General features: G+C 44.5%; 37 protein-coding genes, 9 tRNA genes and 1 rRNA gene. 4 read left to right on the top strand and 43 right to left on the bottom strand.

The window, feature by feature from the left end; all coding sequences use genetic code 11:
• Window positions 1-90: 90 nt before the first annotated feature.
• The 8 genes from DW251_RS15895 to DW251_RS15865 form a co-directional block, all read right to left on the bottom strand.
• Window positions 91-1,485 (bottom strand): hypothetical protein, encoded by a 1,395-nt coding sequence (locus DW251_RS15895; protein WP_118301713.1) that lies wholly within the window; start codon window positions 1,483-1,485, stop codon window positions 91-93.
• Between the two features lie 295 nt (window positions 1,486-1,780).
• On the bottom strand, window positions 1,781-3,463 hold the full coding sequence (locus DW251_RS15890) for a recombinase family protein (protein WP_118301712.1): 1,683 nt from the start codon (window positions 3,461-3,463) through the stop codon (window positions 1,781-1,783).
• 14 nt (window positions 3,464-3,477) lie between these two features.
• Window positions 3,478-4,488: a virulence RhuM family protein gene (locus DW251_RS15885; protein WP_118301711.1), complete on the bottom strand. Its 1,011-nt coding sequence runs from the start codon at window positions 4,486-4,488 to the stop codon at window positions 3,478-3,480.
• Between the two features lie 83 nt (window positions 4,489-4,571).
• Window positions 4,572-4,748, bottom strand: a complete 177-nt coding sequence (locus DW251_RS18015; RefSeq protein ID WP_182433642.1) for a hypothetical protein — start codon at window positions 4,746-4,748, stop codon at window positions 4,572-4,574.
• Window positions 4,738-5,715: a MobV family relaxase gene (mobV, locus tag DW251_RS15880; protein ID WP_118301710.1), complete on the bottom strand. Its 978-nt coding sequence runs from the start codon at window positions 5,713-5,715 to the stop codon at window positions 4,738-4,740. Before mobV ends, DW251_RS18015 begins: the two co-directional genes overlap by 11 nt.
• A complete protein-coding gene (locus DW251_RS15875; protein ID WP_118301709.1) occupies window positions 5,712-5,930 on the bottom strand; it encodes an LLM class flavin-dependent oxidoreductase in 219 nt (72 codons plus the stop codon). The genes mobV and DW251_RS15875 overlap by 4 nt, the downstream gene beginning before the upstream one ends.
• 555 nt (window positions 5,931-6,485) lie before the next feature.
• Window positions 6,486-7,853: a phage/plasmid primase, P4 family gene (locus DW251_RS15870; RefSeq protein ID WP_118301708.1), complete on the bottom strand. Its 1,368-nt coding sequence runs from the start codon at window positions 7,851-7,853 to the stop codon at window positions 6,486-6,488.
• On the bottom strand, window positions 7,831-8,451 hold the full coding sequence (locus DW251_RS15865) for a CHC2 zinc finger domain-containing protein (RefSeq protein WP_118301707.1): 621 nt from the start codon (window positions 8,449-8,451) through the stop codon (window positions 7,831-7,833). The genes DW251_RS15870 and DW251_RS15865 overlap by 23 nt, the downstream gene beginning before the upstream one ends.
• Before the next feature lie 316 nt (window positions 8,452-8,767).
• Here DW251_RS15865 and DW251_RS15860 point away from each other — a divergent pair, with 316 nt between their 5' ends.
• Window positions 8,768-9,610 carry a helix-turn-helix transcriptional regulator gene (locus DW251_RS15860; RefSeq protein ID WP_118301706.1) on the top strand — a complete coding sequence of 281 codons (843 nt, stop codon included), beginning with the start codon at window positions 8,768-8,770 and terminating at the stop codon, window positions 9,608-9,610.
• Between the two features lie 518 nt (window positions 9,611-10,128).
• On the opposite strand, the gene DW251_RS15855 is transcribed toward DW251_RS15860, so the two are convergent.
• The 9 genes from DW251_RS15855 to rlmD form a co-directional block, all read right to left on the bottom strand.
• Entirely contained in the window at window positions 10,129-13,506 is a 3,378-nt protein-coding gene (locus DW251_RS15855; RefSeq protein WP_118301705.1) for a DEAD/DEAH box helicase family protein, read from the bottom strand.
• A 4-nt stretch (window positions 13,507-13,510) separates the two neighbouring features.
• Window positions 13,511-14,497, bottom strand: coding sequence for a DUF4238 domain-containing protein (locus DW251_RS15850; RefSeq protein ID WP_118301704.1), 987 nt, complete (start codon window positions 14,495-14,497; stop codon window positions 13,511-13,513).
• Window positions 14,498-14,581: 84 nt separating this feature from the next.
• Window positions 14,582-15,256: a DUF6602 domain-containing protein gene (locus DW251_RS15845; RefSeq protein ID WP_118301703.1), complete on the bottom strand. Its 675-nt coding sequence runs from the start codon at window positions 15,254-15,256 to the stop codon at window positions 14,582-14,584.
• Between the two features lie 18 nt (window positions 15,257-15,274).
• Window positions 15,275-16,042, bottom strand: a complete 768-nt coding sequence (locus DW251_RS15840) for a hypothetical protein (RefSeq protein WP_118301702.1) — start codon at window positions 16,040-16,042, stop codon at window positions 15,275-15,277.
• A gap of 9 nt (window positions 16,043-16,051) precedes the next feature.
• A complete protein-coding gene (locus DW251_RS15835) occupies window positions 16,052-16,243 on the bottom strand; it encodes a hypothetical protein (RefSeq protein WP_118301701.1) in 192 nt (63 codons plus the stop codon).
• A gap of 9 nt (window positions 16,244-16,252) precedes the next feature.
• Entirely contained in the window at window positions 16,253-17,374 is a 1,122-nt protein-coding gene (locus DW251_RS15830) for a restriction endonuclease subunit S (protein WP_243035004.1), read from the bottom strand.
• Window positions 17,371-18,903 carry a class I SAM-dependent DNA methyltransferase gene (locus tag DW251_RS15825; RefSeq protein ID WP_118301700.1) on the bottom strand — a complete coding sequence of 511 codons (1,533 nt, stop codon included), beginning with the start codon at window positions 18,901-18,903 and terminating at the stop codon, window positions 17,371-17,373. The genes DW251_RS15830 and DW251_RS15825 overlap by 4 nt, the downstream gene beginning before the upstream one ends.
• The gene (locus DW251_RS15820; RefSeq protein WP_015564904.1) at window positions 18,900-19,127 is read right to left on the bottom strand and encodes a helix-turn-helix transcriptional regulator; all 228 of its coding nucleotides are present in this window, start codon (window positions 19,125-19,127) and stop codon (window positions 18,900-18,902) included. The genes DW251_RS15825 and DW251_RS15820 overlap by 4 nt, the downstream gene beginning before the upstream one ends.
• Window positions 19,128-19,284: 157 nt before the next feature.
• Window positions 19,285-20,997: a 23S rRNA (uracil(1939)-C(5))-methyltransferase RlmD gene (gene rlmD / locus DW251_RS15815; protein WP_243035002.1), complete on the bottom strand. Its 1,713-nt coding sequence runs from the start codon at window positions 20,995-20,997 to the stop codon at window positions 19,285-19,287.
• Between the two features lie 94 nt (window positions 20,998-21,091).
• Here rlmD and DW251_RS15810 point away from each other — a divergent pair, with 94 nt between their 5' ends.
• Window positions 21,092-21,688, top strand: coding sequence for a prolyl-tRNA synthetase associated domain-containing protein (locus DW251_RS15810; RefSeq protein WP_021869237.1), 597 nt, complete (start codon window positions 21,092-21,094; stop codon window positions 21,686-21,688).
• An 87-nt stretch (window positions 21,689-21,775) separates the two neighbouring features.
• On the opposite strand, the gene DW251_RS15805 is transcribed toward DW251_RS15810, so the two are convergent.
• Complete coding sequence (locus DW251_RS15805; protein ID WP_118301715.1) at window positions 21,776-23,602, bottom strand: aminopeptidase P family protein; 1,827 nt, start codon at window positions 23,600-23,602, stop codon at window positions 21,776-21,778.
• A gap of 76 nt (window positions 23,603-23,678) precedes the next feature.
• Entirely contained in the window at window positions 23,679-24,491 is an 813-nt protein-coding gene (locus DW251_RS15800; RefSeq protein ID WP_118301699.1) for an HAD-IIB family hydrolase, read from the bottom strand.
• Window positions 24,492-24,585: 94 nt separating this feature from the next.
• Here DW251_RS15800 and DW251_RS15795 point away from each other — a divergent pair.
• Window positions 24,586-24,659 (top strand) — tRNA-Pro (locus tag DW251_RS15795).
• 30 nt (window positions 24,660-24,689) lie between these two features.
• Here DW251_RS15795 and DW251_RS17815 read toward each other — a convergent pair.
• Window positions 24,690-24,908, bottom strand: a complete 219-nt coding sequence (locus DW251_RS17815) for a hypothetical protein (protein ID WP_147352243.1) — start codon at window positions 24,906-24,908, stop codon at window positions 24,690-24,692.
• Window positions 24,909-25,136: 228 nt separating this feature from the next.
• Window positions 25,137-26,492 carry an MATE family efflux transporter gene (locus DW251_RS15790; protein WP_118301714.1) on the bottom strand — a complete coding sequence of 452 codons (1,356 nt, stop codon included), beginning with the start codon at window positions 26,490-26,492 and terminating at the stop codon, window positions 25,137-25,139.
• A gap of 278 nt (window positions 26,493-26,770) precedes the next feature.
• On the opposite strand from DW251_RS15790, the gene DW251_RS15785 reads away from it, so the two are divergent.
• Window positions 26,771-27,205, top strand: coding sequence for an Rrf2 family transcriptional regulator (locus tag DW251_RS15785; RefSeq protein ID WP_021869233.1), 435 nt, complete (start codon window positions 26,771-26,773; stop codon window positions 27,203-27,205).
• Between the two features lie 201 nt (window positions 27,206-27,406).
• Here the strand turns inward: DW251_RS15785 and DW251_RS15780 are convergent, their stop codons facing one another.
• The 22 genes from DW251_RS15780 to DW251_RS15675 form a co-directional block, all read right to left on the bottom strand.
• Complete coding sequence (locus DW251_RS15780) at window positions 27,407-28,222, bottom strand: NPCBM/NEW2 domain-containing protein (RefSeq protein WP_021869232.1); 816 nt, start codon at window positions 28,220-28,222, stop codon at window positions 27,407-27,409.
• A 181-nt stretch (window positions 28,223-28,403) separates the two neighbouring features.
• Window positions 28,404-28,916 (bottom strand): anaerobic ribonucleoside-triphosphate reductase activating protein, encoded by a 513-nt coding sequence (gene nrdG / locus DW251_RS15775; protein WP_021869231.1) that lies wholly within the window; start codon window positions 28,914-28,916, stop codon window positions 28,404-28,406.
• 190 nt (window positions 28,917-29,106) lie between these two features.
• On the bottom strand, window positions 29,107-30,801 hold the full coding sequence (locus DW251_RS15770) for a [FeFe] hydrogenase, group A (protein WP_021869230.1): 1,695 nt from the start codon (window positions 30,799-30,801) through the stop codon (window positions 29,107-29,109).
• Window positions 30,802-30,816: 15 nt separating this feature from the next.
• Entirely contained in the window at window positions 30,817-32,667 is a 1,851-nt protein-coding gene (gene nuoF / locus DW251_RS15765; protein WP_347474683.1) for an NADH-quinone oxidoreductase subunit NuoF, read from the bottom strand.
• 14 nt (window positions 32,668-32,681) lie between these two features.
• Complete coding sequence (locus DW251_RS15760) at window positions 32,682-33,164, bottom strand: NAD(P)H-dependent oxidoreductase subunit E (protein WP_021869228.1); 483 nt, start codon at window positions 33,162-33,164, stop codon at window positions 32,682-32,684.
• Between the two features lie 176 nt (window positions 33,165-33,340).
• Window positions 33,341-35,530 carry an anaerobic ribonucleoside-triphosphate reductase gene (gene nrdD / locus DW251_RS15755; protein ID WP_021869227.1) on the bottom strand — a complete coding sequence of 730 codons (2,190 nt, stop codon included), beginning with the start codon at window positions 35,528-35,530 and terminating at the stop codon, window positions 33,341-33,343.
• 404 nt (window positions 35,531-35,934) lie between these two features.
• Entirely contained in the window at window positions 35,935-36,348 is a 414-nt protein-coding gene (locus tag DW251_RS15750) for a PTS sugar transporter subunit IIA (protein ID WP_118301698.1), read from the bottom strand.
• A 4-nt stretch (window positions 36,349-36,352) separates the two neighbouring features.
• Window positions 36,353-37,129, bottom strand: coding sequence for a ChbG/HpnK family deacetylase (locus tag DW251_RS15745; RefSeq protein ID WP_118301697.1), 777 nt, complete (start codon window positions 37,127-37,129; stop codon window positions 36,353-36,355).
• 18 nt (window positions 37,130-37,147) lie between these two features.
• On the bottom strand, window positions 37,148-37,639 hold the full coding sequence (locus tag DW251_RS15740; RefSeq protein ID WP_118301696.1) for a PTS sugar transporter subunit IIB: 492 nt from the start codon (window positions 37,637-37,639) through the stop codon (window positions 37,148-37,150).
• 21 nt (window positions 37,640-37,660) lie between these two features.
• Complete coding sequence (locus tag DW251_RS15735; RefSeq protein WP_118301695.1) at window positions 37,661-38,845, bottom strand: amidohydrolase family protein; 1,185 nt, start codon at window positions 38,843-38,845, stop codon at window positions 37,661-37,663.
• A gap of 21 nt (window positions 38,846-38,866) precedes the next feature.
• Window positions 38,867-39,685, bottom strand: coding sequence for a PTS system mannose/fructose/sorbose family transporter subunit IID (locus DW251_RS15730; protein ID WP_118301694.1), 819 nt, complete (start codon window positions 39,683-39,685; stop codon window positions 38,867-38,869).
• Window positions 39,685-40,482 carry a PTS sugar transporter subunit IIC gene (locus DW251_RS15725; RefSeq protein ID WP_118301693.1) on the bottom strand — a complete coding sequence of 266 codons (798 nt, stop codon included), beginning with the start codon at window positions 40,480-40,482 and terminating at the stop codon, window positions 39,685-39,687. The genes DW251_RS15730 and DW251_RS15725 overlap by 1 nt, the downstream gene beginning before the upstream one ends.
• Before the next feature lie 127 nt (window positions 40,483-40,609).
• Entirely contained in the window at window positions 40,610-42,427 is a 1,818-nt protein-coding gene (locus tag DW251_RS15720; protein ID WP_243034998.1) for a helix-turn-helix domain-containing protein, read from the bottom strand.
• Between the two features lie 292 nt (window positions 42,428-42,719).
• Window positions 42,720-42,799 (bottom strand) — tRNA-Leu (locus DW251_RS15715).
• 53 nt (window positions 42,800-42,852) lie between these two features.
• A tRNA-Leu gene (locus DW251_RS15710) sits at window positions 42,853-42,937 on the bottom strand.
• A 10-nt stretch (window positions 42,938-42,947) separates the two neighbouring features.
• Window positions 42,948-43,020, bottom strand: a tRNA-Val gene (locus DW251_RS15705).
• 33 nt (window positions 43,021-43,053) lie between these two features.
• A tRNA-Asp gene (locus tag DW251_RS15700) sits at window positions 43,054-43,127 on the bottom strand.
• Between the two features lie 42 nt (window positions 43,128-43,169).
• Window positions 43,170-43,243, bottom strand: a tRNA-Ile gene (locus DW251_RS15695).
• A 32-nt stretch (window positions 43,244-43,275) separates the two neighbouring features.
• A tRNA-Thr gene (locus DW251_RS15690) sits at window positions 43,276-43,348 on the bottom strand.
• Between the two features lie 24 nt (window positions 43,349-43,372).
• A tRNA-Glu gene (locus DW251_RS15685) sits at window positions 43,373-43,444 on the bottom strand.
• A 34-nt stretch (window positions 43,445-43,478) separates the two neighbouring features.
• A tRNA-Asn gene (locus tag DW251_RS15680) sits at window positions 43,479-43,551 on the bottom strand.
• A 138-nt stretch (window positions 43,552-43,689) separates the two neighbouring features.
• A 23S ribosomal RNA gene (locus tag DW251_RS15675) occupies window positions 43,690-43,852 on the bottom strand; the annotation flags it as partial.

Below are 43,852 nucleotides of genomic sequence, written 5' to 3'. Positions count from 1 at the left end.
TAATTTTATCTTACATCAGTTTGGAGGTTTACACAAACTTTAGGATACTCCCTACTTACCACTGGAATGCATCCGGTGATGGGGAGTCTTTTATTTATTTTTCTCTAACAATTGTTTATATCTTTCTTTATAGAAAACCGTACGTCTTTCCACCACATTTTTTAGTTCTGGATTGAGTAATTCTATAACATATCTTGCAATAATCTCTAACAAAATATTTACATTATTTATGTGTAAATAATTCTTATCATAATCATATTGCATATTTCGTTCACCACGCACTCCCGAAGCTCCATGTGCTGTAAAATTTCTTCCAGTTAAATATATGATTTCGCCTGTCCTTTTATTGGATAAAAACGGAGCATTAGACCATTCATCCAATATTTTTTTGGCTTCCAACTTTAAAATCGTAAAAAAATTATATAGCTTGGGCTTGGCTTTTTCACTTCCAAAATCCATGTAATACAAAGGGTTTGGATTATAAGTCAATGCTAAATTCAAATAATATTCGATTGCATCTTCAGGCTTATATTGTGTTGGGTTAAACATGGGTTTGTAGTGATTTGCTGCAGCATATTCAAACACTCTGTATAAAAAAACACATCTTGGCAAAGGTTCAAATTGTTTTAACGCTGCATGATATAAATCTAAAATCCCCTCGTGTGGCATCTTATCAAAAGTTATAATTCTGCGTTTACACTTGTTTTTTAGTATTGGTAATTCTAAATAAATAGGCTTTTCTATGTCAGACTTCAAATAGTTCGGATGTCTAAGTCGTATACAATCAAGCAAATCAAATTTTTGGTATAAATCATCTAATTTTTGATTCACATGTGTATTGTTTAAAAATTCAAAATTTGGACATCCATTCAAAAAAGCAAAAATATTCAGAATAGAGCGTTTATCCACAGCAGTTGTTTCATCATTAACGTAAAGTTTAAAATGGTGCATCCCATCAGTTAATATATTTACTTTATTATAGATTAGCACTTCATTTTCATAACGATAACTAAATTCGCCACCAATATAAGAATTCGGGTAGTTATAATATACTGATGGATAATGTCTTAGTAAATATATTTCTTCATCTGTATCATTAAGAGCTCTTCTAATACATGCCGCAGCATAGCTGTAAAGGTTTTCGACATTCGAAATCGAATCATCATATCGTCGGGTATCACCCCAAAAACCAATCATTTCTTCTTTCATTGGCTCTGGAAATATAGCTATAGTTCTAGCTTCTATTCCTGCTAAAATAGCTTTTAATTTTTTCCTTTGCGCCAAATAGACTTGCTTATATAAAGAAATAAATTTCATTCTATCTTCTGTAGCGGTATATTTATCTCGTTCAATATTTATGTCTACAATAAGATTTTTATACGGAGTAGGTTCATATAACATTAAACTTGGCAAGCCATACTCTAAATAGATTTCACTTTCTGAATATTCATCATCAATTGCTTTAATCCTGTCTCGTATATTCAATATGTATAAGCACCTCCAAATATAAAACTTACACAACATCTAATTCACTGCCTACAAACACCCGAAATGGTCGAGTTGCCGGATTGGTTGTCATCCCTTTCCGATTTCCAAAAATCATTCTAAAAAGCCTGACATCTAATCCACTGTCTCAAATCGCGACATCTAATCCGAGGTTACAACCTGACACACATTTTGCAGTAGATATGTTTCCATATAAGAAAACCGGGCCTTTTCAGATGTCGGGCCTTACATCCCAACTCCCGAAAAAGCCCGGAAATACGCCGCTTTCTGGCACTTATTTATCTTTTCTTGACATCAATACTACAGTCTCCATATGTGCATCATTGTCCAAACTCAAGCTCATATCTTCCGCAATGATTGGGAGCTTGAATTTGATGGACTTAAGCCACTGACCGTTGGGCTGCCGTTCCTCATAAATCTGGACTTCGGAAAGCAGCGATTCCATAAGCTGCCGCTTTTCCTGATCGTCCATGACGGAATAGAGCTTATCAAAGTAAATCAGCACCTTGTAGATGTTGTCGCCTGTCAGCTTTTCCGCCTCAATCGCCATCTTCTTGGCTCTGGCGGCAACGAGTTGGTTTTCCGCATCCTCGATCTTATCATACATCTTGTAGAGCCGGTCATCAAGGTCTGCTTTGCGTTTGATGTAATGCTTATCGTCCGGGTCGAGGGAATCAATCTCATCCATCAGCCGAGCCTTTACGGAGTAGCTCTGGCGAAGCTGCTTTTCATGCGCCGCAATCTCCTGCTCAATGGAAGAGGTATCCACCTTCATGCTGATTTTTTCCTGCATCATGGCAGCGAACTTCGGATTGCTTACCAGCTTTACGATAACCTCCGCAACGGCGCTGTCCAGCAATTCTTCATTGATCTGCTTCTTATAGTCGCATTTATGTCCATGGGTCATCGTGCGGTGCTTGCAGCCGTAGTAATAAAAATCCTTGTATTTTGTGCCGTCCGCCTTGTGCTTGATGCTTTTGTTTCCATACATTCCTACGCCGCAAACCGGGCATTTCACGATACCGGACAGCAGATGTATTTTTGTATCCTTGCCTCTGTTGACGCGTTCGTATTTTTCCGCTTGCGCCAGCAGCTTGACCTGCGCCTCGTGCCATAGTTCTTCGGAGACAATTCCCTCATGCAGTCCGTCCACCAGCAGATAATTGTCCTGCTCCACCAACCGGTAATCATTTCGGGTGCCATGCACCTTCTCCGTCCGACGTCTGCCATAGGCGATTTTCCCGCAGTATACCGGATTTTTCAGAATCCTGCGGATCAACGCAGAATCAAACAGGGGATTTTTCCCGTTTTGCCTTTGGATCTTGTGAATCCCGTGGGTCGCAAGATATTTTGCAAGACCGTTTGCACCGGTATCCGTATGCACATACTGGTCAAAAATCACGCGGATTGCCGCAGCTTCTTCCTCATTGATGAAAAGCTGCCCTTTTTCCAGCCTGTAGCCATAAGGTGCAAAACCGCCGTTCCATTTCCCTTCACGGGCTTTCTGGATTCTGCCCTCCATGGTCTGCACACGGATATTTTCACGCTCAATTTCAGCCACAGCAGAGAGAACGGAAATCATCAGCTTTCCTGCATCCTTGGAGGAATCGATCCCATCCTCCACGCAAATCAGGTTGACGCCAAAATCCTGCATGACCTGTAAGGTAGACAAGACATCTGCCGCATTTCTACCGAAGCGCGAGAGCTTGAACACCAGCACATAGGACACGCCGTCCTTGCCAGACTTGATGTCCTCCATCATCTGATTGAACTGGATTCTACCCTCTATGGACTTACCGGATTTTCCGGCGTCCTCATATTCGCCCACAATTTCATAATCGTTGAAGTCAGCATAGGCTTTCATTCTGGATTTCTGTGCATCCAGAGAATATCCGTCAATCTGCATGGCGGTGGACACGCGCGTATAGATATAGACTCTTATCCTTTCTTTTTTCATTGTCATATCCTCAGTCAGCCTTGCTTGTTATCCGTTTTCTGCTCCAACAGCTTGATGGAATCCAGATAATCCCGCTCCACTTCACTAAGGGTGCGGGCTTTGTATTTTCTGTACTCGCCGGTTGCTTTGTCGATAGCCTGCTTATGGCTGACGCTTCCGTTGCCAATCAGCAGTTGCTCTCCACTCATAGTCAAAATCCGATCAAGATGCTCCGACCAGTCCTGCATGGTCATTGCCTGCTCCCGCTCCGCCTGTCGTTCCGCAAAATCCAGATAGCCGGATACAAGCTGCCCCATAGCACGAAGCTCTTTCTCGTTCAGATAGTTCTTGGCAACTACTGCCTCTTTCAGCGTGGGCTGACTGCCCGCAAAGGTGGTCAATCCCATAAATTCTTTCTCCGCATCGGCACGTGTGTAGATGACCTCCGCCGCGGTTTGCCCATGAATGGCATAATGAATTTTATTTTGGACTTTCTTGAAAAACTGAATGGAGATTTCCGCCTTGGGGTCATAGTCAATACTGGTGGCGTAGATTTCAAGCACCTGTCGATAAAACACCTTTTCGGAAGCGCGGATATCGCGGATACGCTCCAGCAGCTCCTTGAAGTATCCGCCGCCACCCAGATTTTTCAGGCGCTCATCATCCAGAGCAAAGCCTTTTCGCATATACTCCTTCAAAATCCCCGTTGCCCAAATACGAAACTGCACGCCGCGCTGAGATTTCACACGGTAGCCGACAGAAATGATGACATCGAGATTATAGTAATCCACCTGATAAATTTTGCCGTCAGCGGCAGTTGTTGCAAAATTTGCAACAACTTCTTCTCGCTTCAATTCGCCCTCAGTGAAAATGTTCTTGATATGTCTGGAAATGGTAGATTTGTCACGCTGAAACAGCTCCGCCATCTGGTCAATGGACAGCCAAACCGTATCTCCATCGAAGGTCGTTTCGATCTTTGTCAAGCCATCCTCTGTGGTATAAATCATCATTTCAGAATTGTTCTGCTCATTCTCCCAGCGTTCCATGGTCGCTTCACCTCGTTTTCTGCCATTGCAGGAGCTTTTGCTCCTGCAATGGGAGTTTGGACACTTATTTCATGATAATTATATCATGCCGCTTTCGCTGATTCAATATCGTTTTCGCGAATCATCTCATCTGCCCCGTCTTTTTCAGGCACGGCTTCCTCTATGACGAGATCGGGCAGCGCGTCAAGATTCATAACCACGGCATACTTTTCAATCAAATTTGCCAGCAAAGCGGCGAAACCGCTCCATTCATCTACCATAGGCAGTTTCCCTCTCTTTCTCCGTTCTGTGCGTATATGCCGCCAGCACTTCCTTCGGAATACGATCCAGCACGGCGACGGCATCCTCATAATCCCGATGCAGCTTGGCGTCAGCCAGCTTTTTCAAGGTGCTTTCCTGCGTGGCTTTGTCCAGCGACTGCTCCAACTGCTCCGTTTTCTTTTTCAGCTTTTTATTTTCGGCAGTCGTGACCGTGAACGCCGTATTGTACTTTTTCAGTGCCGTGTGCATCTGCTCCACAGCAGGAATATACTTGTCCAAAAAAGCGCCGATTTCTGCTGCTTTTCCTTTGGCATTGAACGCATTGACGCCTGAAAGCAATTCTTCCAGCTTGGCCTTCTGCTTGGTCAGGCGAGTCATTTCCTTGAATACCCGCGGCGGGATATGGTCGCGTCCGGTCTCACTGGCACTCTCGCCACGTTCCAGATCGGGATATTTTTTGACCATATGCTCCCAAAACCTGTCCTGCCACTGCGTCAGCTTTTTCTTGTTGCCTACGATTTCTTTGGCGCAAAGCCGTCCATCCTCTGTCAGTGGGACAAAGCAAAGGTGCATATGGGGCGTTTTCTCGTCCATATGCACCACAGCGGAGATAATGGTTTTCGGGTCTTGGTGTTCCCGGATAAAGTCCAGCGCCTCCTGAAAGTAGGCTTTGACCTCACTTTTCTTCTTCCCCTTGAAGAACTCCGGGCTGGCTGTCACCAGCGCCTCCACCACGCGCACGCTGTCGGAACGGGTGCGGCAGCCCGCCTCGGCAATCTGCTTTTCTGCCTCTGTGCGGTACTTGCGCTGCGGTGTCACCAGATGAAAATTCAGGTGACTGCGGGACATGTCCACGTCGGGATTGCTGGTGTATTTCTCCTTGGTGCGCTCATTGTGGGACTCGATATGCCCGATCTCCGGCCCCTTGTACTTGGCGAAGCGGAGAATGGCGTACTGTGCTTTCATCGGCGCTGACCTCGCTTCACCCACACGATGTCACAGTCCAGCACATCGGCCAGCTCCACGACCTCCTTGTAGCGGATGCTCTCCCGCTGCAATTTTGCGGACAGATTGGAGACGCTATCGCTCCAATCGTATTCGTCGGCCAGCCGGTCAACGACCTCCTGCATGGTAAAACCGGCGCGGACGATCTGCGATTTGATCTCATTTCTGATGCTCATAAAAACCTCCCAAATTCTTGTGATGAAAACAGCGAAGCGGGTTTCTGTTTCCGAAAACCTGCTTCGCTGTTTGGTGTAATATTCTGTTTTCCCAAAATCCGCTGGAAACGCGGCGGTCGATGCCCACTTCATAAGCGAGGGGTATCGACTTTTCGAAGCCGCGTGACTTCGCTCTAAACCGTGCAGCCCCACGCGCATCCGTGAAGCCGGTACGCGGTTCTGAGCAACGCGATTTCGTGAAACCATTTCTGCCATCAGGCAAATAATTTACGGATTTCACTTAGGGTGTATCTGAAAACTCCCAACGCACCCGGACAGCGGGTCTTTTCACGCTGTGCCGCACCATTTTTCCTTGAAATACGTCAGTATTCCTGCGGAAAAATGTCTTGCGCAACGTAAAAATCCCTCGCTGCCGGTCACATCATGAGTTTTCAGATACACCCTAGCTTGATTTCGTGCCCAAAATATAGGCTCTGCTGGTCAGCGCTTTTCCTATATAGCGGTATTTGGGGCGAAACGCTGCGTACATACGTACACGGCGCAGTCGCAGAAAATTCATCGCCAGTCCTCCGGTACGTACGTATGCTCTGAAATCTCGGAAAACCCATTTATATTGGGTTTTGCAATCGCTTCAATACCAAAGAAGCCCCATACACGCCGTCCGGCAGCATTGGTGATCTTGTTGCAATATTCTAGATTGTACTTACTTTGGTTCGCAATCACATTCTCGCTGAAACTGCGGCGCTTTAGCGGTGTCAGATTGTTTTCCTCACACCACATCCGGTAAATCTCGTACAAATCTTTAGAGCTGATAGTGCAGTCCGCCTTCAGCCGGATATAACCCTCGGATTCCAAAAAATCAAAGACATTGTTGTTATCCCGCTTCACTGCCTCCCGATTGTCCCGCGTACGCTGGCTCTCTGTGAATTTGAAGTTGTTGGCAACCAGCCGCTGCAAGCCCTCAAACGCCCACAGGAAGATGCCCTCGGCTTCAGCTTTCATTTTCTCCGCAAGGTCGGGATCATCTATCCGTCCCACAGGCTTTTCCCTGGTGGTCAGTACAAGCTGGCGGCGGTAAAATCCGTCGCTTCGGTCATATAGCGCTTGCAGATCGCCATTGGAGAACGCCAGCAGCCGGGCAAACATCCAGCCCTGATAGCTCTGCTTACCCTTGCGCTCCAAATCCATTTTTCCTTGGGCGGTCACGATGGACTTGACATAGTTGGTCTGCCGCAGTGCTTCCATTCGCATATCGTCATCCACACACAACAGAATGTGTTCCAGATCCGCGCGGGCAAAACGGTTTTCGGAAATCTTCCCGATGCTGCCGTCCTTCATATTGCTGCCGAGAAGCGCACCCAGCACAGCGCCGATCTGTGATGTTCCTTCGCCGCCGTTTCCTTTAATCACCATCATGCGCTGTCCTTTATTGCTGGGAATCAGGCGATAACCGATGAACTCCTGCAAGGTGGGAATGTCCTCCGCGTAAAGAAGTCCATCCAGAAAGGAAAGCCACCGAACGGGAGTCGGTGCGTCAGGGCGGTATGCCACCGGCAGTCTGCTCCGTACAATGCTCGGTCTGCCCTCGGTAAAGCTGCCGTCCAGCGCCAAAGTACCGTTTACCAGATGGATTCTATCTGCTTCCGGTGTAAAGTCCTCCACATGAGCTGCCAGCTTCATCACTTTCAGAATGTTGGTGATTTTGCGGGGGATGTTGTTCACGGCGCAGCATTTCAGTTCCTCATAGATTTCGCCCCGGAGCGGCAGATCGTCGGTCACCCTGCCGTCCGGCGTAAAGAAAGCACCGTTGGCAAAGATGATTTTCCGGCTGTTCAGAAATTCATCACAGAACAGTGCCTCGTTAATATTCGTGCCATCAAACCAGATAGGCGCGTCTAAATTAGCCGATTTCCGTTTCGTCACGGGCGTCCACCTCCTTTGCCGCTCGTTTCAGGCGTTCTTCCAGTCGGTCGATCATGCCGTCCTTTTGAAGCATATCCACGGTTTTCACACGAACCTCCAACTCCGCAAAGGTTAAAATATCTGCCAGATCCTCGATATAATCGAGCATCTGGCAGGCTTCCACAAAGCGGTCGTCAATGGTATCATCTGGTGCTTTGGGTGCGCACTGCACCTTCCAGCGCTCCAAAAGATGCAGATAATCGCACAATACCCGCTGACAATGCAGTTCCTCTCTCTGGAACGCCTTTGCCAGCGGATATTTCGGTTTCCGCAGCGCTGCCGCAGCCGGGGGCTTGTCCGGGTCGATCCCAAAGTCATACGCCAGCTTTTTCGCTGCGTCATAGCTGCTCAGGTTGAACAGCTTTGCCACAAGGTCGATCACATCGCCGCTTGTCCCGCAGCCGAAGCAGTAGAAGTAATCCTCATTCAGCTTCATACTGGGTGTACGGTCATTGTGGAAGGGACAGCAGACCATGTTGCCACGATTTACTCCCAATCCGTAGTATTCGGCAGCCTCTTTCACGGAAACTGCCATCTTGATTTGTGTAAATAAACCCATACCTGTTTCCTCCTGTAAAATAATTGAACTTTGCCGTTCTACCCGATGCCGTTCCTGCCCGAGTCCTTACCCCGGCGTTGCCTCCTCCTTGGTACGCGGAATGCGGTACTTCTCCGGAAGCATATCCTCATCGGACGGTCATGAAATTTTCAAGGTGCTGCGTGGTTTACGTCAAAATTTTAGTAAGAAAACAGGCTCTTTCCCGTATATCCAAGAGGTAGGAAAAGTCGGATGAAAGTAGGATTTTTCCACGCTTTGAGACACAAAACGGAAAAGCATGATATAATACAGAAAAAGGTGAAAAGGAGGCTGCTGTATGCAAGTCAAGCTGACAATCGGAGAGCGGTTGAAGGATTTACGAGTAGAACAAAAGCTGACCTTGGAGCAGCTTGCCGCCGAGGTGGGTATCTCGAAATCCGCACTTGGCAAATATGAATCAGATAACGGCAAGGACATCAGCCCGTACAGCATTCTGTTGCTGGCTGACTATTACGGTGTTTCCTGCGACTACCTGATGGGACGAACGGAAACAAAAAATCACCCAAACACAGCTCTGCATGAGCTGCATTTGAGTGATGCTTCGATTGATGTATTAAGAACAGGCAAGTTCAACCACCGGCTGCTGTCGGAGCTGATCTGCCATAAAGATTTCCAGCGGTTCATGCTGGACGCTGAGATTTACGTTGACCGGATTGCGGATATGCGGGTCAACGATATGAACGCCGTGCTGGAAGCCGTCCGGCAGATGGCGTTGATGAAAAATGGCGGCGAAGAAAATGACCTGCATCTGCGGACATTAGAAGTGGCGCAGATTCGGGAAGATGAATATTTCGGAAGTCTGATTGCAGATGACCTAAAAGGCATCCTTCGTGATATTCGGAGTGAACACCGCCCTGATACCATGACGGCAGATGAAACATCCCTCGCCGCAACCATGCAGGGTCAGTTGCAGGATGCAATGAACTTTGAGGGAAGCTCGGAAGAAAAGAAAGCAAAAGCATTACTTGCCACATTAGGGATCGATTATGATGCCATTACAATGGAACAGTTTGTCAACTTGATCGAGGTGCTGAAGCTGTCCAAACACCTGAAAACTCCCATCAGCCAGCGTGGGAAAACGACCATGACCCACGGCAAAGGGAAGCGGAAGAAACACTGAAACAAAGGCGGCGCTGCGGCGGGACGGGGGCTTTATATACCTCTGCCTCCTTTTCCGGCCAGTCGGATTTTGCTTCTCAAAAATCCTGCGTTTGTGCTGTAGCTCACATCACAAAATCCGCCTGTCCTACTGCCGCGAAAAAGCGTTTGTTGCCACACTCTGCCGCACCGCAGAGTACGCCGCCAACCCCTTTCCCGCGTCAGCCGGAAGCAAAGGTATAACACACTAGACTTTCCGAGGGAAAGTCGTGTGCCAAGGAAGGCACTGCCCTCCTTTGGAAACCTCCCGCCAAGGGGAACGCTGTTCCCCTCTAGACTCCCTTTGCCAACATGGATGCTACTCGCTCCTATTGGATGGACCCAGAGCCAAAGGGGCTTTGCCCCTCTGGACACCTCGCCTGTCCGTGCAGTGGCTATCTATCCTGCTCTTGCACAATGGTGCCCCCATACCCGAACAGAAAAGACCAGGCACGAAAATCCACCCAGAATAAGGGTGAATTTCCGTGCCTGGTTCATTGTTTATGACGCTGTAATTTGAACCGCGTTTTCTCGAACCTGATTGATAGTCTCCATCAAAGCGGTTCTGGTTTTTGCATCAAACAATTTGATAAAACTGATTGGCTTGTCAAACGGTGGCTTGGTCAGCTCTGCGACATTTTCCATATATCCGTTCAACTCAATATGATTGATGATTTTGTTTACAAAAGCAATCTGCTTTTGATTCAGAGATTGGTCATTGATAAAAGCGGAAAACGCCTGCATAGCCGCTTCATGATCTAGCTTAGCGATCTTGCGAATGAGCAAGCCAAAGGGTGTGTCGCCAAACTCTCGGGCATAATCTTCTTTGCTGCCCAATTCGCTAGTTAGCACCCGCTCCAGTTCCTGATAATCGCCCATAGCCAGCGGAATATTATGGGTCAGCTTATATATGGCCAGCGTATTCCCATGCTCGTTCACATAGCGATTGACCTTGGCACGGTAGTCTTCAAAGTCATAGGCAGCTTCCAGTTGGACGCCCTCCTGACTGTCAATAATCGGGTCAGTCAGCTTGGTGACAATCTGCCTCTGTGCTCCGCCACCTTCATCTAAAAATCGAATCAGCTCCCGCAGCTCCTTCCGAACCTTCTCAAACAGCAAAATATCATTCGCGTCCCAAAATGCATCGGTGTGAATCTCCTGAAGCATGGGCAACTTTGCCTTGATCTGCGGAATGCTGGCCTTACGCTCCAGTAGGGAAGCGGTGTCGCACAGTTGCTTTTTTGCATACTGGAAAGCGGGCATCTGCTCGATGTGTGCCAGAATTAGGCCATACATGAAATTATCAAACCGCTTTGCAAACTCGTCAGCCTCGTCTGAGCGTACCAGAGGTGCAATCTGTGTGAGCAACTCGCCCTTGTCACCTTCGCTTATGGACACGAAGGCTTCCGGCTTTTTATATTTCTCCACATACTGCATCCGCAATTTTACGGCAATCAGGTCTGAGTTGAGCGCTATCACCTGCTTGTGACAGGTGTTGACAATCTCCTTGCGCCATGCCTGATAATCCTCACCGGCAAAGGTGCTTTCCTGCAGCGCCATGGCGACTTTGATTTGTTTGCCGAAGATGTTTTCCGACAGCGTTTTGGTTTCTCTGGTTTCGTAGCCTTCTTTGTGCTGCCGGAAGTATTCGAAGTTGCCGCAGTAGTCAAAAATCAGAAAGCGCCGCTTGTCGGTATAGGTTCCGTCAATCTGGTCCACGCAGGCCAGCCCTTTGCATAGCCGGGTGCCGCGGCCAATCATCTGCCAGAACTTTGCCTTTGACCGAACCTTTTTGAAAAACACCAGATTGACGCATTCCGGCACGTCGATGCCGGTGTCCATCATGTCCACCGATACGGCAATGTGCGGTTCTTTTTCCGGCTGCTTGAAATCATCAATGATGGTCTGGGCATAGGCGTCGTCGCAAATGACCCGCTGGGCGAAGCTGCCCCGGTACTGGGGGTACAGCTTATTGAACCGCTCCAGAATAAACTCCGCGTGGCGTTTGTTCTGTGCAAACAGGATGGTTTTCCCCAGACGGTCGCCGCCCGCCACCTTGATACCCCGGTCCATCAGGTCTTGCAGTACGATGTCCACGGTGGTTTCGTTGAACACAAATTTATTGAGGGCAGCAGAGGGGATAAAGTCTGGCAACTGACCGTCTTCGATGAAATCATCCTCATATCGCTCTTTGTCCTCTTCGGACAAATCATCATAGGAGATGCCTTCTTCCAGAAAACGGGTCTTGACCTCGTAGTTGTAATAGGGAACCAGCACATGGTCCCGTTGCACCGCCGTTTCATAATCATAGGCATAGGTGGGCACGCCGTGTTCCATCTCGAAAAAGTCGTAGGTGTTCCGATCCACATCGGTCTTCGGCGTGGCGGTCAGACCCACCATGAAGGCGTCAAAATATTCAAAGATGGCCCGGTACTTTTTGAAGATGCTCCGGTGGCTTTCGTCAATGATAATCAGGTCGAAGTGCGCCGGAGTAAACAGCTGCCGCCCGTCCTTGGACTTGGTGTCATCAATGGCGTTGAGGATGGTCGGATAGGTGGAGAACACAATGCGGGCATTCCGGTCGTCCTTGTTGGAGCAGAGGTTGCACAGGGACATATCCGGCAGATAGTTCTTGAAATCGTCCTTTGCCTGCTTCACCAGCGCGGTGCGGTCGGCCAGAAACAGAATGTTGGTCACCCATTTGCCTCGGCTGAGCACATCGGTCAGGCTGGACGCGGTTCTGGTTTTGCCGGTGCCGGTGGCCATCACCAGCAGATGCTTGCGGAACCCCTGCGTAATCTGTTCGCACACCGCCCGGATGGCTTCCTTCTGGTAATACCGGTCAGTGATTTTGTCATCAATGGAAACGCCCATCAAATCCATCCGCTCGGTGCGCCGGTTCATCAGCTTTTGCAGGTCATCCTTGCTGAAAATGCCACTGACCTTCCGTTGCGGGGCGGTCTGGTCATCCCAGAAGTAGGTTTCAAAGCCATTGGTGGTGAACATCATGGGGCGGCGGCCAAATTTCCGTTCCAGACAATCCGCATACAAAACCGCTTGTTTGCGTCCAATGTTTGGGTCCTTGCTGGTGCGCTTGGCTTCCACCACCGCCAAGGGCAGGCCGTCCTTTCCAAACAGCACATAGTCGCAGAAGCCAGGCTGACCTGGCATCCCGGCCATATCCTCCACACGATACTCCTCCTGTACATCAGCATCTGGGCCGGTGAACTTCCAGCCCATCAGTTTGAGGTCCACGTCGATGTAGATTTTGCGGGTCTTGAATTCCGAGAGGTCCTCCGGCTGGAAGGTGCGTTCCTTCTGATGCTGCTCCTTTTCGGCGGTGTATCGGGTGGACATCTGCTCGATTTGCTTGCGCAGCGCCTCGATCTCGGCATCTTTCTGGTCCAGCAGACTTTCCTGTTTCTTGATTTTCTGGGTGTCCACCGCCACCTTTCCGGTGGGGACAAGATTCTCGTCGAAGGTGCGCTCCTGATAGTCCGCGCCATAGCAATAGTCGATCCACTGCACAAACTCAAACAGACCGCGCAGAGAAGCAAGCGCATCACTTGGCTGAACGCTGCGCTCGGTATGTACCGCCAGATTGCCCAACTTGATGATAAAAGGCATCTTGCCCCAAGTGTCGGAGTCCACAGCGAAGCGGAAAGTTGGCTCGTGAATGAGGGATTGCAGATTGTCTTTGTAGGGCATTTTCATGGACTTGTCCGCTGCATATACCCATTTTACTGCCAGCTCCAATGCCTTACGGCAGCCTACTGCACACATGGCAGGAGCAGAAACATAAATTTTCTCAGCTTCCATGCAGGCGGGGGCGAAGAGGGCATATTCAGTTTTGGCTTTGAGAAAGGAGAAGTTAGTCATCACATCATCTCCAGTATTTTATTTCTTTTGAACTCATCATGTCCTCATATTGTTTCAACGCGGTTTCCTTATCTGTATGAAGTAGTTGGTAAACCTGTTCATCATCTTCTTTTTCGGCATCTATTGAAAAATCAATATACGATAATAAGTCTATACGGTTAGAAATTAACAGATCTTTATTTATCTGCTTGCTGTTCATGCGCTTTACACTGTTGTCATCAATTATGATTATTCTGGGAACGCGCTGAACAGTATCGACAAACGCTAAAAATAATTCTGGCGTAATTGGCATACCAAGCAAGTCATATTCTATACCATCTTTTTCACCGTAAATATTGACTACCGGCATATCGCTTGTAACAAATACGGAACCTTTGGCTTTAAAAATACACAGTTGCGATTCCTTCATTGTCTCAGCCAAAGCCCGAGGAAACAAGCCAACATCCGGAGCAATGTTCATCTTCAAAAACTCGTTTGCCAGCATGGACAGGTAAACATTTTGCGGTACATCAGGAAAAATGTCCTTTACATGTTTAATATGCTGCGGATCGTTTTTGTATTGTGTATCAATAGTATAATTTGACAGATGTACAAAAACAGGGTTTCTAAACAGTAGTGATGACATAAATTGCCTTAGTTTATCAATTTCCACCCGCACCAACTCAAATTCATCTGAATCTCGTAAAGCATTTTTTATCTTTGAGATAATTGTTGCGTATTCGCCTTCCAGTTCGATAAAACTGTTCTCGATCTCATTTGGTGCTGCAAAAATATGAGTTTTGCTATCTGGATCAATTGCAATTTGATCATATAGGTAAGAACGACAGCAAATATTGTCGATTGAAACTATTTTTGCATTTTCATCATTAGCAAAAACAACATAAACTTGTTCTGATTTTTGATTACTCACAGAAAAGTTTTTTAAGTAAGCCTTGGGGACATAATGTTGTTTTCTCGTGATTTGCTTGTCTAAAACCTCTGTATATTCCATGACAATGTTGCTCCCACCAATATTTCCTATATTCAAATCTTCTCAGCGCTAAAATCGATCAAGAAATCATCATTTTATCTAGCCCTAATTCTGCAAGCTTTGTATTAGCCTCGAAAAATTCTGCATTATTGGAAAATGGTTATCTAGTACATAGAACTGCCGATCTTGCCCATCTTTCAAGAAGAATACTTGTTTATCCCGTGCTGAGCTAGTTAGGCTCTCTCTATGTAAGCATACAAAATAGTCTAATGTCTTTTCTTCTGGAAGCCGTTCCTGGATATATCCTTTTGTACTTCTGTCATATTTATAACCGAACTCTTTATACAATCGTTGTTTTCCAATACGAGTTTTAAAAGCAAACATCGCTAATTTTATATGTTTTGTTTCATCATGCAATTGGAAAAATTTATTTTTTTCAATCGTTTCTGTTAAATCATCCAAGGTCGCATTTCCTTTGACTTCTATAACCATTATGCAATCATTTGATTCAACCAGGAAAATGTCTCCGGCTAGTTGACGTCTATAAAAATTTTTCCTACATACGATGATGTCACATTGTGGACTTTGATGATTGGCCCAAGCAATAAAGCCGGTAACAAATTCTAGCATTTGAAACCGTTTCTGGAGACATTTTTTGAGAATGTTTTCTCCACATCTACCCATCTCAGCATGATGTTTTAACTTTTCAGCTATAAAATATTTGCAAAACAGAAGTTCCTCCGAATATTCCTCATATATCTTTGTAACATCTTCTTCCATAATAGACCTCTCACTTGCTTAAAACTTTTGTTTAGAAGTCTTTTTGAGCATTTGATAGCCTTCTGTTCCGCTAATTTCAAGCATCGAATATTTCTTTAGCATTTTCTCTAAACTTATACGAATTTGGACAGGGGTATAAGAAGTTAATGCCCCTTGGTTAATGATAGACTTCGTCCAATTTCTTTGCTGATTATAGAGGCTCCAAAAACGATTCATATCAAAATTGGGATTCTGTGCCGCTATTTGTTGCACCATTGCGTTAAGCGTATTTCGATCTGCTTCCGAAACGCCTTGCGGAATCATATTTCCCATAGCAGAAGTGATATTTTGCGCTGTAACTCCGGTACAAGCATTATTAAGATCGGCCACAATAAACTGCGATTCTATATTTGCCAAAACATTTTGTGTTATCTGAAAGGAATTCTTTTGGAATGACTTCATGAGCATCTGCTGTTCCTGAATCTCTGACACATACTCATATAGCTGATTCAGTGCTGTATAGCTGGTCGCGTCCATTTTTCGGACAAAGTAATGTTTGTACTTGTTCCAATAATCCGTATCCATCAGTGGTAGTGATTCATAGAACGCCGTTTCGTTTAATTGTCCGTCAACAATGAACGTAGAGATTTCCCTTAACCGCTCCTGAAATTCATCAATTTGAAGGACGATAAGAGAAGCTGCATCAATCTTTTTCTTCCGTTCCTGCAATATGTAAGTTGCAAGGGCAAAGCTACCTACGATAATAAGCAAAATGTTTGCCCAGTTATCTTTTATAAACTCTAACATACTTTATATTCACCTCAGATACTGGCGTAGTATTTGACTCAAAACCATAACATTTGCTGCTCCAAATAACTCCTCTGCCAACATTTGCTGCTGTTGAGGGGATAATTTTTGAATTGATCTCATTGCCTGAATCAAATCCTGCTTTGCTTTTTTATAATCGTCTGTGGGCTCCATCCCCAGTGTTAATTTATATTCTTCCATTTTATTACCTCACCCAAAGTATTCCTGCATCAGTGCCTTTTTCAACGTTTCCAGCTTTTCGAGGCTGCGGTTAATGTTGGCTTTTGTTTTTTCGGTTTTCTTTACAAACACGGAAAATTGATTCTGTAGTTCTAGTGGTGGGAAGGGAAAGGCCATTTCTGATAGTTGTCCCTTGCTTAGTATCCCTTTAAGTGCCATATTTATGGTGCTATGTATTGCAGGCTTTGATAGTAGCATAAGCCAATATAAATACAGCACATCATCTTGCTTTGGAACAATAGCATTAATTTGCTGATTAAATGCCACCCGACGATCAGTTACTGCTACATTGCCTATACAGTTAATGCTTCCAGCGATACAAGTCATAAGCAAGCTGCCCGCCTCTACAAATCTACACTTATGAAAACCTGTCTCCGATAAGTATTCCTGTGCCTCTGTGAGCAATACAGCAGGGGTATTGATATTATCTGATTTAATCCATTCAATAAAATTCCCATAATTCTCGGGATCAGCACGCGAGGGCGTGTTTCCGGTAACTATATCACATCGTTTTCCCAGTGCAATTTTCTCCCACCCCATAGGGTTTCCCACCGGGTCTCCAAACATCTCCACAAACTTTGCCTTGACTATCTCATCCAGCTTGTCCAGCTGCTGGCGGCGTTTGGCAATCAGGCCGCTGACCTTGTCCAGCACCGCTGCAATTTTGCGCTGTTCGTCAATGGGTGGAAGGGGAATTTCTGTTTCAGAAAGAGTTTTTTTATTGATGGCCTTGAATGTACTTCCAGTACCCTTGGAATTTAGTTCGTCAACCTTACCTGATAACACATGCCATAAATATTCCTGAGCACAAATATCCTCGTTTACCGTTAAAGCGGCTAACCCTCGGCCTATACAGCATTCACAATTTGCGATATTCAACGCACCAATAGGTGCACGAACAGAGATTAAAATATCTTTTTCTCGTGCTATTTTGGTTGGCTCAGAGCACCACATACGAACCGCAGGATAAATCTCTCCAAAATCTGCATTTCCCTGAAAAAACGGAAGGCCGTTACCATCTTCGTTGTATGTGGAAGAATCCGGAGACTGTCCCATATTTATCGCACAAATTTCTTCTAACCTCGCCATCATAGCATCTCCTCCAATTCCGCCAGCCCTGCGGTAATCTCCAGTTCCAGCTCATGCAGGTCTGCCATCAGTTCTGTGGTAGAGGGGTACTCCACCGGCACATACTCCACCTTTTTGTACTTGTTGATGGATAAGTCATAGTCATTGTCCGCAATTTCCTGTTTCGGCACAAAAAAGCTCTGCTCCGTGCGCTTGCGGTCAGCTTCCTGGTCCAGATGGTGGAACCGCTCGATGATGTCGGGGATGTCATTCTCCTCCACCTCGCTGCGCTTATCGTCCAAGGAAAAGCCATCGGACTTCATATCATAGAACCACACATTTTCGGTGCCGCCTGCGCCTGTCTTGGTGAACACCAACACTGCCGTGGAAACTCCTGCATAAGGCTTGAACACGCCGGAGGGCATAGAGATCACCGCCCGCAGCTGATGGTTCTCCACCAGTTCTTTGCGAATAGCTTTGTGCGCCTTGGAGGAGCCGAACAGCACGCCGTCCGGCACGATGCAGGCGCACTGACCACCCTTTCTCAGCATCCGCAGGAACAGCGCCAGAAACAACAGCTCGGTCTTTTTGGTGTTGGTCACGGCTTTCAGGTTGTCGTTGATGCTTTCCGCGTCCACGGTGCCCTTGAAAGGCGGATTTGCCAGACACATGGTAAACTTATCGCTGATCTGATTCTGCTTGGAAACACTGTCCTTGTAGTCGATCTCCGGGTGGCTGATGGAGTGCAGCATCAGGTTCATCGCAGAAATGCGCAGCATGGTGCGGTCTGTGTCAAAGCCGGTGAAGGCGTCCCCAGCAAAGTGCTCCCACTGCTCGGAAGTCATGGTATCCTCGTAGTGGTTGCGAATGTACTCCGCAGCGGAGACCAGAAAGCCTGCCGTGCCGCAGGCCGGGTCGCAGATGGTGTCATCCGGGGTGGGTTGCAACAACTCCACCATCATTTCCCGGATGTGCTTGGGAGTGCGAAACTGGCCGTTCTGCCCAGCGGTGGCCAGTTTGCCCAGCATGTACTCGTACAAGTCGCCCTGCATATCCAGATCGGCAATGTCATGCTCATACAGGTCATCCAACCCTGTGATGATTTTTTGCAACACCTGCGGCGTAGGAATCAGGAACATCGCATCGCTCATGTACCGGGCAAAGGCCGTCTCATTCTGCACATCACTGCTGGAATCGTCGGCGATTTCCACCAGTTCCCCCTGCTCGGTGAAGTCCGGCAGGCGGCCATGTTTCATGTTTTTGATGGCAGGGAAGACCCGCTGGGAAATTACATTGAAAATATCGCGGGGATCGTTGTTCTTGAATTTACTCCAGCGCATGGACTGTCCAACGGCAGACTGGGGGAAAATCTTCTCCATCTTCTCGCCAGTCATATGCTCAAATTCTTCCGTTTCCAGCTCTTTTTCGTCCAGAGAGCGGATAAACATAAGATAGGTCAGCTGTTCGATGACGGTTAGAGGATTGGTAATGCCGCCCGCCCAGATGTCCGTCCAGATTTTATCTACTTTATTTTTAATCACACCTGTAATCATGCATCTATTCCTCCGTTTTCTGTATCAGGGATAAATTCCATCACGTCTCCGATATTGCATCCCAGCATGGTGCAGATTTTTTCCATGCTGTCCATGGAGACAGGCTCACCTTTACTTAATCGTGCTAAAACATTGGTGCTGATTTTTGCACGGTGCATCATGTCGGTTTTGCTCAAACCATGATCGATCAACTGTTTCCACAGCCGATTGTAACTGATTGCCATCCCGCACCTCCTGATTTTTTCCTATTTACTAGTATAACGGATATTGTGCTAAAAGACAAATAAAATTCACGAAATCGTGAGCTATTGATTGGCAAAAACGTGGTCTGGATATTGGAATCTCAGACCACGTTTTGCTTTGAGTAAGACAGGCTTGCCATCAAATCATTTGAAAATGCTTTAGTGCATCCATAATTGCAGCTTTCTTTTCCGGCGGGCACTGTGGCACTTTCGCGTCTTCTTTCTTTGACAGATTATAATTCTGCCCCACATCTAGCCCGCACTTCCGCTTAACCTGGGAGATATACAGGCTGGACACCTTCAGGCCGTGCTTTTCCAGCACATAGGCTTTGATCTCATCATAGGTGGCTTTACTCTCCGCCGATGTCAAATCCAGCTCGTCCAGATTCAACTCCACCTCGATATGCTGCTTGGTGTTGAGTTTGGACAAAAGTACTACCGTCTCCACATGCTCCGTCGCCGGAAACATATCAAATCCTACTGCTTCCTTCGCCTTATACCCCAGCTTCTTCATATAAGCCAGATCTCTTGCCAATGTCTCTGGGTTGCAGGAAACATAAACTACTTTTTTCGCTCCCATCTTTGCAATGGAATCCATGAACTCTTCGGTACTTCCGCTTCTTGGGGGATCCATGATGACTACATCGGCTTTTTCACCAGCCTCTGCCATATTGACCAGGAAACGACCGGCATCATTGCAGAAGAAACGGATATTGGATATCTGGTTCATTTTGGCGTTGTTGATGGCATCCCGGACTGCATCCTGGTTTAATTCCACGCCGATCACATTTCCGGCCTTTTTGCTTGCAATAATACCAATAGTTCCTATACCACAATACGCATCCACAACCGTCTCTTTTCCAGTCAGTCCAGCCAGCTCCAGAGCCTTTGTATACAATTTCTCCGTCTGGGCCGGATTTACCTGATAGAAAGAACGGGAAGAAATACGGAAGCTACAGCCGCACAGCGTATCCACAATATATCCTTTTCCATACAGCACATGCTCCTTTTCCCCCAGTACCATGCTGGTTCCCCGTCCATTGATATTCTGGACAATGGTGGTGATCTCCGGATGTTTCTCTCTTAATGCCTTTACGAAATTATTCTTTGACGGAAATACAGGGGAAGCTGTTACCAGTACCACCATGATCTCCCCACTTTCAAAGCCTCTGCGGATCAGCACATGGCGCAGCAAGCCATAACCAGTATCTTCATCAAATGTACGGATCTTAAAGGACTTTAACATACCGCGAATAGTGCCAATGATCTCATCTGCCTTCTGGTCCTCGATCATGCACTTCTCCACAGGTACTACATTATGGGTATTTTCCTGATAAATACCGGAAATAATATTGCCCCTTCTATCCCTATCAAATACAGCATGAACTTTGTTTCTATAATAAAACGGATCTTCCATTCCTATCATGTCTTTTACAGGACAGATTCCCTTCAACAATGTTTCCAGACGCTTTCTTTTCGTCTTTAACTGCTCTGCATAAGGCATATCCAGCATCTGACATCCGCCACACTGACGCATAACAGGACACATGCTCTTTTTAGCGTTCTTCTTTCCCTTTTCCACGTTCTGGCCAGACTGCTGTTTCAGAACCGGCTTTCCAAACTTTGCCGCCTTCTGTTTCTGCTCTGTTCTCTGCTTCTGCTCTGACCTTTGCTTCTGCTCTGGCTTTACCCCTTTCACAGCTCTGCTTTCCGGTCTTTTATTTTCTCTTTTGGGGCTTCCCTGTTTTTTGCCTTCCTGTACTCGTTTTCCCTGTATTCTATTTTCCTGGGATTTATTCCCTTGAACTTTCTTTTCCTGTTTTTTCTTTCCCTGCACGTTTTTTTCCTGCATTTTTACACCTTTTTCATTCATATCCTATCGACAATTTATTCCTTCGCTCTTATAATCGTACTTATCAACATCCTAAAACAATGAGGTGATATTTATGAGCGAAACATCCACATCACAAGATCCCGTTTCTTATTACATTGACCATACTATATACACTGGCCGACCGGCAGATACTACCGACCGTCTTCCAAAGGAGATACGCACCTATGACCTGTTAGACTCCCTTGGGATCACCTATACCCGTGCAGACCATGACACACTACCCACTATGGAAGCATGCCAGGAAGTAGGTAAGCTTTTAGGCATTGAGATCTGCAAAAACCTATTTCTTCGCAATACCCAGAAAACCGCCTTCTATCTGCTGATCCTTCCAGGCAGCAAAAAGTTCAAAACAGCCGCTCTCTCCAAGCAGATCGGCAGCGCCCGTCTTTCCTTTGCCGAACCGGAATTTATGGAACAGTACCTTAACATCACTCCCGGTTCTGTAAGTGTTCTCGGTCTGATGAACGACCCAGAAAACAAAGTCCGGCTGCTCATAGACAAAGATATCCTGGAGAACCATCCTTACTTCGGATGTCATCCATGTATCAACACCTCCAGCCTGAAATTCCGCACAGAAGACCTGTTAAACAAGATCCTCCCTGCTATCCACCATAACTATACCATTGTAGATCTTCCATACGCAGAATAGTCCATCAAACTTAGCAGATACATCTTTAACGCATTCCCAATCTGTACAAATACCTGAAGCAGACGCAACGGTCCCTTAAACGATCCCTTAGATCGGGGCCGTTGCCTTTCTTAACCACTCTTTCTCCTGGTCATCCATATACGGACTGATCTTCTCAAACACCTCTTTGTGATATGCGTTAAGAAGAGCAATATCTCTCTCTGTCATCAGCTCTTTCACTACCGCATCCTTATCAACTGGTACAAAGGTAAGGAACTCAAACTTCATAAACTGGCCATACTGGTTCTTCTCATCCTTTACACAAAGGATCAGGTTCTCTGTACGGATACCATGGCTTCCTTCAATATAAAGTCCCGGTTCATCAGAAGTGATCATTCCAGCTTCCAGAACACCATTATCATGCCGCTCCGGCACCATACGGAAGCGGATGCCATTTGGTCTTTCGTGAACATTTAACAGATAGCCCACACCATGACCGGTTCCATGGTCAAAATTCAGTCCCCTGCTCCAAAATGGCTCTCTTGCCACATAATCAAGGCTTAAGCCTCTGCACCCATATAAAAATTTCACTTCTTTTAATCGCAGCATGCTTATAAGGACCAGAGTAAAATGCTCTTTTTCTTCCTCCGTCAGTTCTCCTAACGCAATGGTACGGGTAATATCCGTAGTTCCCTCATAATACTGGCCACCAGAGTCTACCAGATAAAAGCCATGGTCTTCCAGTACCGTATCACTTTCCTTTGTTGCAGAATAGTGACACATAGCCGCATTCGCCCCATAAGCAGAGATTGTAGCAAAGCTTGGCTCAATATAGCCTTCCTGCTCTTTCCTGAATTCCTCTAACTTATCCTGGACACTCATCTCTGTAAGACGCTCTTTTCCAATATGGTGCTTTAACCAGTAGATAAAACGGGTAACAGCTACACCGTCCTTAATATGAGCTTTCTTCTCATTTTCAATCTCAACCTCATTCTTTACTGCTTTCGCATCAGAAGTGGGATTCATCTTATCAACCAGTTCATTCTTATCCTTTAATATGTTATACAAAGCATAATTGATATGCTGCTTCTCCATAAGGATCTTATGTCCCGTAATATCTGTTGCCATTTTATAGATATCATCATAAGGCAGTATTTCTGTCCCTAAATCTTCCAGATATTTAAGCATATCTATATTATGATAATTATCCATATATGGATATGCTTCTCCGTGAAGCACTTCTTCATTTACAAACAGATACAATTTATCCTCTGTTACGATCACGTAGGAAAGCACTACCGGATTATAAGCAATATCATTTCCCCTGATATTTAACAGCCATGCAATATCATCCAGCGATGTCAGAACATACATATCTGTATGCTCCTTCTTCATTTCTGCACGAAGCTCTTTTAATTTTTCTTCTGCTGTCTTTCCTGCATATTTCTCATGTAATGCCCATGCCGGCTCCATGGACAGTGCCGGACGGTCTTCCCAGATCTCATTGATAAGATCATCACTGCAAAGGATCCTTGCATTTTTTTCTTTCAGGCGCTTTTCCAGATCAATACCGGTCAATGCATTGACTACTCTTCCGTCAAAGCCCAGACAGCCATTTTCCGGCACTTCTGCTTCCAGATATCCGGCTACAGAAGGCACGCCTTCCTGTCCCATTTTCATCATCTTTACAGAAGTTCCCTGAAGCTGTACTGCCGCCTGGACAAAATATCTTCCATCTACCCACAGGCATGCTTCCTTCATGGTCACTACTGCAATTCCCGCAGAACCGGTAAAACCGGTCAGGAACTGTCTGCATTTAAAATGATCTCCCACATATTCGGACTCATGAAAATCAGCAGTAGGCACCATATAGGCATCCATGCCACGTTCCTTCATCTTTGTTCTGAGCAATTCTAATTTCTGATTCACGGTCATTTTCTCCGTTGATCCATCATTTACTGTATTCATATTCCTTCTCCTCCTGTACTCACACATGGCTGCATATTTTCAGCTATATCCATCCAAAATGTCTGCATGCCTTCCAGACTCCATCCCGGGCAATATCATCTGTCACATAATCGGCTGTATCTTTCAGCTTCTGGACTGAATTTCCCATAGCGATCCCGGTTCCAGCTGCCTGAACGATCTCATAATCATTCATGCTGTCTCCAAATGCCACCGTCTGGCTTATATCCATTCCATAGTATTCACATAAACGTACCAGTCCATTTGCCTTGGATGCCTGTACTTCTATGATGTCCGCCCCTAACCGGCTGGAAAATAATGGAAATTTAAGTTCCGGAAAATGTGCCTCCATATCAGACACCGGATCCGCTTCTCCAATATAAGCTAACGTACGTACCGGCAGTTCCAGCATTTTCCAGGGATCCTGAAAATTACGCATGCTCTCTCCCCAGCGGATCTTGTCGATTCTTTCTACCTCTGCCGGATTCACAAAGTAATCCTTATCATCGATCGTCAGCCCCACGGCAATTTCCCTTTCTTCCCCATAGGAAAGCAGGCGTTTTAAAAGCTCTTTATCCATAAAATGCTCATATAACAATTCATCCCCGGCAACCACACGGGTTCCATTCATATGGATTACTGCATCTGGCCGTATCTGTTGTTTGTAGCCCACACTGACCATTCCATCCATATTTCTGCCGCTGGCGATGACAATAATACTGTCTTTTCGCAGCATCTCCACCGCTTCTATGGCACTGTCCGGTATCTTCCATGTAGCCTGATCTAAAAGTGTCATATCCAGATCAAAACTTACGATCCTTTTCTTATCTGTTTTGCTGCCTGTCGTTTTATTGATCATCTGAAAAACTCCTCATTGCGGTATACATTAAAAAAACAAAATCGGGGCTTTTCAAACAGCCTCTTTTCTGTTATACTATAATAGTTATGAACATCGGAGTATGGCGTAGCTTGGTAGCGCGCTCGGCTGGGGGCCGAGAGGTCGCAGGTTCAAATCCTGTTACTCCGATTTATTTTTTATCAAGGGTTTTTGATGATTTTACTCATCAGAAGCTCTTATTTTTTTAATCACCGTTCCAGATGATACCGAATTGCTCCGTGCTTTGCACTCCCGCAATTCTAAAAACATTCCTAATCCCCTTATTTTTTCTTCAAATAATGGCTTCTTACTCATGTTTTTAGCAGGTCCCAGGTTCAAAAATCCTCCTGCAGGCAAGCCTGCGCCGGATTTCCGCCCTTTTTGCCCTGGCATCATCATATAGATTCTATCGAAAAAATATTAAATTATCAATATTTTTCACCTGCAAATCCAAAAACTTCTTAAATGTTCTCTCGGAATCTTTCTGTACCTGACTTTGCGAGAAGATTTTTTGTCAGCCGCAAAGGCAAGTCCATAAAAGACTCCGGTAGGACATATAACAGAAAAGGAGTGAGCATGCCATTTCATATACTCACTCCCAAATCCTGTCTTACTTATTTGTACCTTTTATGCCTCAACACTCTCATTTCTATGCTCCATAGTCCTGAACAAATGGGTACAGATCAGGATCGCTACTACAATGGACAGATAATCCGCTGCAGGCTGCGCATAAATAACGCCTTCCAGTCCAAACATATGATTTAAAATAAAGATCAACGGGATAAAGATCAGTCCCTGACGGCAGACTGTCAGGAGCAATGACGGGATCGTCTTTCCCATTCCCTGGATGGTATTGATGCACAGGAATAAAATCCCTAAAAACGGCGCTGACAACTGCAGTGCAATAACCATCTGGATACCATAAGTGATAACCTGGGCGTCATTGATAAACACCTGAACCAGTGATTTTCTTGCCACCATCATAAACAGGGTCAGGATCGTTCCCATGATCACCGATACGATGCCTGTAAACTTAAACACCTGCATCAGACGTTTCTTATTTCCCGCACCATAATTATATCCGATCAGCGGCTGAATTCCCACACAAAGTCCGATCTGCAGCAGCACTACCAACATATTGGATTTCAAGGCAACGCCCATTGCAGCAACCGGTGTATCTCCATATCCTACTAATGCCTGATTAAGGATAATATTTGCAAAACTCATTAAAATATTGTTTAAAGATGCAGGAATTCCAATCGCTACTACGCTCTTTGCAATTCCTTCTCCCACTTTAAAATATTTCCAGCTGATAGACAAAGTGGATTTTTTCCTGAGAAAATACTGCAGATAAAACAGGCATGCTGCAATATTTCCAATGATCGTAGCCAATGCTGCGCCTGTTACTCCCCAGCCTAACATCAGGATCATAACCGGATCCAGCACAATATTTATAATAGTTCCAAGGAGGTTTCCCACCATAGACTCTCTGGCCGCGCCTTCTCCTCTTAAGATATTGGCAAATGCAGTGGAAAACAGGATCGTTGGCGCACCAATGGAAATGATCAGCAGATATTTTCTGGCAAAACCAATGGTATTTTCACTGGCTCCGATCAGTCCCAAAATCCCTTCCATACCAAGTACAGAACAGACAGCCACGATCACTCCCAGACCTAACGCACCATAACAGCAAAAGGAACTGATATGCCATGCCCGGTCTTTATGCTTTTCACCTAATGCCCTGGATATAGCCGAGCTTCCACCGATGCCAAACAGATTTCCCAGCGCCATAAAGATCATAAATACCGGTGTTGCCAAAGATACAGCCGCAACCTGCAGTGGATCCTGTGTCTGACCAATGAAAAAGGTATCTGCCATGTTGTAAATGACAACTACCAGCATAGATATCATGGTAGGAACAGCCATAGTAGCCACTGCTTTAGGTACCGGAACTTTTTCAAACAGATCCGTATTGGTTTTCATACATTTTTCCTCTCTTTTTCCCACATTTTCTCCATTGTATGCTTTTTACATTTTGTCTTATTTTTAACGTATTTAAGCCATTTTGCGTAAGCATTCTGCCATTCTAAACACAATCTGTATATTTGTCAACTGTTATTTTTTTGCCGAGGTTCTGCTGAAATTCTGTCATCCCATTTTCCTGTTACTGAGAAATTCATATTCCAACTTTCTGCATTTTTCATTGCTCTGCCACTAACCTTGTTGTATAATAGGTTTATAATAAGAAATGGAGAATGCGTATGTTAGTTTCAACAAAAGGGCGTTATGCACTGCGTATCATGATCGACCTGGCAGAACACCAGAGAGACGGCTATATTCCATTGAAGGAAACAGCCGGGCGCCAGGGCATTTCAGAAAAATACCTGGAAGGGATCATTAAGATCCTTGTAAAAGATAAAATGCTTACAGGTGTCCGCGGCAAAGGCGGCGGATACAAACTTACCAAATCACCGGATCAGTATACAGTAGGAAGTATCCTGCGCCTTACGGAAGGCTCCCTTGCCCCTGTATCCTGTCTGGAATCCCCGGACGCACTTTCCTGCGAGCGCATGGACTGCTGCCGTACACTCCCTATGTGGAGAGGCTTGGATCACCTGATCAACAACTACTTAGACAATATCACTCTTGCTGACCTGATCCAGCCCGAAGAACCATGGAGCAATTATGTAATCTAGTCCAAAAGAAAAACAAGCGCCACCAAAGGTGGCATTTGTTTTTCTTGGACGATTAACGAGGGTTCCGTCTGCGTCAGCAGACAATAGAGCGCGATAGCGCGTGAACCCGAGTGTACATATATACATAATCTCCAAAAAAGAGTATGCCACCGGGAATGGAACTCCATCCCGAAAGCATACTCTTTTTCATTTCATCTTTTCCTACTTATAAAGAGACAGTCCATCAAATAAAATAACCGGATCATCCCATTCATTATCCTTTAACAGGGAAACTTCTACGCGGATCTGCTTCTGTCCGGATACATCCACACCAAAATATACATTCTTTTCATTGTAATGGATATCAGGTGATGTATACAGTACCTGGTCATCGTCACCGTAAACAGTTACTCTTGCAAGAAGGGCGCTGTCAAACTGGGAAGAAGGACCAAATACGCCAGATAACATTCTGTATTCACCATTTGTATTGCACTGTACATAGCTTCCCTTGCCTTTTAAGCGGATCGCATTTCCCCAGCGGGATCCAGCGGCTGTCTTACCGGAAGCAATGATCGTGTAATCTTTCTTTGTAATGCCTTCCAGGTTCTGTACCAGATAACCATTTTCCAGATCCATACTATTAGCTGGCTCTGTATCTCCCTCATTTGGAACCCATACGCCATCTTCGCCAATGGTTCTTCCATCGATCACTGTGTTTACAGCCATAGCACCGTTTGGATACAGGAAATACCATTTTCCATCGTCACTCTTTAACCATCCAATCTGCATTGCACCAGTCTGGTCCAGATAATACCACTGGCCATCGATCTGCTGCCAGCCGATCTTCATAATACCGTCATTACCAATATAATAATATTTTCCATTATCTTTTATCCACTCATTGTATGCAAACTTGTTGGTACCCTTCTGGTATTTCCACTGATCATTTACATATTTCCATGTTCCTGCATAAGCCGGAACTGTTAAAGCCGCACTTAATGCCAGCGCTGCCGCTGCAACCGCAAAACGTCTTCTCATTTCCCATTCTCCTTTCATCTGCAGGCTTTATTCCTGCGCTATATTAACCGCTCATACTGTCTGTTTTCGTACACTTTATTATAATTCAACTTTGCTTTTTATGCAACAGTGCCTGCCATCTGTTCACAGAATATCCACGGTTTTACTGGGTTTTCTGGACAATCATCCGCTTATCTGTCACTTAATCTTCCCACATTCCTGCAAATTCACCGTCTTTTAAACGCAAAAGTCTCTGATTGGAACTTCCCCGAAAGATCAGGGTCAGATCCTTCTTTGCTTCCACAAACTCACCATCTACCAACACATCGATCTGACGCAGCATTTCTTTTGTATATTCCGTGTAAACAGAGCCGCCTGGCTGCATATCCTGATCAAACAGATATCCGCTGTAACACCAGATGTCTTTTTGTGGATAAGTCTCCCTGATCTTCTTTAAAAGGTGGACAAGTACCGCCTGATTTTCCGGTTCAAAAGGTTCTCCCCCAAGAAGGGTAAAACCCTGAATATATCCCGGTTCCAGTAATTTTAAAATTTTATCCTGCGTCTCCTCTGTAAAAGGAACCCCATACTGAAAATTCCAGGTTTCCGAATTAAAACAGCCCTTACAATGATGACGGCAGCCAGACACAAACAATGTTACCCTTACACCAGGACCATCTGCAATATCACATTCTTTTATATTTCCATAATTCATCTGTCATTTCTCCATTTCTGTTAAATATACTCTGCGGATCTAAATAACATAACTGAACAAGAAGTTTATCTTTATAGTATACACCACATCATTCTCCTGCACAAGAAAAAAGCAAAGCCCGGAAATCACTTCCAGGCTCTGCCCTTTTATTTTGTAACGTGTTCACACTCACAAACCCGCACTTCGTGCTCTACTTTCCCGAGAAGTTTCTATGCAGCAGCTCATGCTCCTTCCCCTTTAAAAGTGAGTCATAAAGTGAAAGGATCATCGGGTTTTCATTTGACTTCTTGATCTGGGTATTTACATCTGTATCATACAGTCCCTTCATTCTGGCCTTTCTGGTTCGCGGTCCGGCATTTACCGGCTGGCCGCCGCCCATGATACAACCTCTGCGGCATGCCATTACTTCCACAAAATCATACTCCACCTCATGGTTCTTGATCTGCTGCAACAGCTTATCCGCATTTGCCAGACCATTTACTACTGCCGCCCGGATCTCTCTTCCATTATAATCATAGGTCAGCGTCTTAATACCTTCATCACCCCGGACTCCGCTCTTTTTAATGGCTTCCATATCCACTCTGCTGTGTCCCTGCTGCAATCTGCGAAGTACTGCCTCTGTGACACCGCCGGTAACACCAAAGATCACACCGCTTCCGGAACCAATACCAAAAGGCACATCAGCAGCCTCGATCTCTACCTTATCAAATACAATACCGGACTTGCGGATCATCCTTACTACTTCTGTTGTTGTTAATACATAATCCACATCCTGTTTTCCGTTGGTAAAGGACTCCGGCCGCAGGATCTCTTCCTTCTTTGCTGTACACGGCATAATAGAAACAGATACTATCTTCTTTCCTTCGTTCTTTTCCGGATCCTTATAATATTCACGGACTACCGCACCAAACATTTGCTGAGGAGAACGGCAGGTGGAAAGGTTTGGCACAAATTCCGGATATTTTGTCTCACAATATTTCACCCATGCAGGACAGCAGGATGTAAATAATGGCATTTTCTGACCGGAAGTAAAACGCTCAATAAATTCCTTTGACTCTTCCACAACTGTCAGATCCGCACCATAAGAAGTATCATAAACCTCATCAAAGCCCAGTCTGTGAAGTACACCTACCAGCTTGCCCATTACATTTTCGCCCTTTGCATAGCCAAAATGATCTCCAATGGCCACACGTACAGCCGGTGCGATCTGAGCGATCACCTTTGTATTTTTATCCGCTAAAGCTTCCCATACCACATCGATATTGGTATGGATACTGATAGCACCTGTAGGACAGACAACCCGGCACTGGCCGCAGCCAACGCAGTCTGTTTCTGCGATCTTCTTATTAAATGCAGGCATTACCTGTGCATCTGTTCCACGGTAAGCAAAATCAATGGCATTGATATTCTGCACATTGTCGCACATTCTTACACAGTCACCGCAAAGGATACATTTATTAGGATCCCTGATAATAGCATGGGAACTGGTGTCGATAGGCTGCTGCTCTCTTACATTTTCAAAACGGATCTCATGAACACCCATGCGATGAGCCAGTTCCTGCAGATGACATTCTCCACTCTTGATACAGGTAGTACAATCTCTGCAGTGGGCCGCTAAAAGCAGTTCCAGGATCAGTTTGCGGTAACGCATCAGCCTTGGTGTATTCGTATAGATGACCATTCCGTCTTTTGGTTTTTCTGAACAGGAGGCAAAGGTCTTTCCCCTGTCATTTTCCACTGTACAAAGACGACAGGCTCCATATATAGATAATTCTGAATGATAGCACAATGTAGGGATGTCGATCCCGGCTTTTCTTATTACTGACAATACATTGGGTTCATCTGTAAATTCAATGGACTGTCCGTCAATTGTCATAATTCCCATAAATTTCCATCCTCCCTACTCTGTATAGATCGCGCCAAAGGCACAGTTGTCCATACAGCTTCCGCATTTTACACATTTTTCATTGTCAATGACAAATGGTGACTTCACTTTTCCGGAAATGGCATTTACCGGACAGTTCCTTGCACACTTGGAGCAGCCTTTACACTTCTCAGGATCGATCTTAAATACCCGAAGCCCGGAACAGACATGTGCACGGCATTTCTTATCCAGAATATGCTCCTCGTATTCCTTACGGAACGCATGAATGGTACTGATGACCGGCTTTGGCGCGCTCTTTCCCAATCCGCAAAGGGCAGTATTTTCGATCATATCTGCCAGCTCTTCCAGCTCATCCAGATCGCTCATTTTCCCGTTTCCTGCAACAATACGCTCCAAGATCTCCAACATTCTCTTGGTTCCTTCTCTACATGGAACACATTTTCCGCAGCTTTCTCTTTGGGTGAAATTCATAAAGAACCGGGCAACTTCCACCATACAGGTATCTTCATCCATAACAACCAGACCGCCGGATCCGATCATGGCTCCGATCTTTGAAAGGGAGTCAAAATCCATCTTGCTGTCAAGCTGTGACTCCACCAGACAGCCTCCGGAAGGACCACCGATCTGGACTGCCTTAAACTTTTTATTATCCTTAATGCCACCGCCAATATCGAAAATGATCTCACGAAGACTGATACCCATAGGAACTTCGATCAGACCTGTATTCTTAACATTTCCAGTAAGTGCAAATGCCTTGGTTCCCGGGCTTTCCGGTGTACCGATACGGCTGTACCAGCCTGCGCCATTTTTAATGATCATAGGAACATTGGCATAGGTTTCTACGTTATTTAATACAGTTGGTTTGCCCCATAAGCCCTGTTCTACGGTTCTAGGCGGTTTTACCCTTGGCATACCTCGTTTTCCCTCAATAGAAGCGGTCAGCGCAGATCCTTCGCCACATACAAAGGCACCGGCGCCTCTGTTGATATGCAGTCTGAAACTAAAGCCGGTTCCCAGGATATTATCGCCTAAAAGTCCCTTTTCCTCTGCCTGGGCAATAGCGATCTGCAGTCTGCGCACTGCCAGTGGATATTCCGCACGGACGTAAATATATCCTTCCTGGGCCTGCACTGCATAAGCCGCTAACATCATGCCTTCGATCATACGGTGGGGATCACCTTCCATAACACTTCGGTCCATAAATGCACCTGGATCGCCTTCATCACCATTGCAGACTACATAGCGTATCTTTTCCTTCTGACTTGCCACCTGGGTCCATTTCTTACCAGCCGGGAAACCAGCGCCGCCTCGTCCTCTCAGTCCTGCGTCTGTCACGGTCTTTATAACAGCTTCCGGAGTCATTTCAAAAACAGCTTTTTCAAAAGCCTCATAAGCGCCTACTGCCATGGCATCTTCTATATGCTCTGCATCAATATGTCCACAATTTTTAAGCACCAGACGGGTCTGCTTTGCATAGAAAGGGATCTCCTCCTGGGTTTCATATACACGGCCGCTGTCCTCATACATCAGCCTTGTTACCGGCTCCCCGCGAAGGATCGTTTTTTCAAATATTTCTTCACAGTCTTCCAGCTTTACCTTTAAATACAGGTAATTGTATGGTTCAATACGAACTAAAGGACCCATTTCACAGAAACCGTGACATCCGCTCATCTTAAGTCCCACATGTGCGATCTCTTCCCCAAATTTTACCGTCACATTGCTCATATTTGCAGTCAGTTCCTTAATACGGGCATAGATCTTGTCGGAACCGCCTGCCAGACATCCTGTTCCTCCGCAGATCAGGACTCTGCAGGTTTCTTTCTGGCGTTTTTCCTTACATTCTTCTCTCCACAGATGAAGCTGCATTCTGTTCTCTATTTTCATACCTTCTCATCCTCCCGCAATTTTGCGATCAGTTCACTCATTTTCTCCGGTGTCATTTTCGGATGTACTTCATCATTGACCATTACGGCAGGCGCCAGTCCGCAGGCTCCCAGGCAGGAAACAGTTTCCACTGTAAACAGCTGGTCATCTGTTGTATGTTTCTTTTTGCCAAGCCCCAGTTCCTTGTAAAGTCCCTCCAAAATAGGAATGGACTTACGCACATGACAGGCTGTTCCGTCACAGACTTTGATCACATATTTTCCCTTTGCCTCAAAAGAGAAATTCTCGTAAAAGCTTGCTACACTGTAAGCCTTTGCTTCTGAGATCCCCAGTTTCCCCGCAACATAGGTCAGAAGCTCCGGCGGCAGATAACGATATTCCTCCTGGATCCCCTGGATAATAGGGATCAGGGATTTTTCTTCACAGCTATACTGTGCAATGATCTGGTCTGTCTTCTCATAATAAGATGTATCTAACATTGTACCCCTCCTTTTGTGCATTTCACGTATAATCAATTATACATGAGAAAATGTTTTGTGCATAGTGCTTATTGATATTTTTTTGACGAAATTCTCAATAAGTATAACAAACTACCTGAATAAGAAAAAAGAAGCCCCAGAATTTACTCTGAGACTTCTCTTTAAGTTCATTGATTTTACAGATGTAATACTCTGTCCCGGATCTCCTGGGTCCTTCCCTGGTTCCAGAACTGTGTTCCAATATAACCGCAGGTTCTTCTTGCTACGAACATCTTATTCTGATCCTTGTTTCCACAATTTGGGCACTCCCAGATCAGTTTTCCGGACTCTTCCTCTTTGATGACCATTTCACCATCGTAACCACAGCATTCGCAGTAATCGCTCTTGGTATTTAACTCTGCGTACATGATATTGTTATAAATAAACTTCATAACAGACAGTACCGCCGGAATATTGTTCTGCATATTCGGAACTTCCACATAGCTTACAGCGCCGCCTGGTGACAGCTTCTGGAAATCAGACTCAAATTTCAACTTGCTGAACGCATCGATCTTCTCTGATACGTGTACATGGTAACTGTTGGTGATGTAGTTCTTGTCGGTTACTCCCGGAATAATGCCAAAACGCTTCTGCAGGCATTTTGCAAACTTGTAAGTTGTGGACTCCATAGGTGTTCCATATACGGAATAACTGATGTTCTCAGCCGCTTTCCACTCTTTGCACTTATCATTTAAACGCTGCATTACCTTTAATGCAAATGGACGTGCCTCCGGGTCTGTATGGGACTTTCCAAGCATTCTCATGCACATTTCATACAGTCCTGCATAGCCCAGTGAAATAGTAGAATATCCGTTAAACAGAAGCTTATCGATCTTCTCACCCTTTTTCAGTCTTGCCAGGGCACCATTCTGCCACAGGATCGGTGCAACATCAGAGATCGTGCCTAAAAGGCGCTCATGACGGCATCTGAGAGCTTCATGGCATAATTCCAGGCGCTCGTCTAAGATCTCCCAGAAACGGTCCATATCGCCTTCAGAAGAACATGCTACATCTACCAGGTTAATGGTAACAACGCCCTGATTGAAACGGCCATAATATTTATGGCTGCCATCTGCATTTCTCTGAGAGTCTTCTACTGTCAGGAAAGAACGGCATCCCATACATGGGTAAACATCTCCCTGCTTTAATTCCTTCATGATCTTTGCAGAAATATAATCCGGTACCATACGCTTTGCAGTACATTTTGCTGCCAGCTCTGTCAGATACCAGTATGGAGCATCCTCGGAAATATTGTCCTCATCCAGCACATAGATCAGTTTTGGGAACGCCGGTGTGATCCATACGCCTTTTTCATTCTTTACACCCTGCATACGCTGTACCAGGACCTCTTCAATGATCATAGACAGGTCTTTTCTGGTCTGACCCTCTGGTACCTCATCCAGGTACATAAATACAGTTACAAATGGAGCCTGTCCATTGCAGGTCATCAATGTGATCAGCTGGTACTGAATAGTCTGGATACCGCTCTTGATCTCTTCTCTCAGTCTGCGCTCTGTTACCTTATCAATGATCGCCTCATCCATAGGTTCGCCGCATTCTTTTCTTTCTTCGATCACATTTTTACGGATCTTCTTTCTACTGATATCTACAAATGGAGCCAGATGAGCCAGTGTAAATGACTGTCCGCCATACTGGTTGCTGGCAACCTGGGCAACGATCTGGGTGGTCACATTACAGGCAGTAAAAAAACTGTGTGGCTTCTCGATCAGTGTCTCACTGATCACAGTACCATTCTGAAGCATGTCCTCCAAATTGATCAGATCACAGTTATGTTCTCTCTGTGCAAAATAATCGGTATCATGGAAATGGATAATTCCCTCTTCATGTGCTCTTACGATCTTCTCCGGAAGAAGTACACGGCGGGAAAGATCCTTACTTACTTCTCCAGCCATGTAATCACGCTGGGTAGAATTGATCACCGGGTTCTTATTGGAATTTTCCTGGTTGACCTCTTCGTTGATATTATCAAGCAGTGATAAAATTCCATTATCTGTTGTATTGGATTTACGTGTCAGTTCCCTCTTATAACGATAGCGCACATATTTCTGTGCTACCTCGTAGCCTCTCATAGCCATGATGCCTGTTTCCACCATGTCCTGAATGTCTTCTACATTTACAGCATGAGTTGACTCCTGAACCTTATTTGCTATATTATCTGCTATCGCTCTGATCTGATAGTCATTCATCTGGTGCAGTCTGTCTACTTCTTCATTCGCCTTATGAACTGCATTAACGATCTTCTGTGAATTAAAATGAACCTCTTCGCCATTCCTTTTAATTACATTCGTCTTTACTTCAACACTCATTACTATCCCTCACTCATGCACAAAATATTGTTGTTTTTTTAACCACACTCACTATATCTAGTGCCAAGTACTATACTACTACAAAAATCAGTTCTTGAAAAGGGAAAAATAGAAAATAAAAGAATTCAGACAACGGCAACTATTGCCCGTTATTTTAATCATTTGTTTATTAGAGTATCTTATAGAATATCTTTGTCTTATTACCCGGTATCTGCCGACCGCCCAGCTATTATCCCACTAAATCCCGGGAATGTAAAGCACTATTTTAACGAGAATTTGAACATTAAAAAAGCAGAACGGATCATAAAATGGACCGTCATAGTACTGACAGTCCATTTTATGATCCATGTTATTATTCTTTGGATTTTACCTGTTATTTGATTTTATCTACTATCTGCAGATCCTCAAAACAGGTCGTCTTCTTGTGTTGTTTCGCTTTCTTCCAGATTTACGATCCGAATCGCATCTTTTGACTGCTCAATCACAGATTCCAGCATTTCACGGCTGATATCGCCTTCCAAAATCGTCAGACCGATCACCAACGCCAGGTTTACACCTGCTATCAGCGTAGTATTTGGGTGTTCCAGATAGGTATACATTGTGCTGTTGACACTTCCTCCATACATATCTGAAAGAAGAATCACCTGATCATCTTCCCCTACAGTCTGGAAAAAAGCATCCAATGCATCATTTAAAGATTTCTCATCCACATAAGCATCAAATACGGTTACTTTATCATGGCCTCCTAACAGAATATCCAAAGAACTTGCTAAACCACTTGCAAGATGTCCATGAGAAGACAGAAAAAATTTTGTCATACTATTACATTCCTTTCAGATCCCGATAGCTGATCAGTTCAATATTATTTTCCTGAATCCATTGTTTAAACCGTTCACTGGTAACAGCTGCCAGATCCTGATTACGAATCAGAGTATAAGTACTTACCTGGAAAAGTTCATGATCTACGTAACCACAGTGCGTTCCCAAAAAGCTAATCGGATTGTTCAGAAATTCCTGATCTCCAATCACACATTCTGTCAAATCTGCCTTGATCTGATCCTCCAGTGGAAATGGCTTTTTATTCCAGTTTCTAGAAGGTCTTATGATTCCAAATCGTTTGTGCATCTCCTTCACCAAGGGGATACTGTATTTTCTTCCTATTGCTTCCATTGCAGCCCAGGTTGCCGGAGTACTGTAGGAATGTCCATGGAGATATTCCGGAAACTTTCCTGTCAATTCCTTAAACCTTAGAACCTGTGCCTCTGTTTCTGTCAGACAATCTTCATATTTAACATGGTTCTGATCACCATCTTTCTGATCAATGGCCCAGTGCATGCCAGAAGTCAGAAATAAACCATTTTTCTGTACCAGAGATGGTACTTTTTCTGGATCTGCACAAGGGCGCCCTGCAACCAGATTAATATCCTCCCCCAGGCAGATCTGCGGATAAGGCTTCATCAGTTCTACTGCAAATGGTGCTGCAGGCATATTAGAAAACAATCCTGTACAGGTAATTGCTCCCTCTCTTGCTGCACGGGCAATGCCACAGCTGACAGCTTCTGTGATTCCAAGGTCATCTGACTGAATAATAAGTTTCATTGCAATACACCCCCATCTTTACTGAATCAGTTTCTTTAACGGAATTGCAATCTCTTCCGGGGTAGTCTGACAAATGCATTCCAGCCCTGTCGCCATCAGTTCACGGAATGTTGCTTCTTCATCTGTATCGCAATACAGATTGTTGTCAAAGCGTTTTCTTTCTTTTCCCTCTTTTTTCGGCGCCACTCTGCCATAATTTCCTACATTAATAAATGGAATGCCTTTTACCTGTTTTGCCATTTTAAGTGCATCTTCCGGACTGTTTACCAGTACAAGTACCTTTAATGGCTCACATCTTGGATCATTTAAAGTCTTGATTGCGTCATCAATTGATTTAATAACTGTCTTGATTCCTGGAGGTGCTGCCATTTTTAATGATTTCTGAATCATTACATTGGCAGCTGCATGATCATTTGCTACTACTATGCTGTCTACACCTGTGTGACGGGACCATTTAATCGCAATCTGACCATGGATCAGACGTTCATCAATACGAAATAATTTGATCATAAAAACATATCCTTCCTTTTTCTAATTTACCTTTGCCTTCAGCGCCTCTGTGTTGAATATTTTATCCGGTGTATCTACGTTTTTATTATAAACTTCCTTACCGCCTACAAAAGTACGTTCACAAACAAAATCATCATTTACAAAGATCATATCGGCACGTTTTCCAGACTGCAGGGAACCTGTCTCCCCATCAATTCCCAAATACCGGGCCGGATTAATCGATGCCATGTAAAATGCCTGTTCCACAGGAACTCCAACTTTTGTTACCAACTGTTTAATATTTCGCAGTACCCAGCTTCCGCTTCCACAGATACGGCCATCTGAATTTAAGATCAGTCCTTTTTCATCTGCATAATTTTCACGTCCATACCGGATATATGTACCCGTTGGAAGCCCTGCGATAAAATTAGAATCCGAAATTAAACAGAACTTGCTGTATGGCTGCAGTTTAAACATGATCCTTAACATATCTGGACATATATGGTTTAGATCGGTAATGACTTCATAATAAATATTGTCTAATAACAGCAGTGCACCCAATGCACCTACATTTCTATGATGAATTCCCCTCATTCCATTGCCAAGATGGGTCGCAATATCAAATCCGGCCACTCTCTTGGCTTCATAAATATCTTCCGCATACGCTGCTGTATGGCAGCATGCTACTTTAATCTGATGCTCATGGAGACATCGAATGACATCATATGCTCCCGGAAGTTCTGGCGCAATCGCCATCACTTTCATTTTTCCATGAGTTTTTTGGATCAGACGTTCTGTTTCTTCCACATCCGGTGCCGGCCAGGTCAGACCTACTGTTTTTTCACCGCCCCGCGCCCAGAAAGGACCTTCGCTGTGAATACCATAGATCACTGCTCCCTCATAAACCTGATCCATTACACGGACAATTGCTTCAAAAGCATCTTCTTTTGCTGTTGGAAGAATCCCGGTAATACCGATAGATGCAAGTGCTTTTACATATCCTAATACATCTTCATCTGTACATGGATCTGTCATGGACCATCCACCAAATCCATGATTGTGAACATCTATAATACCAGGAAAAATATCCACCTTTCCAAGATCTTCGTATTCTCCGTCCCATTCCGTTGTAATCTTTTCAATCTTATCATCGCAAATAGTGATATAGCCGTTTACGAATCCGTTTTCTGTTAGTATCCGTTCTGACTTCCATGTTTTTCTACTCATTACGCGGCCTCCAAGCTTTCTTTAGAAAATTCCTAAAAATGCTAATACAATAGAGAGGATCAGAATGCCAAACACCAGAGTAAGCGGCTTGTATCCCTTTTTAATCAGTTTCATAAGCACAAATACCAGAACGATGGATAAAAGACCCGGGATAATGGAATCCAGGATATCCAGTACAACTACAGATGCCTCACCAACATTGATCGTCCAGGCCAGCTTTACGTTTACAGAAGAAGCTACCATAGCGCCTACCATGGTAATACCCATAACACCTGCGGCTTTTGTTAAAGACTGCATCAGACCGGAATTAAATACCGTATCAATAAAAGATGTTCCATACTTATAGCCAGCTCTCAAAAGATACCAACGTGCTGCGATCTGGGAGCATCCATAAATCAGGATAAATAACAGAACACCCAGGAAATTAGCCTGACTGCAAAGACCGATTGCAATACCTGCTGCAATAACTCTTAAGCAGTTAAAGAAAAATGCATCTCCAATACCTGCTGTTGGTCCCATAAGAGCTACTTTAATGCTTTCAATGGTATCATCATCCACTGCGCCTGTCTCTTTTTTCTGACGTTCCAATGCATAAGAAATACCTGCAATCAAAGATAAAAATACTGCATGGGTATTAAAAAAGCCATTGTGACGGCGCATTGCCTCTGCTTTTTCTTTCTTATCGTCATACAATTCATCTAATGCCGGTTCCATGGTCAGCGCAAATGCATTGCCTTCCATCTTTACCATATTAAATCCACAGAAAACCAGGCCTGAATTCCAGAACATTTTTCTTAATGTTTTTTTCTCTTGTGGTGTATAATTTGTTTCTTTAGCCATTAGAATAAGTCCTCCTCTCCTACAGATGAAGATGCACCGCTCTTTTCTGCAATCTTAAGAACATCGTTAATCTTTTTCTCATTGCAGAAATAGGTGATTGCAATCACAGCTGCGATAATTGCGATTGCAACGGTTGGAAGTGACATATATTTGCTTAATACATATCCCAGGAAGAAGAAACAGCCGATTTCTTTATTCCAGATCATAGAAAGCAGGATTGCAAATCCAATACCAGTCATCATAGAACTGGACGCTGATAAACCTGACATGATAAATGCAGGCATATTATTCATTACATGTTCCAGGCTGCTTACGCCAAAAGCAATTGCTGCAAACATGATAATCGCCTGAGGCAGACGATCCACAAAATATCCACACAACATAACCTGTGTACGATAAGATTTTTCTTTGCCGCTTCCAGCCATTTTCTCCCAATATGGAGCAAGTGCTGCAAGAACCGGCTTCCACATTTCATTTGCTGACCCCATTAATGTACCAATTGGCATTGCAAGAGCAAGTCCTGTTTCAACATCTGCTCCTGTCAGGATCGTATACGCAACTGCTATAATACTGCTGGCACAGGCATCTGAAGGAATAGAACCACCGATAGCAGAAATTCCCATAAAGATTGCCTCCAGAGAAGCTGCCATAATCATACCGGTTCTAATATCTCCTAGAAGAAAACCAGTCACTGTTGCTGTTACGATCGGACGTTGTAAAGTCTGCCATCCTAAGAGACGGTCGGTACCCTGCATCAGGATCCATACTAACGCACAAATCAAACCACTTTGTATCATATAACTCCCTCCTTAGTTTTGATATAGTATTATTATATATCCCATCGGGAAATCTTCCATTTTCATTTGTGCATTATAACATGAGAAAAGTTCGTTTTTGCCCTTACATTCATGCAGATTGTGGTATCTATAGTCTTTTACGGACACCATCTATTAACACTTCCATCACAGATGCAGTCGTCAGTTTTGGTGACAATTGTTCAAAATCATCCTGGAGATACCGGATCCCATTTTCCAAAAAACGCATTGAAACAATTGATTCCTGAAAATCAATGGCAATAAATAAAACTGCCCGTACCATTTCTTCTTCATATTCCAATCCTTTTTTTAAGAAATACAGATCAAATATCCGTTTTTCTGTATATTCAGACGGAACAATCACACAAAGAAGCTGATTGCGGACTCTTAAATGTCTGGGATCCATAAAAAACTGGTTCAATACTTCTTTAGAATTTATATCTTTGCCCCATTGGTATGAAAGCAGCTGAAAAATACTCTGAATCCCATAAATAGAGAAATCTCTATGAACAGCCAGTTCATCCCACTTTAATTGTTGGGCACTATAGAACAAATCATACCCACTTAACAGTACCTGCCTACGTACCTGCTCTATATCTTCCGGAGTCATCATTGCATGTACATGCAGATACGACCACGTATAATGATATGCATAACTATTAAAGCTGCCGATCACCCAGTCATAATTTTCCACAGGCAGCTTTCTTGCATCGTAAAAAGGATATATCTCCATTTTCCCGATCCACCAGTCTCCCAACCGTCGTACTATATCTTTTGCAATAATCTGCGCACTGGATTTCCCATTTCTAGCACAAAGCAATATTTTTCTTGGAACATAAGGATAATCAATAACATTGAGTATTTTATATAAACTGACACCTAAAAGCTGTGTATTATACTCATTGATCTTTAAATCTGCTTTATGGCTCAAAAACTCCCCAATACTGTCTGCCAATGCGAGCACAAAGGGGGATCTTTTAATCGCATTTTCCGAAATACTGTTGCCAAGCATAAAGCAATCTGCATACCCAAAGTTTTTCTGAAACAGCAATCGAAGCATATCTGGAATCAAAGCAGTTACTAATTGAGAGTTTGATATTTCATCCGGAACCTTCCACTGTTCTTTTAAGTTTTCTACCACCTGTTCTGTAAGATTTTTTGCTTTCGTATAAAAAATAGAAAAACGCTTTTTCAGTTCTGGCATCTGCTCCCAGTCTCCCCACATTAAAAACAAGGCTGCCAGTGCTGCAATTTCACCTTCCACATTTGAAATATCCTGTAAATATCCTGAAATATTTTTCAGATTTTCAAGCAACTTCACGGCCAGTGTCCATTCTTTTGATAAAGGCAGCTTTTTTCTGTAAACTGACCACCGCTCAGAATCCGCTTCAATCAGATTTCCTGACTGTATCCGATTTCTCAACAAAAGCACATAATCTACTAAACGGTTGATATATGTATCAAACAATTCATTTTCAGATGCACGTATCGTATCCAGCACTGTTTTGCGTACTTTATCCTTATCTCCACGATCTCTAAAAGCGCGCTCATACACCTGATCATTAAATGCTACTACGCGGATCCGAAAATGATTTTCATACAATTCCAGCATACAAAGCCTCTGGCTAAATTCATCACCGCACAGTTTCATCCCATGACCAGGGCGGCTTATCAGAGAAATTCCAAATGATTTAAGAAATTCCCTGACCCATGTCATTTTCTTCTTTACTGTGCTGGAAGAACAATATAACTGCGCTGCCAATTCATCCAATAAAAAATACCCATCCTCATCTGTAGCCTGACGGCACATGATTGCTCTTGCCAGTTGATAAGAAAGTCTCTCCCTTGTATTGTTTTCTACATTATTGAATAAAATATTCAGCCATTCCCTAATCTTCGCAAACTGATCTGGTTCATCAATCTGCAAAATATACCCTTTACCGCGAACAGAATCCAAGGTGCAGCCACATTCTTTTAGAAAAACTCTCAAATGTTCTATATCATTTTTTATTGTCCGCTCAGATAAATTTAATTCTCTAGCAAGGTCTCCTGCTTTTAAGTATCCGTTTGACTGCAAAAGTAGATAGGCCATTTTCAAAATTCTCTTTTCCTCCGTTGCCATTTGTCAATGTCCTTTCTTAAATATGTTTAACATACATTCCTACTAAAAAAAAATAAGACCTTTCAAAGAGTCAATCCCCTTGAAAAGCCTTATTTAATGCGGGTAACAGGACTTGAACCTGCACTCTCTCGAACCAGAACCTAAATCTGGCGCGTCTGCCAATTCCGCCATACCCGCATAATTTAGAAAAAACCGTTCCCTTAAGTTAAGAGATCGGTTTTTATTTTAAATGCGGGTGGCCGGACTTGAACCGGCACGGATGATAAGTCCGAGGGATTTTAAGTCCCTTGTGTCTGCCTATTCCACCACACCCGCATATAACAAATGGGGCCTACAGGGCTCGAACCTGTGACCCTCTGCTTGTAAGGCAGATGCTCTCCCAGCTGAGCTAAGACCCCAACTTGTATAAATTGTATGCATATAAATGCAAACGACCCGGAACGGGTTCGAACCGTCGACCTCCGCCGTGACAGGGCGGCGCTCTAACCAGCTGAGCCACCGGGCCATATGATAAATATAGTTTTTTTAAACCTCAGTTTAGGAAGAGTGGACCTTCGGGGACTTGAACCCAGGACCGACCGGTTATGAGCCGGTTGCTCTAACCAACTGAGCTAAAGGTCCGAACTATATTCGTACCTGCTGTTAAGCAGTAAAGCCGATGATCGGACTCGAACCGATAACCTGCTGATTACAAATCAGCTGCTCTGCCAATTGAGCCACATCGGCATGATGTGTGAACCTTAGTTCAAATGACCCCAACGAGATTCGAACTCGTGTTACCGCCGTGAAAGGGCGATGTCTTAACCGCTTGACCATGGGGCCATATTTTATAGTGGTCGCCATGACTTCCACTAAACTCCCCGAGTAGGACTCGAACCTACGACCCAACGGTTAACAGCCGTTTGCTCTACCGACTGAGCTATCGAGGAATATCAACTGCACTGACTGGTATAGTATACAATACTTTTTCCATTTTTGCAAGCACAATTTTTATTTTTTTTGATACATACCTTCAAAACCACATATTGAACTACCGAATACCTGCAACTTTTTGTTTCCCTTACCTTTTGGTCAAGCCCTCGACCGATTAGTATCAGTCAGCTCCATGTGTCACCACACTTCCACCTCTGACCTATCTACCTTGTCGTCTTCAAGGGGTCTTACTACCTGCGTATGGGATATCTCATCTTGAGGGGGGCTTCACGCTTAGATGCCTTCAGCGTTTATCCC

Origin of the sequence: Clostridium sp. AM22-11AC, assembly GCF_003473545.1 — a bacterium.
In the GTDB taxonomy this organism is placed as follows: Bacteria; Bacillota; Clostridia; order Lachnospirales; family Lachnospiraceae; genus Enterocloster.
Note: the sequence above shows the minus strand (reverse complement) of the source record. Positions and strands in the feature narration are given on the sequence as shown.

What these genes read in the sequence shown, in the direction of transcription:
- DW251_RS15890 (WP_118301712.1), bottom strand. Translation starts at nt 3,463, where the DNA reads ATGAAAAAAGAAAGGATAAGAGTCTATATCTATACGCGCGTGTCCACC.
- DW251_RS15885 (WP_118301711.1), bottom strand. Translation starts at nt 4,488, where the DNA reads ATGGAACGCTGGGAGAATGAGCAGAACAATTCTGAAATGATGATTTAT.
- DW251_RS18015 (WP_182433642.1), bottom strand. Translation starts at nt 4,748, where the DNA reads ATGGTAGATGAATGGAGCGGTTTCGCCGCTTTGCTGGCAAATTTGATT.
- mobV (WP_118301710.1), bottom strand. Translation starts at nt 5,715, where the DNA reads ATGAAAGCACAGTACGCCATTCTCCGCTTCGCCAAGTACAAGGGGCCG.
- DW251_RS15875 (WP_118301709.1), bottom strand. Translation starts at nt 5,930, where the DNA reads ATGAGCATCAGAAATGAGATCAAATCGCAGATCGTCCGCGCCGGTTTT.
- DW251_RS15865 (WP_118301707.1), bottom strand. Translation starts at nt 8,451, where the DNA reads ATGGGTTTATTTACACAAATCAAGATGGCAGTTTCCGTGAAAGAGGCT.
- DW251_RS15860 (WP_118301706.1), top strand. Translation starts at nt 8,768, where the DNA reads ATGCAAGTCAAGCTGACAATCGGAGAGCGGTTGAAGGATTTACGAGTA.
- DW251_RS15855 (WP_118301705.1), bottom strand. Translation starts at nt 13,506, where the DNA reads ATGACTAACTTCTCCTTTCTCAAAGCCAAAACTGAATATGCCCTCTTC.
- DW251_RS15850 (WP_118301704.1), bottom strand. Translation starts at nt 14,497, where the DNA reads ATGGAATATACAGAGGTTTTAGACAAGCAAATCACGAGAAAACAACAT.
- DW251_RS15845 (WP_118301703.1), bottom strand. Translation starts at nt 15,256, where the DNA reads ATGGAAGAAGATGTTACAAAGATATATGAGGAATATTCGGAGGAACTT.
- DW251_RS15840 (WP_118301702.1), bottom strand. Translation starts at nt 16,042, where the DNA reads ATGTTAGAGTTTATAAAAGATAACTGGGCAAACATTTTGCTTATTATC.
- DW251_RS15835 (WP_118301701.1), bottom strand. Translation starts at nt 16,243, where the DNA reads ATGGAAGAATATAAATTAACACTGGGGATGGAGCCCACAGACGATTAT.
- DW251_RS15830 (WP_243035004.1), bottom strand. Translation starts at nt 17,374, where the DNA reads ATGATGGCGAGGTTAGAAGAAATTTGTGCGATAAATATGGGACAGTCT.
- DW251_RS15825 (WP_118301700.1), bottom strand. Translation starts at nt 18,903, where the DNA reads ATGATTACAGGTGTGATTAAAAATAAAGTAGATAAAATCTGGACGGAC.
- DW251_RS15820 (WP_015564904.1), bottom strand. Translation starts at nt 19,127, where the DNA reads ATGGCAATCAGTTACAATCGGCTGTGGAAACAGTTGATCGATCATGGT.
- rlmD (WP_243035002.1), bottom strand. Translation starts at nt 20,997, where the DNA reads ATGCAGGAAAAAAACGTGCAGGGAAAGAAAAAACAGGAAAAGAAAGTT.
- DW251_RS15810 (WP_021869237.1), top strand. Translation starts at nt 21,092, where the DNA reads ATGAGCGAAACATCCACATCACAAGATCCCGTTTCTTATTACATTGAC.
- DW251_RS15805 (WP_118301715.1), bottom strand. Translation starts at nt 23,602, where the DNA reads ATGACCGTGAATCAGAAATTAGAATTGCTCAGAACAAAGATGAAGGAA.
- DW251_RS15800 (WP_118301699.1), bottom strand. Translation starts at nt 24,491, where the DNA reads ATGATCAATAAAACGACAGGCAGCAAAACAGATAAGAAAAGGATCGTA.
- DW251_RS17815 (WP_147352243.1), bottom strand. Translation starts at nt 24,908, where the DNA reads ATGATGATGCCAGGGCAAAAAGGGCGGAAATCCGGCGCAGGCTTGCCT.
- DW251_RS15790 (WP_118301714.1), bottom strand. Translation starts at nt 26,492, where the DNA reads ATGAAAACCAATACGGATCTGTTTGAAAAAGTTCCGGTACCTAAAGCA.
- DW251_RS15785 (WP_021869233.1), top strand. Translation starts at nt 26,771, where the DNA reads ATGTTAGTTTCAACAAAAGGGCGTTATGCACTGCGTATCATGATCGAC.
- DW251_RS15780 (WP_021869232.1), bottom strand. Translation starts at nt 28,222, where the DNA reads ATGAGAAGACGTTTTGCGGTTGCAGCGGCAGCGCTGGCATTAAGTGCG.
- nrdG (WP_021869231.1), bottom strand. Translation starts at nt 28,916, where the DNA reads ATGAATTATGGAAATATAAAAGAATGTGATATTGCAGATGGTCCTGGT.
- DW251_RS15770 (WP_021869230.1), bottom strand. Translation starts at nt 30,801, where the DNA reads ATGGGAATTATGACAATTGACGGACAGTCCATTGAATTTACAGATGAA.
- nuoF (WP_347474683.1), bottom strand. Translation starts at nt 32,667, where the DNA reads ATGCAGCTTCATCTGTGGAGAGAAGAATGTAAGGAAAAACGCCAGAAA.
- DW251_RS15760 (WP_021869228.1), bottom strand. Translation starts at nt 33,164, where the DNA reads ATGTTAGATACATCTTATTATGAGAAGACAGACCAGATCATTGCACAG.
- nrdD (WP_021869227.1), bottom strand. Translation starts at nt 35,530, where the DNA reads ATGAGTGTTGAAGTAAAGACGAATGTAATTAAAAGGAATGGCGAAGAG.
- DW251_RS15750 (WP_118301698.1), bottom strand. Translation starts at nt 36,348, where the DNA reads ATGACAAAATTTTTTCTGTCTTCTCATGGACATCTTGCAAGTGGTTTA.
- DW251_RS15745 (WP_118301697.1), bottom strand. Translation starts at nt 37,129, where the DNA reads ATGAAACTTATTATTCAGTCAGATGACCTTGGAATCACAGAAGCTGTC.
- DW251_RS15740 (WP_118301696.1), bottom strand. Translation starts at nt 37,639, where the DNA reads ATGATCAAATTATTTCGTATTGATGAACGTCTGATCCATGGTCAGATT.
- DW251_RS15735 (WP_118301695.1), bottom strand. Translation starts at nt 38,845, where the DNA reads ATGAGTAGAAAAACATGGAAGTCAGAACGGATACTAACAGAAAACGGA.
- DW251_RS15730 (WP_118301694.1), bottom strand. Translation starts at nt 39,685, where the DNA reads ATGGCTAAAGAAACAAATTATACACCACAAGAGAAAAAAACATTAAGA.
- DW251_RS15725 (WP_118301693.1), bottom strand. Translation starts at nt 40,482, where the DNA reads ATGATACAAAGTGGTTTGATTTGTGCGTTAGTATGGATCCTGATGCAG.